We start from the raw sequence: 57671 nt of genomic DNA on the forward strand, positions 1-57671 counted from the left end.
AAATGAGCAGCAAGCACATGATGACTCGAAATGCCTTATCGGGTTTTTCAAAAAGCTTTTTAAAAACAGAGCCGAACCCTGACCATAGCAGCAGGGCGAACCAGCCCAGAAAAATGGCCAATGAGAGATAAAAAATAATTGATGTCATTGAATGCTGAAACGGCAGTATAAAAGCACTCATCAATGTTAAGAAGAACAAAACGCTTTTGATATTGATGATCTGGAAGATGAAACCGGACAAAAAAGAAGAGTGCGTGTCTCCTGAATCCTTCTTTGAGCCTTTGGCGAAACCGATCTGCCAGGCCAAATAGAGCAAATAGACTGCACCAGCTATTTTGAAGTAGGGCTCAACTAGAGGAATCCAATTGTATACACCTATTGTAAATATACCGCTGAGAATCCCCAGTGCTGCAAAGCCCGATAAGATGCCGCTATTGAAACGCCACGAACCGATAAAGCCAAACCTTCGCGCTTCGTTCATCATTAGGATGTTACTTGGGCCAGGCGTAATGGATGTCAAAATCACATACGAAAGAAAAGCTATGATACTCATTGAATCACCTTCATTTGCTAAGTCATGTTGGGCAGTTTTTATTGTATGATAGTGATATCTATAAATAAAATTGAAATATAAAAAAGCATTATCATTTTTTTCGATAGAAGGGGAAAACGTATGGAGATCAGACATCTTGTCACGTTCCAAGCCATTGTAGAAATGGGAAGTTACACGGGAGCTGCTGCTAAGCTGGGTTATACGCAATCCACGATCACCACTCATATCCAAGCACTTGAGCAGGAGATCGGCGGCGCTTTATTTTCGTATGAAAAAAGAAATCTAAAGCTGACTCATTTAGGCAGAGAGTTAATCCCTTTGGCAGAAGATTTACTTTCTGCCCACGAACAGATCAAGAATATGAAGAGTGTTCATGAAATCAACGGAGTATTAAAGGTAGCCGCACCTGAGTCTTTAACGATTTCTAGACTAGGGCCAATCATAAGGGGATTTTCACTGAAATATCCTCATGTGAAGATTATATTAAGCAATGGGACATGCGGGGAAAACCAGGTAGATTTATTGAGCGGACGGGTGGATATTGCTTTTATGGTCTATCCAGCAATTAGCCCGGACAAATGCATTCATTATACTTTAACTGAGGAGAGGATTGTCCTTGTGGGCAGTCATGACGGACCGGATCATTTTGATGATTATAAACAAGATATCAGCGGCCATTTTTTTATCACAAATGAAGAAGGCTGCAGCTATCGATCAATGTTTGAAAGGTATCTTGTTAAGCATGACATCTGCAACGTTCAAACAATGGAGCTGTGGAGTATCGAAGCGATCAAACAAACGGTCATGAGCGGGCTTGGCTTTTCTGTTTTACCTTATGTGACAGTGAAAGAAGAGGTGGAAAGTGGTAAGCTGAAAATCCTTGGTCATTCTGAAGCTTTCGAACCGCTGTATTCCCATATGCTGATCAAAAAGAAAAAATGGCAATTGCCGGCGGCAGAGGCTTTTGCTGAACTTGTTTTACATTCGTTTCGTGAATCTGAACAGGAGTCTCTCGTTGGTATGTCCGGTGAATAGACAGGATGTTGGAAAAGGAGGAGTTGGTACGCTCACTCCTTTTCATATTAGTCATCCATTAAAATGCAGCTGAAACCTTGGGTTTTACAAACTTTACGAAAATACCCCGGACTAAAGGGCCCATTATTAATAATTGCAATGGGTAGGCTAAAATAAAGTTTTTCAGAACGATCATAAGGTAAGCGCTGAATAGGCTGTTCTCGTTAAGTCCATTCGACAAAGCTGCCGTGATTAATCCGAAAACAGACATGCAAAGTACCATACCAACCACCATACAAGTCGACATGGCAAGGACCATATATAATTTCTTAGACTTGTCGAACGGCATTTTGAATGTCATTTTTCTTGCGAGCGGACCGACTAAAAGTAAATCTAACAGTAACGCTACAATAAATCCAATGATCATCTCAAAAGCTGTAACCCATGAAAAATCACGAATGGCTCCGTTGATCACTGCATTGTAAATCGACATGACGCAGACCATTCCAAAGCACATCATCACGCCAAAGATAAGGCCTTCTTTTTTATTTGCTGGCATACAATCAATCCTTCTCTCAATAATCGGTGATTAGTATACCAATGAATCACACATGCTCATAAGTGACAAATTTGTGAACAATTTATTGGCCGGAATCGTCTTCTTTTGTCATCAGCACATGCGGAATACCATCCAATATAAATTCCTCTGATGCTGTCTGATAGCCGAGCTTTTCATAAAAGCCTGCTGCCTGTGTCTGACCGTGCAGTTTACATGTATAAATGCTTTTTTCTTTCACAATACGTTCTAACTCAGCGACAATCACTTTCCCCAACCCGAATTTGCGATAGGGCTTCAGAATGCAGATTCTTTCCAGTTTGCCCGCGTGATCAACGATACGCACACGCGCTGTGCCGACCGGCTGTTGTTCATGGTAAACCAGAATGTGCTGGCAATCCCCATGGAGTGTATCGAACTCATCGAACTCGTCGGAAACTGGACAGCCTTGTTCCTCAACAAATACTGTCTTTCTGATGTCAAACGCTGTATGTAAATCATGTTCTGTCGTTATTCTCTTCACATTCATGATTGATCCTCCTCTTTATCAGAAAAATGGCTGATGACATACTGTTTAAAGGTCTCTGCCACCGGGGATAAAAATCTGCCTTCTATCCAGGCGATTCCTATGACGCGCTGACATTCCGGCCAGCTGACACGAATTTTTGTGATTTTGCTTTGGTCTAACCCTTTAAGATCGGGCAGAATGGATATGCCAAGACCGGCTGCCACAAAACCTGCCGCAGTGGCTGCTTCTTCACCCTCAAACATAATGTTCGGTTGAATGTCCGCTTTCTCAAACAATTCATCAACCGTCATGCGAAGCGCATATCCTTTTTTCAATAAAATGAAACGCTCATCGGCGACTTCGGTCAGTGCAATGCTTTCTCGATGAGATAACGGATGGTTGTTTGGCACAAATACAAACAGTTCTTCGCTCCATAATTGTATCCAGCGGATCAGTTTTTCAGGCTTGATGGAGGCAAGGAGACAGAGATCCAGATCTCCGGATTTTAATCGTTCAAGCAGCCAATATGAATGGTTTTGCTTCAGCTGGAAGGTAATGTCGGGATATTTCTGCTGAAAGCTGCCGATTAAATCGGGAACCAGCGTTGTTCCTAATGTATGTAAAAAACCGAGAGACACTTCGCCTTGGTCAGGCTGTAACAAAGCTTGGATTTCTTCTTTCCCTTCGGTATATTCCTTCATCATGGCATGAACGCGTCTTAAAAATATTTCTCCGTATTTGTTTAGTTTAATCGAACGTCCTTGCCTGTCGAATAGCGGGACGCCTAAATGGTGTTCGAGTCTGGCGATTGAGCGTGAAAGCGCAGGCTGTGTGATCGACAGACTTTGTGCCGCCTTCGTGACGTGCTCCATGCGGGCCAGTGTTTGAAAATATTCAAATTGTTCCCATTCCAAATCGTCAACACCTCCTACATTACATTTAAGCATGAAATGGATATTTATTATGCATTATACAACATATATCAACGGTGCTAAGATAAATGTATAAACAGACTCGAGGATGTTTGAAATCGCAAGAAATAAAGGATGGGTGTTTATGGAGTGCAGTCTTCAACAAAATGGTGAGGGGCAGATAAAGTCCCGATGACATACATTCAAAAAGGCACACCGGTTTTTCGTAAAATTACGTTTGCTTTCTTTGCTGCAGGTTTTAATACATTTGCCATTCTGTATTGTGTACAGCCGCTTATGGAGGAATTTACGCGGGAGTTTCATGTGACCCCTACAACAGCGAGTCTTTCTTTATCTGCTACAACAATGCTCTTAGCTGTCAGCATGCTTGTTTTCGGTTCGTTGTCAGAGGTATGGGGACGTAAGCCGATTATGGCTGTATCCATGCTGGCCGCATCCGTTCTCTGTCTGGCGTCGGCCTTCAGCCCGAATTTTCATACGCTGCTCGTATTGAGAACCATTCAAGGGATTGCGCTCGCTGGTCTCCCTTCGATTGCGATGGCTTATCTTGGAGAAGAAATTGAACCCGGAAGCCTTGGGTCGGCGATGGGGCTGTATATCAGCGGAAACGCGATCGGCGCCGTTTTTGGAAGGATTGTTTCAGGGCTCTTGAGTGAGTACTTTACTTGGCATATAGCGATGGGGTCAATTGGTGTGATCAGTTTGATAGCGAGTATGATATTTTTTATGAATTTGCCTCAATCGACCCATTTCACGCCGAGAAAACTTGAGATCGGTCAGTTGGGAATGTCTTTAATCAGCCACTTGAAGGACCGGAAACTGTTAAGCTTGTTCTTCATTGGTTTTTTGCTTCTCGGAAGCAATGTTGCATTGTTCAACTACATTGCGTATGTGCTGTTAGCACCGCCGTATTCCTTTAACAAAGCGATTGTCAGCTGGATATTTATTGTGATGATTGTCGGGATTTTCAGCTCGTCTTTTATTGGAAGAATGGTCGATCAATACGGTTATCATAAAATACTGATGATGAATATTTTTATCGTGCTCGCAGGTGCATTATTAACGTTAAACGGCGTATTAGCAGTAAAAATTCTGGGGATTGCTCTTTTTACCTTTGGTTTCTTTGGAGGGCATTCAGTCGCCAGCAGCTGGGTTGGACGGAGAGCCCTGCATAACAAGGCGCAGGCCTCATCGCTGTATTTGTTCTTTTATTACTCAGGTTCAAGTATCTGCGGAACAGTCGGCGGCGTGTTTTGGTCTGCTTTTCATTGGCTGGGTGTCGTCGGTATGATCACGTTCATGCTGCTGTTTGCTTTCGTGCTGTCGGTATTTCTGGCAAGGAGTGAAAACGTGTCGGGCAGCGCGCTATGACTGATTTAACATGTCCTGAGGTGCAGGGCAGTAAATTGAAATGATGGTGACAAAAAAAGGACCTCTGGCGGGTCCTTTTCTTATTGGCTGTTGTTCCAATGGGCCGGGATCTTTAAAGTAGGCGGAAGCTTTGTGCGAGAATTGCCTTTTGCAGCGTTCACTTGTGCCTGCGTTAGAAAAATGCTTCCTGTCAGGTCAGCTCCGCTTAAATCAGCATCTCTGAGATCAGCGCCGATGAAATCTGTCATTCTCAGATCAGAATGTCTCAGGTCGGCTGCTATGAGCAGTGCTCCTCTGAAGTTTGCTCCTCTTAGATCAAGCCCTTTCAGTTTCGCGCCGATCAGGGCGCTTCCCCGGCTGATTTTTTTCGGGAGTTTTTGATTGCGGGCTTGGGCACGCACCAGCTCACTCGTTTTTAACAGCCATTCATTAATCTCAGCTCTATGCTCGGACACATGTAGGTTCAGCAGGTTTTCCGCGCTGAGCCTGGTGAGTTTGTCCGTCTTTTCGAAACAAGCCCGCAACTCACGGTGAATGGGCTTGGCTGCCTCTATAGAAAGAGCTTCATGTAAATACCAAAGCATCTCATGCAGCTGCTGCATAATTGGAAAAATGTCAAACATCTCTTTCGCGGATTCCGGGTTTTTTCGCCAATCCTTTCCCTCATAAGTAATTTGGGATACCTTTTGACCGGCGCCAAAGCATTCATAAGCTGAGCAGCCTCGAAATCCTCTTTCTCTAAGAGCTTCATGTATGGCACATTGATAGTTTGATTGTAAGTTGCGGCAAGGCGTTCCGCCATCTTTATCAAAAGCAAAATCGGCCGATTTCGCATAAGGCAAGGCAACACAGCACAGGCCAAAACAATGTTGGCAATCTGCGCTTATCTCATGCTGTCTATTGTCATGTAATGTGAATTCCACAGACAATATCGTTCACCCCTTCACTCGGGAACTTTGTAAAATATAGGTTTTGTTCGTGCTATTTGCATTATATAGGAAATAGGTATACTTTTCATTTTATTTTTTCATGATCAACCCCTCAAACAATGTATAATATATCCAACCGTGATGATGGGGAGGGAACCTTTTGGAACAGCAAATTAAAGAGATCATTTCTGCTTGTGATGTGGCTATCCGGAACGAAAATTTTGATACACTGATGAATTACTATACAGAGGATGCCATTTTAGTTGTGAAGCCTGGCATGATCGCACGCGGTAAAGAAGAAATCAAAAAAGCGTTTATTGCGATCGCAAATTATTTCAATCATCAGCTTGTCCCGACGCAAGGGGAAATGGTCATTTTGGAAGCAGGCGACACTGCTCTGGTCCTTTCTCAAACGCTGCTTGAATCGGATAAAAAGGATTCCGAGTATGCGATGGAAAGAAGGGCGACCTATGTGTTTAAGAAGAATATGCAAGGTGAGTGGCTTTGTGCAATTGATAATTCATATGGTACGGATTTAATTTAGTTTATAGTGCTTAGACATTCTGAAACAAGACGGGCTGCATGTGATCTGCTGTGTACTTTTCCTGCATATAATGATTCATGAAGGTGAATAGGAAAGGGTGAATTCAATTGAATCCATACAACAGCAGAATGGCACCTTATTGGGTTTATCATGGCGGAGAATCAACGCTTTACCAGTATCCATATGTCTATAGGCAGCCCGGTTTCTCGCGCGCCATTATTACTGCAGCGCGGGGTGATGTGACCGGTGATGGAGTCGCTGATGAAGTCTTCCTTACTGGCAATCAAACGTCAGGCAGTCCGCTATGGAGAAATATCACTTTGGTGATACGTAACGGCAAAACACATCAGGAACGGCAAATCCAGCTTCATAACAATATCGGATACAATCCGTCACTTTTTCTGGCTGATGTGACAGGCAATAAAACGGAAGATGTGGCTGTTGTAATCGATACCGGGGGAAGCGGAGGCTCTATCTATGCATATGTATTTGCCTATATGAACCGGCAGTTCAGGCAGATTTTCAATTCGGATTCTTTTAATGATGAATTCAAGTACAGTGTGAGCTATCTAAATCAATATAAAGCGAGCGTGGTCAGTCAACGCCAGCATGAACAATATATACTGGATCTTACTTACAAAGGCAGTGACTATTTGAATGAAATTTATACGAATCAGGGTGTTTTAAAAGCGCCGATAGAAGGCTGGGTCAATCCTTTATCCGGCTTGTATCCGGTTGATTTCAACAGAGACGGCGTATACGAATTGCTGGCGTATCAGCGGATCGCCGGAAGGTATAACGCCGACTCATTGGGATATGTTCAAACCGTATTGAAATGGAACGGGCTGAATTTTGGCGTTGACCGGCAGAATGTATCGATTGTTGGCGGTGCCGCAACTTGAGCAGAGGGAATGCGTTAGTGGCAAAGACTCACGCTACAGGTGTTCTGCAACGACGGTCAGATAATAAGATAAACCGGTTTGCTGCTCTTCTAACATTCCTCGATGAAAATCATCCTGCATAAAAAATCGCGTTTGTTTTACGTAATCTTCTTTGCTTGTCGGATGTCCGTTTTGATTCAGGAACGTAATATGATTCATGACATGCTCTTGCACGGCAGGGTCATGATACGTCACGCCGCTTCTTAAAAAATCAGCCATTCCATCAAGAAAATGTTTTGCCTCTATCGCCATTTTGTTCATTTCATCTACATTGATAGCGTGGGTATCTACTTCAAAATCGTAATGCTCTTTTAAATGGGTCATTTTGTTCCGCTAAAGATTGTTTCCATTCGTCAGCGGTTTCAAATCCTTTAAACATTACCTTATGATCCATGTTCTCACCTTTTCTTGTGTATTCTAAAGACGTATTGACCGTTTGAACGAAGCGCTGGTACTTTTTAATTTTCTTTTCAAACAGCTTTTTTTGCTTTTCTAATGTGCCAGTTCTGTCAGCATCCTCATCTAATAACCTTTTTATTTCTGACAAAGGAATATCTAATTCTTTGTAAAAAAGGATTTCCTGCAGTCTTTTTAGCTCGTCGGCACCATAGTACCGATATCCGGCTTCGCTGATTTCTTTTGGGACCAGCACGCCGATTTTGTGGTAGTGATAAAGCGTTTTGATTGTCACGTTCGCAATGTGCGACAGTTCTTTTACTGTTACCTTCACAACTCAATTCCTCCTTCCTCTATCACTATGAGGCCTTACCTTTGGTTGGAGTCAAGAATAAAAATGATGTTATTTTTACCCGGAGAGAATGGGATATAGCCCCCGAGAAAGCTGTTATATGATCAAAGAAAAGAGTGCTTGCACACAAGCACTCTTTACTCTAACTTAATTCTTTTCACATCTCCTAGCACAAACACGTAAAAAATCAGCCCGAGCAGCAATACAAAACCGGCAACAAGGAAGCTGAGCGTAAAGGAACCTGTCACATCAAACAAATATCCCGTGAGTGAAGCGGCGATTATGCCTCCGAATAGGTTGTTTGCCAGATTTACCATGGAACTCAGCATGGAAACGGAGCCAATCGGGGCCAGTTCTGCGGAGATGGACCAGCCGACCGGAGCCGTTGCAGAAACGCCGGCGAGGCCGATTGAAATGCAGATAATCGCGACGGTGATATTATTCGTCAAAATGGAGCCTAAAAAGAAAAAGCCGAAGCTCATCCCTACAATGATCACGGTTCGGTACACCTTGGTGTTGGAATAGCCTTTTTTGATAAGGTAATCGACGAGCCAGCCGCCGACCACAATGCCGGAAATGGTTGAGATCAGCCACGGCACGGCGGTGAATAAACCGGATGACATGAGATCCATTCCGTATGTATGCTTAAAGAAAGTCGGAAGCCATGTAAGCAGCAGGTTGAATGTATAGCCGTACCCCGTAAATCCGATCATTAAGCCCCATACTTTACGGTTGGAAAACAGTGCTTTTAAAAGCGGGACCGTTTTATAGGGGATTTGTTCTGTTGTGATTGTATTGTGTTTCTGAATATAGTTTAATTCGCTTTTGGAAATGCGTTTGTGCCGTTCAGGCTGCTCATAGTACTGCCAGAAAAAGATGGTAAACAGCACATTGATGCATCCGATTGTTAAAAAGGCGACCCGCCAGTCAAATGTTGTGACGAGAAAGGCGACCAGCGGCGCTCCGATTACATTTGAAAATTTGGCGGCTGAATCAAACAGTGAGTTCGCCAGACCCCGTTCGCTTGGCGGAAACCATAGAGCGGTTGCTTTGGAAGCGGCGGGGAACGCCGATGCGCTTGTCAGCCCAATGAGAAATCGGAACACATATAAGAGCAGTTTTCCTTGTAAAAAAGCGAGAATGATCGTTAAAATGCTCCAAACCGTCATTCCGATTCTTGTGACCCAGGCCACGCCAAACCTGTCCAATAAACTTCCGACGGGCAGCTGCATCAGTGTGTACGAATATGTGTAAATCGAAAACACAATGCCGAGTTCAGTTGCTGTGAGGTGAAACGAATCTTGTATCGCCGGGGCAGCTACAGAAATGGCCACTCGATCAAAATAATTAAGAATGATAATGCCGCTCAGTAACGAAGATATATACCACCTGGTATGCCCGGGCCGTTTCACGCGCTCTTGACTCATGATGAAAACCTCCTCTGTCATAGCATGATCTCCGGATGTAAATACCATTCAAATTTTAAATACCACAGCTCTCTTTTATGTAAACGGACAGCAGGAATTTGACTGGAAAAGCCCATTGCTTTAGAATGAAAGTAATAAAAATGAACACTCCAAAGGGGAGTAGCTTTCACAGTAAAGTCGTCATTACGGGACATGGTGTCCTCGGCTTTGCTGGCAATTTGATTGTTAGCGAGACCTTTGCCAAATCTGATTTGGTGAAGGTCTTTTTGTTTCTGAACTTCACCAAATCGGTGGAGTTTTTTTCATTTTTATCAAAAAAGGGAGAGGAGATTTACGATGTCTAAGCTGAAGAAATGGCTGAAACGTGAATTGGTGAAGAAGGGGCTGCCATTAGCGAAAGAGAAATTGATTCCGATCTTAAAAGAAAAAATGAAGAAGAAACGATAAGGGGGCAAACAATGAAGAAAATGGTTCTGACGGTTTTGGCCGGCGCGGGTCTTTTGGGGGCAGGCGGATGCGGAATACTGGATCAGGTGAATGACGGGCTGGATTATACAAATGAAGCGTCAGCTTATGTGGAAAAGGTGAAGAGGTTTGCAGAGGAAGCGCCTGCATTGGCTGAGGAAGCTGTAAATGACACTGAGGCGAAAGAAAAACTAGAGACACAGCTTGAGTCTATTCAAAAGGAAGCGGCTGATTTTAATGAATTAACACCGCCTGATGCCGCAGCGGAGCTTCACAACACCCTGCAGGAGCATAACGACACATTGCAAAAAAGTGCGGAAGACGTCTTGCAGCAAGTGGAAGAAGGAAAGGTATCGCTTGAGGAATTGGAGCAATCCGAATTGGTCCAAAACGCTAAGCAAATGACTGATGTGATGGGGCAAATTGAAAAGCTTGGCGAATAAGAAAAAGCATCCCGGGAGGGGACTGACCCCATAAGATGAGACAAATAAAAAACACCTTCAAGTTTGAAAACGGATAGTTGTTATCCGAAATAAGACTTGGAGGTGTTTTTTGTATGGGAACAAGAATGAGTTATCCGATTGAAGTCAAACAGAAGGCTGTAGAAATGAGATTGGCAGGCGTGCCTATGAAAGCGATCATGCAGGAATTGAATATCAAGAATAAGACGCAGGTTCAGACATGGGTTAGATGGCATAAAGCTGGGGATACACATCGATTTGAACAGCCTGTTGGTAAGCAATACACTTACGGAAAAGGTCCGGAGTATTCTTCCGAATTAGAGAAACTGCAGGCAGAGAACCGTTATCTGAGACAACGAAATGAAGTTTTAAAAAAGTACAACGAATTGGAAAGGAAGTTGATAGCCAAACGTCAGTCGAACTTGTAGAAGTATTGCACGGCACAATGACCGTACAGAATATCTGTGTTCATTTAGGTATCTCACGAGCGTCTTATTATCGTTGGAAGAAGAACCTGATGAAAGATCATCCCAAGCGCCATTTGGAAAAACAAATCGGCACGTTGTGCCGAGAGCACAAGTATCGATATGGATATCGAAAAATTACAGCTATATTAAAAAAGGAAATGCGTATTAACCATAAAACGGTTCAGCGTATCATGCAGAAAAATCAGTGGCAGTGCCGGGTTAAGGTGAAAAAGCGCAAGAAGAATGGGCAGCCATATGCCGTGGTTGATAATATATTAGATCGGAACTTTCAGTCCGATCATCCTCTTGAAAAACTAGTAACGGATATCACGTATTTGCCTTATGGACAGAAACAATTGTATCTTTCCAGTATATTGGATGTATACAATGGAGAAGTAATTGCTTTCACGATTGGAGATAAGCAGGACACAGACTTTGTCTTAAACACACTTGATCAGCTGCCAACACTGCCTCAGAACTGCGTGTTACATAGTGACCAAGGATCTGTGTATACATCTTATGAGTATCAGAAAGCTGTTAAAACAAAAGGCATTACCATGAGCATGTCCCGCAAAGGGACGCCCGCTGATAATGCCTCCATCGAATCGTTTCATTCCTCACTAAAGTCTGAAACGTTCTATCTTAACAGCATTGATCGAACCACGACCGCCATCGTAGAACGCACTGTCAAAGAATACATTTATTATTATAACAACATTCGTATTCAAACGAAACTAAACAGCCAATCACCGATAAGCTATCGGCAATTGGCTGTATAAAAGGTGTTTTGATCCCTGTCTCAAAAACGGGGGTCAGTCCCGGAGCGGGATGCTTTTTTATTATTCTGCAATCGCGTCTGTTAACACAGGAACGACTTGTTTTTTACGAGAAACAACGCCTTTAAGAAGGGCTGTGTTGTTTTCTAATGTGACGTTGAATGCTTTTTCCACTTTGTCCGCTTCGTTACCGATTGCAAGTGCAAGTGAATCGTTTTCTAAGATGTCTGTGATCACAAGAAGGAACAGATCAAGGTTCTTCTCAGCCACAACTTTAGAAATCACTGCTTCTAACTCAGCTTGGCGCTTTCTCACATCTTCAATATCCACTGTGTTGACTTGTGCGATTTCGACTTTTTTGCTGCCGAGTGTGAATTCTTTTGCATCAAGAGAAATCAGCTCTTTAACTGTTTTTTTGCTTAAGTCAGCGCCGGCTTTCAGCATGTTTAAGCCGTATTCTTCAGCATCTACGCCAGCGATTTCAGCAAGTTCTTTTGCTGCCGCTACGTCTTGATCAGTGCAAGTTGGAGATTTGAATAACAGAGAGTCAGAAATGATAGCAGACAGCATAAGGCCGGCAATTTCTTTCTCGATTGTTACGTTATTTTCTTTGTACATTTTGTTTAAGATTGTAGCAGTACAGCCGACAGGCTCAGCACGATAGTAAAGCGGCTCAGCTGTTTCGAAGTTTGCGATTCTGTGGTGGTCGATGACTTCAAGAACCTGAACGTCTTCAATATCCTTGATGCTTTGCTGGCGTTCATTGTGGTCAACAAGGATAACGCCGTTCACTTCGTTTGCAGCTGTTTCTACAAGACGAGGGCTTTCTTGTTTGAAGTAATCTAGCGCGTATTGTGTTTCGCCGTTGACTTGTCCAAGTCTGACAGGCTCAGCGTTGAAACCGAGTTTGTTTTTTAAATCAGCGTAAGCAATAGCAGAGCAAATCGTATCTGTGTCTGGATTTTGGTGTCCGAAAATAAGTATTTTTTCCATGATAACTCCTTATCCTTTTTTAAGTAGTGTAAACATTCTTTTTATAGTTTAACACGTCTTGCTGCGGGTGTAATCATGCAAACCCTTAAAAATTGATGTGAATAAAAAGCATTTTTTTTGAGTGGAAGAGGAAAGGTGTGTAAAATACTGGGTAGGTCAGTTGCAAAATGATCTGTAGTATCAAAAAAGGTACTATTGGAGGGTCGAACATGAGCCGAAAAAATAATATTTATCCGAACAAAGAAGGCTGTCCAGTTGAATTTACACTAGATGTCATTGGCGGAAAGTGGAAAGGAATCCTTTTTTATCACATGATAGATGGCAAGAAACGGTTCAATGAGTTTCGCAAAATCTGCCCGAGTATTACCCAACGAATGCTGACCCTGCAGCTTCGGGAGCTTGAAGCGGATGGCATTGTTCATCGCGAAGTTTATCACCAGGTGCCGCCCAAGGTCGAGTATTCTTTGACAGAATTCGGGCGAACGCTTGAGCCGATTGTATTGCAAATGAAAGAATGGGGTGACGCCAACCGAGAAGTACTGGAGGCGCGTCGTTCGAACAGTTTATTAAAAGAACAGCAGAAGTAGCAGCAAAGGGAGAGCCTTTGCTGCTTCTTTTATTTCATCGAAATGGCTTTATTGGCGTTTCTGACGTCATTTTTTAACAGATCAGAAAGGTTGTAAGATGGGTAGTATCCATGCTGATACATGTATTGATAAACCTGCGCATGCAACTTAATGGCAGCGTTTAGCTGTTTGACAAGTACGGTTCTTAATTGAGGTGTTGCTGTTTCTGTAATTGCAATGGCATAGCTGCGGACAGATGTTTTGGCAAAGCCGAGCAGGTCACCGCTGTAAAATGGATTATCCGCGCGCTCTTCTTCTTCATCATTGCGAGGCATCGGCGCCTGAGGGAAGAACGGGAGAAGCTCTTTTAAGTTTTGCTCAACGGCCTGAATGGACACGCTATAAAGCTGCCTGAGCTGAGGATCTCTAACTTCTCTAATCATTTTCTTCAGTTTAATGAGCCCGTTTGCCTGAAAAGCAACCAGCTCATGCATCTCTAATGTTTCATGCCAAGCCAACGTTCTGCGTTCATCCATGTAACAAATCTCCTTTATCAATCAGAATCTGTATCAGCATATGCCCAACGTTCAATGTTGTTCATGATGTTTTGAAGTTTTTAAAAAGGGAAATTCACCTTATATAGGCTACGGGTTGAGAACATCCAAAAAGAGGTGAAACACGATGTGGGACATGATAAAGAACTTTTTCTTGTTTAGCAGCGGCGTTCTGCAAGCAACAACCCTTTTACTTGTGATTTTAATATTTGTGTATGTCAGAAAAACGAAGAAGAAAAACAAAGAATCTTCTGGTTTTATGGATGATAAAGAATAAGAAGTGATGGGCATTCTTTTAAAGAATGTCTTTTCGTTTGCAATGTTTCACATGAAACATTGGCGTCATTTTACTTGCGATTTGGACTTATGTTAAAATATAAAAGTAATTTTAGAGATGATATGAAAACATTGGTGCAAAACATGTTGCGGCGATGAAAAAAAGAGCAGTCGTTTATGCTGCTCTTTTCTATTCGTATGTTCAGTATGATACGAGGTGACTAAGTGAAACAAACAAGAGCATTAATGGAAGGTGCTATTTTAATCAGTTTGTTTGCGATCATCACACTGTTGGTCGTTTATGTTCCATTGATTGGAACAATTCTGTTATTTGCACTGCCGCTGCCTATGATCCTTTATACGATCAGACACGGATTGAAATTAGGATTATGGATGGGCGCTGTCAGTCTTCCTGTTGTCTTTATTGTCGGGTCCTTTAACGGACTTATTGTAGCTTTTATGTCAGCTTGTGCGGGCATTGTCATGGGGCATTTTTTCAAAAAAAGAGAACCTGGTCATGCTATTATTTCGGGTGCCCTTATTTATATGCTTTGTATCGTGTTCTATTTTGTGATAAGCATTCAGTTTTTGGGTATCAATATCATTGATGAAGCAATGACACAATACCGGCAATCACTCGATATCGTTGAATCCGTTTTGAAACAATCGGGTAATGCTGAAGAGCTTGAGAAACAAATGAAACTGATGGAAGAACAATTGAGTACGGTTCAATATCTTTTTCCAACAGCTATCGTGATGGTAGGAGCCATTTTTTCTTTCCTCAGTTACCTTATCGCTAAGCCGCTCTTAAGGCGATTCTCCCCCGATATTCCTAGTCTAAAGCCTTTTAGAGAGTTGAAGTTTCCGCAAAGTGTTGTAGTGCTGTATTTGTTGATTGTCATTCTTTCATTTCTGCCTTTAGAAAAAGGCCAAATGCTGTACTCTATCGCTTTAAATGGGGAGTTTATACTCGGGTTTCTTATTTTTATCCAGGGTTTATCATTTATCTTTTTCTATTGCCATAAGAAAAAATATCCGAAGGCAGTCGCCGTCATTGCAGTCATTCTTGGTTTTCTGCATCCGATTTTTATGGCAGCCATTCGCATTTTAGGCGTTATGGACATGGGCTTTAACATAAGGAATAAGGTGAAGTGAATATGAGTTGTACTCACATGGTGGGGAGTGATAGAAATGCCAAGCTTTTATGAAAAACCGTTGTTTCGGTATCCCATCTATGCATTGATTGCTTTGTCAATCATTACAATCCTCATCAGCTTTTATTTTAACTGGATCATAGGAACCGTCGAAGTGTTGCTGCTTGCAGTTATACTGTTTTTTATAAAACGTGCGGATTCTCTTATTCGAAAAGAGATTGACGCTTATATTTCTACGTTATCCTACAGGTTGAAAAAAGTCGGTGAAGAGGCATTGATGGAAATGCCGATCGGCATCATGCTTTTTAATGATCAATACTATATAGAATGGGCAAATCCGTTTCTCTCTTCTTGCTTTAATGAAAGTACTTTAGTGGGGAGATCACTTTATGATACGTGTGAATCAGTTGTGCCGCTCATCAAACAAGAGGTAGAATCGGAAACGGTTACATTGAATGACCGAAAATTTAAAGTGGTCATCAAACGGGATGAGCGTCTGCTTTATTTCTTCGATGTGACGGAACAGATACAGATTGAAAAGCAATATGAAAATGAAAGAACTGTGCTGGCCTATATTTTCCTTGATAACTATGATGATGTGACGCAAGGATTAGACGACCAGACGAGAAGCACGATGAACAGCCAAGTGACATCTTTGCTCAACGCTTGGGCGCAGGAGTATGGAATATTCCTGAAAAGGACTTCATCAGAACGTTTCATCGCTGTGCTTAATGAACACATTTTAACCGAACTTGAAAATTCGAAGTTTTCGATTCTGGATGAGGTACGGGAAAAAACTTCATTTGACGGCGTTGCGCTGACCTTAAGCGTTGGTGTCGGAGCTTCGGTCTCATCGCTGAAAGAGCTTGGCGATTTGGCGCAATCCAGTCTGGACTTAGCACTGGGCCGCGGCGGAGACCAGGTAGCCATTAAGCTGCCAAACGGAAAAGTGAAGTTTTACGGCGGTAAAACGAACCCGATGGAGAAGCGAACAAGGGTGCGCGCCCGCGTGATTTCTCATGCTTTAAAGGAAATCGTTTCTGAAAGCAGCAATGTGATTATCATGGGTCACAAATTCCCCGACATGGATTCTATCGGCGCGGCGATCGGGATATTAAAGGTGTCACAGGCAAATAACAAAGATGGATTTATTGTGATTGATCCGAATCAAATCGGTTCAAGTGTGCAGCGCTTGATTGAGGAAATTAAAAAATATGAAGATCTGTGGTCAAGGTTCATTACGCCTGAAGAAGCGATGGAAATTGCCAATGACGATACGCTGCTTGTCATCGTGGATACACATAAGCCGTCGCTTGTTATGGAAGAACGGCTGGTAAACAAAATTGAACATATTGTGGTCATCGACCATCACCGCAGAGGCGAAGAATTTATCAGAGACCCGCTGCTCGTCTATATGGAGCCGTACGCTTCATCAACAGCGGAATTGGTGACAGAGCTGCTTGAGTATCAGCCGAAGCGCTTAAAAATCAATATGATTGAAGCAACCGCCCTATTAGCTGGTATAATAGTGGATACAAAGAGCTTTTCACTCCGCACTGGCTCGCGGACCTTTGATGCAGCTTCATATTTAAGAGCGAAAGGCGCCGATACGGTGCTTGTGCAGAAGTTCCTCAAAGAAACCGTTGATTCCTATATTAAACGGGCGAAGCTGATCCAGCATACGGCCCTCTATAAAGAGAACATCGCGATTGCGTCTCTGCCTGAGAATGAGGATGAATATTTCGATCAAGTGCTGATTGCGCAGGCTGCGGATTCACTGCTGTCGATGAGCGAGGTTGAGGCTTCATTTGCGGTAGCGAGACGTGATGAACAAACTGTTTGTATCAGTGCGCGGTCTCTTGGCGATGTGAATGTTCAGATCATCATGGAGGCGCTGGAAGGCGGAGGACATTTAACAAATGCGGCGACTCAGTTATCCGGCATTTCAGTAACAGAAGCGCTGGAGCGGCTGAAGGGCGCCATAAATGAGTATTTTGAGGGAGGCGTACAAAGATGAAGGTTATTTTCTTACAGGATGTAAAAGGAAAAGGAAAAAAAGGCGAAGTGAAAAACGTAGCAGACGGTTATGCGCATAACTTTCTGATTAAAAAAGGCCTCGCGGTAGAAGCGAACGCGTCAAACATCAGTGTACTAAACGGTCAAAAGCAGAAAGAGAAAAAAGAAGCCATCGCAGAGCTTGAGCAGGCAAAGAGCTTAAAAGAAACATTAGAAAAACTGACTGTTGAGCTCAGCGCGAAATCAGGTGAAGGCGGCCGTTTGTTCGGCTCTGTCACAAGCAAGCAAATTACTGAACAGCTTCAAAAAGACCATAACATCAAAGTGGATAAGCGGAAGCTGGAACTGCCGGACGGCATCCGTGCGTTAGGATATACAAACGTTCCTGTGAAATTGCATCCTGAGGTGCAGGCTGTGTTAAAGGTACATGTGAAAGAAGAAGCTTAATAGAAAAGAGGCTTGGATTGATCCAAGCCTCTTTTTTTATTCTGCGAGATAAAGGGTTTGCTGGCTTTCTCCGCCACCTTTCATGCCTTGCTGGCTGCTTGTGCTGCTCGAGGAACTGCTGTACTCGTCAGAAGATATTTCTTGACCGTGTTTCTTGATCCAAGAAACGAGCTCAGTATTGCCTGAGTTAGTTTCTGACAGCAGGAAGTATTTCACTTTGCCCTCATTGACCAGTTTTTTCAGCTCGGAGACAGTCAGAATCGGATCTGTTCCGTTGAAGCCGCCGAGTGCCATGACAGATTCATCTGTATTGATGATATAAGGCGCAGCCGTTACGGTTGTCAACGTAGCAAATAAATACTTTTCGCCGGTATTATGCTCCCTCAGATAAGACAGGAGACCGGTGTCCATTTCTGAGGAGAACATGTTTCCTCCGTTTGCCGAGCTTTTAAGCTGCGGGCCGGATTCAGGAAGAACGCTGTTGCCCCCGTATAAAAGCGGCGTTGCTGACCAGTAGATTGGTGCGAGGAGCAGCACACATAAGCTGACTATGGTTAGCTGTTTGCCAAAAGGATGACTGCGTTTGAGCATGAGCAGAGCAATGGTGATACCGAGTCCTGCGAGTCCAAGTACATACATCCACACACTGCCGATTTGGCTTGTATAAGCACTGAAAATATACACTTGGAATGCGGCTGTAATGAAGACGGCCGCTGGCAGCAGGCAGCTTGTCCAATCTTTATTGTTTTTGTATAGGCGATACATTGTATACCATCCGATACCGGAAAGGGCGGCAATCGGCGGTGCCAGCATAATTAAGTAATACTGATGAAAGAATCCCGCGATGCTGAAGAAACCTGCCACAGGTATGAGCCATGCTGTCCAGAATAGCGTTTCTTTCATTTCATTAGTCTGACCGCGACGATTACGGTACCAGCTGACAATTACACCAAGTAATCCGATCAATGCGAATGGAAGCATCCAGCTGATCTGGCCGGAAAGAGCAGATTGGAAGAGACGAAGCGGTCCTGCATCACCTGTGCCGAACATGTTCATGCTTTTTCCGCCGTTTGGTCCTCCGTTCCCTAGTCCGCCTGTTGGAGGTGTGCCGCTCCCTCCATTGGAAGTGTCGTTTTGTCCAGAAGGCGGCTGAGGAGCCTGTGCATTGCCCCCGAAGGAACCGTTGCTGTTTTGATTTCCGGCTGCCTTACTGTTTCTGTTCTGAGATGAAGAGGTTCCGCCAGAAGATTCATTGTGATTTGGCGCTTGCATCGTGCCATTATTCTGCATGTTACCGCCGCCTGCGCCATTCATATCACCGCGTGCAAGGCCGGTGGTTTGCCCAAGCAGCCGCTCTGTGCCGTTATATCCGAAGGCGAGTTCTAACACAGAGTTTGTCTGGCTGCTTCCGATATACGGCCGGCTGGAGGAGGATGTTGAATCCACAATAACCGCCCATGAGAGCGATATACCGGTTAGGAGGATAAGAGACAGAATCAGCGATCCTGTTTTTTTCTTTAGCGAAATCCGAGAAGCAATCAGGTAGAATAACACAAATGCAGGCAATACCATAAAGGCTTGCATCATTTTCATATTAAATGCAAGGCCGATCAGGCCAAAAGCTGTCAGGAGCCAAACGAGCTTGCCTTGTTTGGCCGCCCGAAGCAGGCATGATGAACCAAGCAATAAGGTAAAGACAAGCATGCTGTCAATGTTGTTTGTACGGCTGACGGCGACTGCGATCGGTGTCAGCGCCATGACAAGCGCGGCGGCGCGGGCCGCTCCAATGCCAAATGTCGGTTTGATCATTCTGTACAGAAGGAATACCGATCCAACCCCGGCGAGAGCCTGAGGAATGATGACACTCCACGTATGAACACCAAAGATCAGCGCGAAGATCGTTTGAATCCATAAAACAACAGGCGGCTTATCAACTGTTACAAATCCGGAAGGATCAAATGACGCATAGAAGAAATTGTGGAAGCTTTGCGTCATGCTTTTCACCGCTGCCAGATAGTATTGGTTCGCAGCGTCATCCTGCCAAATGTGATAGGTGTTGAGAAAAGCCGCTGCAAGCAAAATAACAATAAGGACTGTGTCGAAACGTTTGGTTTTCATCGTTTTTCGCCTCTTTATGATGTCTTATTGTAAAAAACAAATATGAAAAACTTATGAATAAACCATAAAGATTCAAAGAATGTCTGACAGTTTTTCCATAAAAAAAGAGGCGGAGACATCTTCCCCGCCCTTTTTCTACGCTGAATTTCTCTTTCTCTCTGTCTGAAGGACGTATCGATCGCGTCCAGCCCCAAGTCCTGCTGTTCCCATGACGATTAAAGCAGCAATAAGAAGCACAATCGGCATTGTCCATGAATGTGTCTGGTCAAAGAGATACCCGACAAAGATCGGCCCGACGGCTGCAAGAAGGTAGCCGAATGACTGTGACATGCCTGACAGCGCTGCAGCCTGATACGCATTTTCACTGCGGAGCCCAATGAGAGTGAGTGCCAGACTAATGCTGGAGCCTTGTCCGATACCGATAATCACCATCCAGATGGCAAGCATGGCATGGCTGCCGCCCGTTAATAATCCGCATAGACCGATCAGATAGACTGCGGTCAGCGCTGCAACGATCCCGCGCTGATGTTTCACGCGGTCAGCTAAAACCGGTGTCAGAAAAGTGGAAGGCAGACTCGCAAATTGCATGAGTGATACAAGCCATCCGGCGGTTGACGTATCAATCCCGTGTGAACGGAGAATCTCAGGAAACCAGGCGATACTGCTGTAAAATAAAAATGATTGCAGGCCCATGAAGATGGTGACGAACCATGCCACTTTGGAAGCCCAAATCGGACTGGTTTTAAGCTGCGGCGTCTGGTTGGACGCATCCCGATGGCGGAGCTGAGGTATCCAAATCAGCAAGGCTAGAAATGCTAAGCCTCCCCATAAAAGAAATCCCTGTTTCCATCCGCCATCCAACTGGGACGCTAAAGGTACGCTGATACCTGATGCTAAAGCAGCGAATATATTCATTGATGTCGTATACAGGCTGATCATGAGCCCTGGCTTTTCAGGGTATTTATGTTTGATTAAGCTTGGCAAAAGTACGTTTCCGATCGCAATTCCGATTCCGATAAGTGCCGTTCCGAAAAACAAAGCGGCAGTATAGCCGGCAGAGCGAATCAAAACACCGACAAACAGTACCAGGAGACCAAGCCATAAGGTTCGCTCATTTCCAAGACGACGTCCTAGCTTAGGCGCGAGCGGAGAAAGAACGGCAAACGAAAGCAGCGGCAGTGCGGTCAAAAAACCGGCTGCCCCATTGGACATGTGCAGCTCGGTCCTGATGGAGCTGATGACCGGCCCGACTGAAGTGATTGCGGGTCTTAAGTTAAACGCGATAAAGATAATACCGGCAATCAGCCAAAACGATTGGATTTTTTTATTTTGTGGATGTGGCAAAGCAGTTACTCCTCTTTTCTAACATATACTTAATATCATTCCGATACATGTAAGCAAGTGCAGGTTATGATTTGTCCTCTTTCTGCAATTCAGCCATTTTGGCAAGCAGAATATGTTGAGGCATATGCATGATCTGTTCAAGCGGCAGATTCAAAGACTCTGCAAGCTTTTGTGCAGTTTCAGCAGAAATTTGCAAAGGTCTCACAAAGATCCCTCCTCTCTTTTGTCCATTGTACAAGAATCAGATGTGAAACGTAAGAAGATATCACAAAGGGATGGTGCATTCGGAAAATGCCCCTTATAAAAGAGATAAGGAGGGTTCATCATGAACAAACCGTTATCATTATTAAAACAAATGCTGTATGAGCATCAGATAGACACAGAGAAAGCTGTCACATTGGAAGAATATATTGCATTGCGGCATAAGCTTCAGGAGCTGATGGGGAAATTTGCTTCCTTTGAAGAATGGGAGCTGTATCAAAAGGCGGCGGATCTCATGATGCGTATTGGATTCAAATGGATGGAATAGCGTGGTACGCGCTAAAAAAAGCCCCGCGGCAGCGAAGGCTTTCAGTTTGTTAGAAAGAGAGTTCGTCTTCCACATTTTTATGCTGGTCATAAATCACAAGCTTTGCCGGGCTGTTCTCTTTGGCTACCTGCTTCGCTTTTTCAATAGCGGCGTCTTTTGAGGTGTATAAAGCTGTAGGCGCCACATTCTCCACTTTGATAAACCAGCCGTCCGCATCGACGTTGGGTGTTACGGCGTATTTTTTCAGCATCATTCATTCCTCCCTCAAGTTTTATCAGTTTTTTTCCCAGCCTGGCACTGTCCGAAACTATCCAATCTGCTGACTGAAAAAAATGGGAAACAAAGAATTTTTCTATTTTTTTTCTGGATAAATGGTAAAATGGAGTTTGGAGATTTTTTAATGAGAGGACGGTGCTTAGCATGACAGACCTTCTGAATGATCGGCTGCCGCCGCAAAATATAGAAGCCGAACAAGCCGTGTTAGGCGCTATTTTTTTACAGCCGTCTGCTTTAACACTGGCTTCAGAGGTATTGATTCCAGATGATTTCTATAGAATGTCCCACCAAAAAATTTATAATGCGATGCTGGTGCTCGGAGACCGCGGTGAACCGGTTGATTTAGTTACGGTGACGTCAGAGCTTGCCAACACGGATCTGCTGGAAGAAGTGGGAGGCATATCGTATCTGACTGATATCGCAAACTCGGTGCCGACAGCGGCTAACATAGAATATTACGCAAAGATCGTTGAGGAAAAATCAATTCTTCGCCGGTTAATCAGAACAGCGACAACAATCGCTCAGGACGGATATACCCGCGAGGACGAGGTCGAAGATTTACTCAGTGAAGCGGAAAAAACGATTATGGAAGTGGCGCAGCGCAAAAATACAAGCGCCTTCCAAAATATCAAGGATGTCCTTGTTCAGACGTATGATAACATCGAGCAGCTTCACAATCGAAAAGGCGATATTACCGGGATTCCGACAGGGTTTTCTGAGCTTGATCGGATGACTGCCGGATTCCAGCGAAATGACTTGATTATTGTGGCTGCCCGTCCGTCAGTAGGGAAAACGGCCTTTGCCTTGAATATCGCGCAAAACGTAGCGACGAAGACCGACGAGAGTGTAGCCATTTTCAGTCTTGAGATGGGTGCCGAGCAGCTCGTTATGCGTATGCTTTGTGCCGAGGGAAATATCAATGCCCAAAACCTTCGTACAGGAAATCTGACAGAAGAGGATTGGGGAAAGCTGACGATGGCGATGGGAAGCCTGTCCAACAGCGGAATTTATATCGATGACACACCGGGTATCCGTGTCAGTGAAATCCGTGCCAAATGCCGCCGTTTGAAGCAGGAAAGCGGTCTTGGCATGATTTTGATCGATTACCTGCAATTGATCCAGGGAAGCGGCCGTTCAAAAGATAACCGTCAGCAGGAAGTATCAGAAATTTCCCGTGAACTGAAATCGATCGCCAGGGAGCTTCAAGTCCCTGTTATCGCGCTTTCTCAGCTTTCGCGTGGCGTTGAGCAGCGTCAGGATAAACGTCCGATGATGTCTGATATCCGTGAATCAGGAAGTATTGAGCAGGATGCGGATATTGTCGCGTTCCTTTATCGTGATGACTACTATGACAAAGAAACTGAGAACAAAAACATTATCGAAATCATTATTGCCAAACAGCGTAACGGCCCGGTAGGAACCGTGTCTCTTGCGTTCGTAAAAGAATACAATAAATTCGTCAACCTGGAACGGCGTTTTGACGACGCAGGTGTTCCGCCCGGTGCGTAAACCCCAAGAGCTTCTTCTTGGGGTTTTTTTCATCCAAAAGACGGAGGAGAAACCAGCCACTTAGCTGATGTAAAAATGAAAACGTTTTAATAAAATGAGACAAAAAGGAGAGGGTAACAATGAGAAAGCGTTTTTCACAATTTCATGCCGCACAAATTAGGATAGCAAGACCTACGGGCCGGCTTGATCAGATCATTCGCTTTTATGAAGAAGGGCTGGGCTTAAAACGAATTGGTGAATTTCATCAGCATAATGGGTTTGACGGAGTCATGTTTGGCCTCCCGCATACCGATTACCACTTGGAATTCACCCAGCATGACGAGGAAAGAACAGCCCCCGTTCCCCACCCAGACAGCCTGCTCGTCTTTTATGTGCCGAGCGAAGAAGAAATCAAAGCCATCACTGCAAAATTAAAAAGCATGGGCTATCAGGAGGCTGAACCTGAGAACCCGTACTGGAGTCATGGAGGGGTGACGATAGAGGATCCAGACGGCTGGCGGATCGTGTTCATGAACACAAAAGGGATTTCAGGCAAGTAATCCTTTCTCCTGCTAAAGGATAAAAGTTTCATGAGCTTTTCAAGGCAAATCTTTAAGAAAACGCTTCTAAAGTCAATTAAAGCGAACGAATTTGGATTCACAAGAATTTAATGTTCGGATTTACAATTGACTTTCTGTTTCTTCACTGATAAACTTGATTTGTTTGAATAGAATCGTTTTTGAAAGGTTAACGGAGGTGCACGGACATGTCTTCAGTAGTTGTAGTAGGTACGCAATGGGGCGATGAAGGGAAAGGTAAAATCACAGATTTCCTGTCAGAAAATGCAGAAGTGATCGCCCGTTATCAAGGCGGAAATAACGCAGGGCACACCATCAAGTTTGACGGAGTCACATACAAGCTTCACTTAATCCCGTCTGGAATTTTCTATAAAGATAAGACGTGTGTGATCGGAAACGGAATGGTTGTAGATCCAAAAGCATTAGTCACAGAGCTTGCGTATCTTCATGAGCGCAACGTCAGTACAGATAACCTGAGAATCAGCAACAGAGCTCACGTGATTCTGCCGTATCATTTGAAGTTGGATGAAGTGGAAGAAGAGCGAAAAGGAGCAAACAAGATCGGCACAACGAAAAAAGGAATCGGCCCTGCTTATATGGATAAAGCAGCCCGAATCGGCATTCGTATCGCAGACTTGTTGGATCGTGACGCGTTTGCGGAGAAACTCGAACGCAATCTTGAAGAAAAAAACCGTCTGCTTGAGAAAATGTACGAGACAGAAGGATTTAAAATAGAAGATATCTTAGATGAGTATTATGAATACGGACAGCAGATTAAGAAATATGTCTGCGATACATCCGTTGTTTTAAATGATGCGCTTGATGAAGGACGCCGCGTGTTATTTGAAGGCGCACAAGGGGTTATGCTTGATATCGATCAAGGAACATACCCATTTGTTACGTCATCTAACCCGGTTGCCGGCGGTGTCACCATCGGTTCAGGTGTCGGCCCGACAAAAATAAAGCACGTAGTCGGTGTCTCAAAAGCCTATACGACTCGTGTCGGCGATGGTCCTTTCCCGACTGAGCTGAAAGACGAAATCGGCGATCAAATCCGTGAAGTCGGACGTGAATACGGAACAACAACAGGCCGCCCGCGCCGTGTCGGCTGGTTTGACAGTGTCGTTGTCCGCCACGCCCGCCGTGTCAGCGGAATCACAGATCTTTCATTGAACTCAATTGACGTGTTAACAGGTATTGAAACACTGAAAATTTGTGTGGCTTACCGTTACAAAGGAGAAGTCATCGAAGAGTTCCCTGCAAGCCTTAAAGCACTTGCAGAATGTGAACCGGTTTATGAAGAAATGCCAGGCTGGACTGAGGATATCACAGGTGCGAAGAGCCTCAGCGAGCTTCCGGAAAACGCGCGCCACTATCTTGAACGTGTGTCTCAGCTGACAGGCATTCCGCTTTCTATTTTCTCTGTCGGTCCAGACCGTTCACAGACAAATGTCCTTCGCAGCGTGTACCGTGCGAACTAAGCAGAATACCCGCAAGCCCCTGTTTTCAGGGGCTTGTTTTTTGTTTGAAAACTGCAGATAAGTTGGTCTGAGAAAAAAATATGAAAAAAAACCAAAAAAGTTATTGCCACTTCTATTTGTTCGTGATATTATAAATCTCGTTGTTACGGAAACTGCTTCAATAGAGTACAAGATGAGAACTTGATCCAAGTCGTTTGCTCTATGAAAAATCCGGCATCTTAAGAGCCATTAGCTCAGTTGGTAGAGCATCTGACTTTTAATCAGAGGGTCGAAGGTTCGAGTCCTTCATGGCTCACCATTTTTGTGAAGGCCCGTTGGTCAAGCGGTTAAGACACCGCCCTTTCACGGCGGTAACACGGGTTCGAATCCCGTACGGGTCATTGATTTACTTTAGCGTTATTGCTAAATTCCTTATTTGTCTGCGAGAGTTGACACGACAGCTCTCCAGACAAATTACTGTATGGTCCGGTAGTTCAGTTGGTTAGAATGCCTGCCTGTCACGCAGGAGGTCGCGGGTTCGAGTCCCGTCCGGACCGCCATTTTACTTTACTTAGTAGAGAAAAATAAATCATTTGGCTCGGTAGCTCAGTTGGTAGAGCAACGGACTGAAAATCCGTGTGTCGGCGGTTCGATTCCGTCCCGAGCCACTTACCAAACGCATCTGCAATCGTAGGTGCGTTTTTTCTTTATAAAAAAGATAAACATGCGGAGTGTTATAATAGAAGAAAAAGGGAGAACCGGCCCTGCGGCCGGTTCAAAGAAGAAGACGTCAATGAAATGACGCACGCAGGTGAGGGGAGGTTTCATTTAAATTATCTTTTTTAAGAAAAGTTGAAAAACATGACAAAAGATAAACAACTGGTGGATGAAGGTGAAAAATGTGTTTTTTTCTAAACCTTTATTTTTTTTATCTTTTGACCTTAAACCGTTATAATAGACAAGGACCCATTGTTCTATTTGGGCCATAAGTGATGTAACGAATGTGATATAGATGAAATGAAGACCATTCGGCAGGAGGAAATCAAAAATGATGGATAAAAAGATCCTTGTAGTAGATGATGAAAAACCGATTGCAGATATATTAGAATTTAACTTAAGAAAAGAGGGCTATGAAGTGCATTGCGCCTATGACGGAAATGAAGCCGTTGAAATGGTGGAAGAGCTTCAGCCTGATTTAATTCTTTTAGATATTATGCTTCCGAATAAAGACGGCGTTGAAGTATGCCGTGAAGTCAGAAAGAAATACGATATGCCTATCATTATGCTGACGGCTAAGGATTCAGAAATTGATAAGGTCATCGGGCTTGAAATCGGCGCGGATGACTATGTTACGAAACCATTCAGCACACGAGAGCTTTTAGCCCGTGTGAAAGCGAACTTGCGCCGCCAGCTGACAACAGCGCCAGCGGAGGAAGAATCATCTTCCAACGACATTCATATCGGCTCCCTCGTGATCTTCCCTGACGCATATGTAGTGTCAAAACGGGATGAAACGATCGAATTAACCCATCGTGAGTTCGAGTTGCTGCATTACCTGGCAAAACACATCGGACAAGTCATGACACGTGAGCACTTGCTGCAAACAGTATGGGGCTACGATTACTTTGGGGATGTCAGAACGGTTGACGTAACAGTGCGCCGCCTTCGTGAAAAAATTGAGGACAACCCGAGCCATCCAAATTGGATTGTCACACGCCGCGGCGTCGGTTATTACTTGAGAAACCCAGAACAGGACTAATGCCCAATGAATAAGGTTGGTTTTTTTCGGTCGATCCAATTTAAGATTACCTTGATTTATGTGCTTTTGATTATCATCGCGATGCAAGTCATTGGTGTGTATTTTGTCAATCAGGTAGAGAAGTCGCTGATTACCTCTTATGAACAATCGCTTAATCAGCGAATCGACAACCTTTCTTATTATATTGAGCAGGAATATAAGAGTGATAATGACAGCACCGTCATTAAGGATGATGTCAGCCGTATTTTGAATGACTTTACGAAGAGTGATGAGATTCGGGAAATTAGTTTTGTTGATAAAAGCTATGAAGTGGTAGGCTCTTCAAGGCCATATGGAGAAGAAGTTGCAGGGAAACAAACGACGGATCTCATTTTCAAAAGAATTTTTTCTACGAAACAGTCTTATTCGAGAAAATATTATGACCCGAAAAGCAAAATAAGAGTCCTCATTTCCGCAAAGCCCGTTACGACTGAAAACCAAGAGGTTGTCGGAGCGATTTATGTAGTAGCGAGCATGGAAGATGTCTTTGGCCAAATGAAGACCATCAACACGATACTGGCCTCCGGCACTGGCTTGGCCCTCGTTTTGACAGCCCTTCTCGGTATTTTTCTGGCCAGAACCATTACCCACCCGCTTTCAGATATGAGGAAGCAGGCAATGGAGCTTGCGAAAGGAAATTTCTCCAGGAAGGTTAGAAAGTACGGACATGATGAAATTGGACAGCTCGCCACAACGTTTAATCACTTAACGAGAGAGCTTGAAGATGCTCAGGCAATGACAGAGGGTGAACGCAGAAAGCTTTCCTCTGTTATTGCCTATATGACGGATGGCGTTATTGCCACAAACCGAAACGGAGCGATTATTCTCTTGAACAGCCCGGCGCTGGAGCTGCTGAACGTTTCACGTGAAACAGCCTTAGAAATGCCGATTACAAGCCTGCTGGGGATTCAAGAGAATTATACTTTTGAAGATTTAGTCGAACAGCAGGACTCTATGCTGCTCGAAATTGAGCGCGACGATGAATTGACAGTGCTTCGTGTCAATTTCTCCGTGATTCAAAGGGAGCATGGCAAAATCGACGGTTTAATTGCTGTCATTTACGATGTAACCGAGCAGGAGAAAATTGACCAGGAACGCAGAGAGTTTGTAGCGAATGTATCACACGAGCTGCGGACGCCGCTTACGACCATGCGCAGTTATTTAGAGGCATTAGCGGAAGGCGCGTGGGAAAATAAAGACATTGCACCGCGTTTCCTAATGGTGACGCAGAATGAAACAGAGCGGATGATTCGGCTTGTAAACGATTTGCTTCAGCTTTCTAAGTTTGACAGCAAGGATTATCAATTTAATCGTGAGTGGATTCAAATCGTCCGATTTATGTCGCTCATTATTGATCGTTTTGAAATGACGAAGGAGCAGCATGTGGAATTTATCCGCAATCTGCCGGACAGAAACCTGTATGTGGAGATTGACCAGGATAAAATTACGCAGGTGCTCGATAATATTATATCCAACGCTTTAAAATACTCGCCTGAAGGCGGACATGTCACCTTCTCGATTGACGTAAATGAAGAGGAAGAACTTCTCTATATCAGCGTTAAGGATGAAGGGATCGGGATTCCGAAAAAGGATGTCGAAAAAGTCTTTGACCGCTTCTACAGGGTTGATAAAGCGAGAACGAGAAAGCTCGGCGGGACCGGTCTGGGACTTGCTATTGCCAGGGAAATGGTTCAGGCGCACGGCGGAGATATTTGGGCAGACAGTGTAGAAGGAAAAGGCACAACGATAACTTTTACTCTTCCATATAAAGAGGAACAAGAGGATGATTGGGATGAAGCGTGAAAATATAAAAACAATATTACTTACGGTACTCGTCGTCATCAGTCTTGTTTTCACATGGAGCATATGGACATTTCAGCCTAATTTTTCTGAAGACTCGTCATCAGCAGAGTCTATGGTGCGTGAGAAGCATAAAATTGAAAAAAATACTCAAAAGCTGTCTGAAACGGTAAAACCGCGGGAAATGTTTATTCATGATGACGGGGCTCATTATAAGGTCGATGATGAAACGCTTTATGATGAAGTCTGGTCAGATTTGCCGCATTGGGATGTAAAAGGCATTAAAGATATATCGGATCAATATGATAAGGCCGGATTTAAGAGCTGGTTTTATGGAAAAGGCGGTTCTGCTGCCAAGCTTGATCTGCAATTCAGTGACACGATACCTATTGATATTATTCAAACGCTGTTTAAATGGTCCAATCAATCGTTTGAATACAGCTCGTTTGATCATATTATGATCCCATTCGATGAAACAAAAACGAATAAGAAGATTTATTTGGTATCTTACAGCAAGCAGCTTATTCTGGAAGTGACGGTTGAATCAGCAAACTACCGGAATATCATGAACGATTTAAAAAACAAAGAATCAAATATGCCTGCGTACAGCTTGTTCTCGATCGGCACAAAGAAAGAGTTTTTGCTGCCGAACAAATCGCTTACGATGGATAAAAAGGAATTTGTCACGGAATCAATTAAAACAAACACTTTTAAACAAGCGCTGTTCAGCGATCCGAGCATTGTAAGAGAAGATTCGAATTATAATAACAGAAATGTACTGACGGACGGCATCAGCCGTTTAGATGTCAGCCTGACCCAGCGGCAGGTTCAATTCCAGCAGCGTAATTTAGTGCAGAGCACTTCGTATCAAACAGGTGAATTAATCAAAAAGAGCCAGAAGTACCTAGAGGATACAGGAAGCTGGACGGATCACTATCAATTTTTTAATATCAACGACAGCCAGCAGCTGAGCTTCTATATCTTTATGGATCAGCTCCCGGTCATTAACAGCATGTCTAAACCGTTTGGCGGAACTTCGGCAATCACCGTCCAATGGGCCAATGACGATATTCTCAGCTATAAACGGCCGAACTACAGTCTTGGGACCAATCCGATTAAAACAAGTGAGACACAGCTGATGAGCGGCAGGGAAGTGAGGGCCCTTCTGTCCAAACAAACGGCGTATGATACGGACAAAATTGATCAGATTTTCCCTGCGTATCAGATGATCTCAACATCAACCAACGATGATCCTCTTGTTGAGCTTGAACCGGTTTGGGCTATGAAAATAAACGGAAAAATGGTGCCGATTACGAAGGAATTATTGACGAAGGAGGGGGCAGACAATGGAGTGGAATAAGACAAAAACAATCTTCATCGTTGCCTTCCTCATTTTAGATATTTTCTTAGGCTATCAGTTTTTTGAGAAGCGATCTAATAGTAAAGAATATGAAGTCATTAAAAATGATGTAGAGCATGACATGAAGGCAGACCATATCACGTATGAAGGTCTGGATAAAGAAGCGATAGAAGGCTATCGGATCACAGCGAATCAAAAAGTCTTCACGAAGGATGATATTGAATCACTCAAGGATCAAAAGCCTATGATGGATATGCCTAGTGATGATCATAAAGTAACGAACCTAAAGATGAAGTTTACGAGCCCGATTGCCCTTTCAAAGAAAAACATAGAGGACGATGCACAGGCGCTTGTGTCTTCTAAAATTCAAGATGGTGAAAAATATAAGCTTTGGAAGGTGGATAAATCTAAAAAAGAAATCATTTACTTCCAAACGTATGAAGGTCATTACATTTATCAGAAGACTGACAACTCCTCTAATATGATCGGACAAGTGATTTTGCACTTAAACGATAAAAACGAGGTTGTGTCATACGAGCAGTCGACGCTTGAAACCTTTAAGCAGATTCAGAAAGAAAACTTAATTACTGAGCTTGATGCGGTTGAATTATTGTACTATCAAAATCAATTAAAAGAATACTGCACCATAAAGAGTGTGAAATTCGGCTATGTGGCGCAATATCCGCTGACAAGCACGCAGGTGCTGGCTCCGGTATGGAGAGTTACGGTGGAGTATGATAAAAAAGTGAACGGCGAGAAAAAGAAAGTGCAAGAGTATTTTACTGTGAATGCTTTGGAGAGTACGATTTTAGATACAGACCAATCAAAATAATGGAGTGAACTGAAATGAGCTTGCAATTTAGCGTTCTTGCGAGCGGGAGTACGGGAAATGCGTTTTACCTGGAAACAGAGGATCACGCGTTTTTAGTGGACGCCGGTTTGAGCGGGAAAGCCATGGACGGATTAATGGCGCAAATCGGACGTAAGCTGGATGATGTGGACGGCATTTTTGTGACGCATGAGCATAGTGACCATATTAAAGGCCTCGGCGTCATCGCCAGAAAGTACAAGCTTCCGATCTATGCGAACGAGAAGACGTGGAAGGCGATGGAGAACCAGATCGGCAAAATTGATACCGATCAAAAGTTTGAGTTTCCGATGGAGACGGTGAAGTCGTTTGGCGGACTTGATGTAGAATCGTTTGGCGTCTCTCACGATGCGGCAGAGCCCATGTTTTATGTGTTTCATTGTAATGGGCGCAAGCTCGCGTTAATGACAGATACAGGGTATGTCAGCGACCGGATGAAGGGCATTATCCGCTCGGCGAATGTGTTCGTTTTTGAAAGCAATCATGATGTCGGCATGCTGCAAATGGGAAGATACCCTTGGAGCATTAAGCGGCGGATTTTAAGTGACGTCGGGCACGTTTCAAATGAAGACGCTGCGTTGGCGATGACTGATGTCATCGGCGACGAGACGTCTCGTATCTACCTCGCTCATTTGAGTCAGGACAACAATATGAAAGAGCTGGCCAGAATGTCTGTCCAGCAGACATTGGCTTCCAAAGGATTTGTGACAGGCGAAACATTTGATTTGTTTGATACCGATCCGAAAAAGGCTACTCCGCTTTGCGCTGTATAATTTTTTCTTGTGTAACATGACTATTATAGGAGTTTCTAATCCACAATATAACCATATCAACGTTCTCTGAAAGGATGGAATATGGTGGATTACGAGCGTGAGGAAGAACATAATACTCCTGAACAGCCGAAGAGAAGCAAAAAAGGTTATTTTCTTTCAAGCCTGATCGGGGTGATTGTCGGCGCTGTATTGATGGCGTTTATTATGCCGTACCTTTCAAATGAGGGGTTTGATACGGGCGAGGCGGATCAGCAGCAGACCAACGGCCGGGAATCAATTCGAACAGTGAATGTCAGTGTGAACAACGCTGTCACTCAGATTGTCAGCAAAGTGTCGCCGGCTGTTGTCGGTGTCGTAAACATTCAAAAAACAGATATTTGGGGAGAAAGCGGTGAGGCTGGGAGCGGCTCAGGCGTCATCTATAAGAAAAATGACAACTCTGCTTATGTCGTGACCAATCATCATGTGATCGAGGGCGCTTCCCAAATTGAAATCAGTTTAAAAGACGGTTCGCGCGTGTCTGCTGAGCTTGTCGGCAGCGACCAGCTGATGGATCTTGCCGTTTTGCGGGTGAAAAGCGATAAAATCAAAGCTGTCGCTGATTTTGGCAATTCAGATAAAGTGAAATCTGGTGAACCGGTGATTGCGATCGGCAATCCGTTAGGCCTTGAATTTGCAGGTTCTGTCACACAGGGCGTCATATCGGGAACAGAGAGGGCGATTCCGGTAGATTCCAATGATGACGGTCAGCCTGACTGGAATGCAGAGGTGCTGCAAACCGATGCGGCCATTAACCCGGGGAACAGCGGCGGAGCTTTGTTGAATATGGACGGAAAAGTCATTGGCATCAATTCAATGAAAATCGCGGAGTCAGCGGTTGAAGGGATTGGCCTGTCCATTCCATCTAAGCTTGTGATCCCGGTGATAGAGGATTTAGAGAAATACGGCAAAGTGAAGCGTCCGTTCCTTGGAATTGAAATGAAATCGTTAAGCGATATTGCAAGCTATCATTGGGATGAAACACTGAAGCTTCCTAAACATGTGACCAATGGAGCGGTGATAATGGGTGTAGATGCCTTTTCACCTGCCGGAAAAGCGGGACTCAAGGAGCTGGATGTCATCACTGAATTTGACGGGCAAAAAATAAATGATATTGTGGATCTTCGGAAGCGGCTTTATCAGAAAAGAGTCGGTGATCGGGTGAAGGTGACGTTTTACCGCGGCGGAAAAGAAAAATCCGTTGAAGTGAAGCTGTCCTCCGCAGATCAGTTAGGAAGTTAAAAAGCAGTCTGGCACTGATGCCAGGCTGTTTTTTATGCAAAAAAACGGAACGGGGGTTACGTCCGTTCCATAGAAAATACATGGATGTTACACGTGAAACAGTGTGTAAGGGCTTGTGAGCTGCAAATACTTCCGTTTTCTTTTGACAACGTAGAAGATTTCCCGGTACCTTTGTATTTGTGACCGCAATGCTATGTGCTTTTGCTTTTGTGATGGCGACTTGTTTTTTCTGAAACTGATACTTCATTACTTTCATGCTGCTGCTGTGGACATTGAAGGTATGAAGTTTGCCATCTTCTCCACTTTCTTCATTTGAGCTGATTGAACAGTCCCTTGGTATTTCCTCCTTATCATCAGATGTAAACGACAATTGAAGTGAAAAGTGAAATCGGAAGAGGAACGGTTTTTCTGATCCGGCTCCCCTCGGGTAAAGAAGATTGTTATTTTGCGTGCAGAGAAAACTTCTTCAGCCGGTATTGCAGGCTTTGTCTGCTGATGCCGAGCTCCTGAGCGGTTTTTGAAATGTTATGGCCGTGTTTTCTAAGGATGTTTTCGATCACATATTTTTCGAAGCTCTCCATTTTTTCTTTCAAATCAGCGGCGGGCTGATGCCCTGCGGGTTCCGGCTTCGAGATGTCTGCCGGCTTGATTTTCATGCGGTATTGATATGGCAGATGGTTGGCCGTAATCGTTTGTTCATCTGTCATGAAATTCATCGCACCCTCGATCATATGCTCAAGTTCGCGAATATTTCCCGGCCAATCATAGGATAAGAAAAATTGCTTCACATCTTCACTGATATGTTCGACATTCATTTGAAACAGGTGGTTGTTTTTCTGGATGAACTCTGACGCGAGAAGCAAAATGTCCTCTTTGCGTTCCCGAAGCGGCGGGATGATCAGTGTCACGACGCTCAGCCTGTAATACAAGTCCTTGCGCATTCGTTCACCCGCAATGGCATCAATCGGGTCTTCGTTCATCGTGGCGATAATGCGCACGTCAATCGGTGTATCCTTGGTCGAACCAATGCGTCTGATTTTCCGTTCTTGCAGGGCGCGCAGCAATTTTGCCTGCAAGCTCAAATTCAGTGAGTTGATTTCATCTAACAGAAGTGTGCCGCCATGGGCTTGCTCAAACAAGCCAGGCTGGTCAACGGCACCTGTAAACGCGCCTTTTTTCGTACCGAACAGGATGCTTTCCACCAGGCTGTCAGGCAGAGCCGCACAGTTTTGAGAAATGAACGGGCCGCTTGATCGGTCGCTGCCGTTATGGATACTTTGTGCGAACAGCTCTTTTCCCGTGCCGGTTTCACCTGCGAGAAGAACCGAGGAAGACGTTCGGGTCGCCCGCTTGGCATTTTCGATGACATCCTGAATCGCCGGACTGGTGCCGAGAATGCTGTCAAATGTGTAAGTCGCGTTTCCTTTTTTATGCATATTCTCTCTGATCAGGCGTTCCAGCTTTGTCACGTCCTTGGCAATTTCGACAGCGCCTTTGATGTTGCCGTCTTGGACGATCGGATATGTATGATTGATTGTCGTGATTTCCTGGCCTTTATTATTGAAATAGCTTTGCTTTACATTTTTGATCGTTTTGCCTTCCTGGAGGGCTTGCACAAGTGTGCTGTCCTGCTGCTTCGAAAACATAAATACATCCATCAGGTTTTTATTTAAAACGTCCTGCTTCTCCATATCTTCAATTTGCATCATTTTGTTGTTATAAACAATCGTGTTTCCATGCTCGTCCACCACGTGCAGGCCGACATCAATTTCATCCAAAATGCTCTGAAACACTAATGTGAGGAATTCGCTGTCTTTGACCAAAGTATAAACCTCCCTCATTTATTTTCTTAATATTGCTTCTATTTTATAAAAGAATGGAGAGGATATGCAAAAGAATTTTGCACTATATGAAAATCCCTCTCAAAATATCTGAATATTTTTGCACCCTTGCCTCGAATATTGTAGAAAATACACGAATGTGCGAGTTGGCACGAAACTTGCATTTATAAAAAGGGAAAGCAGGATATAGTGTTGAAACAGAAAACAAGGGGGAATTCAAATATGCCAGCTTTATCAAAATCCAAAGAAATTATTGATCAGACGTCTCATTACGGTGCCAACAATTATCATCCGCTGCCGATTGTTATTTCTGAAGCGCTGGGTGCTTGGGTAAAGGACCCGGAAGGCAATGAATATATGGATATGCTGAGTGCTTATTCTGCGGTGAATCAGGGGCACAGACATCCGAAGATCATTCAGGCGTTAAAGGATCAGGCTGATAAAATCACGCTGACGTCTCGCGCGTTTCACAACGATCAGCTCGGACCGTTTTACGAAAAGGCGGCTAAGCTGACGGGAAAAGAAATGATTCTGCCGATGAATACGGGGGCTGAAGCGGTTGAGTCTGCGGTGAAAGCAGCGAGACGCTGGGCTTATGAAGTGAAGGGCGTGGCGGACAATCAGGCGGAGATCATTGCGTGCGTCGGAAATTTCCATGGCCGGACGATGCTGGCGGTTTCTCTTTCTTCTGAAGAAGAGTATAAAAGAGGGTTCGGCCCGATGCTTCCGGGAATCAAATTAATCCCTTACGGAGATGCGGAAGCGCTGCGCCAGGCGATTACGCCAAACACAGCGGCATTCTTATTTGAACCGATTCAAGGCGAAGCGGGCATTGTGATTCCGCCTGAAGGATTTTTGCAGGAAGCGGCGGCAATTTGTAAGGAAGAAAATGTGCTGTTGATTGCCGATGAAATTCAGACGGGTCTCGGACGTACAGGTAAGACATTCGCTTGTGACTGGGATGGCATTAATCCTGATATGTACATTTTGGGGAAAGCGCTTGGCGGCGGTGTGTTCCCGATCTCATGCATTGCGGCGGACCGCGACGTTTTAGGCGTGTTTAACCCGGGCTCACACGGCTCCACATTTGGCGGAAATCCGCTGGCATGTGCGGTGTCCATCGCCTCACTGGAAGTGCTGGAAGATGAAAAGCTGGCGGAGCGTTCTCTTGAGCTTGGCGAGTATTTTAAACAAGAGCTGGAGAGCATTGATAACCCAATCATTAAAGAAGTCCGCGGCAGAGGGCTGTTTATCGGTGTGGAACTGACGGAAGCGGCGCGTCCATATTGTGAGCGTTTAAAAGATGAAGGACTTTTATGCAAGGAAACGCATGATACCGTCATTCGTTTTGCACCGCCATTAATCATTTCCAAAAAGGATTTGGATTGGGCGATTGAAAAAATTAAGCATGTGCTGCAAAAGGCATAAATCCGCATCATGGCGGGATATTCACTTCGTTTGTATAAATTTACAACAGAAAAATTAGCACTCCCTATTTGCTCAGCTACAGTATTTTAGTATAATGTATCTTTATGAGAAGAAGTGAATTTCATATTAAATAGATAGAGACTCTTTGGACAGCAAACTGGGATACGCACCATGTAGATGTTCCAGCTTAGATCCAATACAAGTTGCTGAAGGGGTGCAGAATGTGAATACGAACCAAGATAACGGAAATCAGCTCCAGCGGACAATGAAATCTCGCCACTTGTTTATGATTTCATTGGGCGGAGTGATCGGAACCGGTTTCTTCCTGGGAACCGGGTTTACCATTAACCAAGCGGGACCGCTCGGCGCGGTTCTGTCTTATTTAGTGGGCGGCTTTATCATGTTTTTGACCATGCTCTGCTTAGGGGAGCTTGCGGTCGCCTTTCCTGTATCAGGGTCCTTCCAGACCTATGCGACAAAATTTATCAGCCCGGCCTTCGGGTTTGCATTCGGCTGGCTGTACTGGCTCGGCTGGGCAGTTACATGCGCAATAGAATTTTTGTCAGCGGGGCAGCTGATGCTCCGCTGGCTTCCGCACGTTGATGTCTGGATTTGGTGTCTGGTCTTTGCGGCCCTAATGTTTACCTTAAATGCAATAACCGCGAAAGCCTTTGCAGAATCTGAATTTTGGTTTTCCGGCATTAAAATATTGATTATCCTTTTATTTATTATTCTCGGCGGAGCCGCTATGTTCGGCTTCATTGACCTAAAAGGCGGAGAGCAAGCGCCGTTTCTGACGCATTTTTATGAAGATGGGTTATTCCCGAACGGCATAAAGGCAATATTGATAACGATGATTACCGTGAACTTCGCATTCCAGGGAACTGAGCTGATCGGGGTTGCAGCCGGAGAAAGTGAAAACCCTGAAAAAACGATTCCGCGGTCCATCAAACAGACAGTATGGAGAACACTTGTCTTCTTTGTTCTTTCAATCATTGTCATTGCCGGCATGATTCCGTGGAAACAGGCGGGTGTTGTGGAAAGTCCGTTTGTTGCCGTATTTGAGCAAATCGGAATTCCATATGCCGCTGATATCATGAACTTTGTTATTTTAATTGCGCTGCTATCCGTTGCAAACTCAGGTTTATACGCATCGACTCGTATCCTGTACGCGATGGCGAATGAAGGACAGGCCTTCAAAGCGCTCGGCAAAACAAATAAAAGAGGCGTGCCGCTGAACGCGTTAATTGTAACGATGGCTGTGGCCTGCCTGTCGCTTCTGTCAAAAGTAGCGGCGGCCGAAACCGTGTATATGGTGCTTCTATCCTTGGCGGGCATGAGCGCGCAAGTCGGCTGGATCGCGATCTCGCTTTCCCAAATCAGGTTCAGACGCAAATATATCCGTGAAGGCGGCAAGATAGAAGATCTAAAATTTAAAACACCGCTATATCCGGTGCTTCCGCTGATCGGCCTGACGTTAAATACAGTCGTTCTCATCAGTCTCGCGTTTGATCCGGAGCAGCGTATCGCGCTGTATTGCGGAGTACCGTTTATGGTCATTTGCTACATCATTTATCATGTCGTCATTAAAAAACGCAAGCAGGCAAATCGTCAGCTAGAGCTTTAAAAACGTTGTCCGCAAGTCATCTTTGTTAGAACCCGCATAGGACATTATCTTATATGTTGAGGTGGAATCACAGATGGATAAAACGATTTCGGTTATTGGAATGCCAATGGATTTAGGACAAGCACGACGCGGAGTGGACATGGGACCAAGCGCCATCCGGTATGCCCATTTGATTGAGAGGCTGTCAGAAATGGGTTATACGGTTGAAGATCTCGGTGACATTCCGATCAGCCGTGAAAAGATCAAAAACGATGAAGAACTGAAAAACCTAAATTCCGTACTGGCAGGAAACGAAAAGCTCGCTCAAAAGGTGAACACCGTAATTGAAGAGAAAAAATTCCCGCTTGTCTTGGGCGGCGATCACAGTATCGCGATCGGCACGCTCGCAGGTACAGCGAAGCATTACGATAAGCTCGGCGTCATCTGGTATGACGCACACGGTGACCTGAATACGCTTGAAACATCACCTTCAGGCAATATTCACGGCATGCCGCTGGCCGTCAGCCTTGGCATCGGACACGAGTCACTGGTGAACCTTGAAGGATATGCGCCTAAAATCAAACCGGAAAATGTTGTCATTATCGGCGCCCGGTCACTTGATGAAGGAGAGCGCCAGTATATTAAGGAAAGCGGCATGAAGGTGTACACCATGCACGAAATCGACCGCCTCGGCATGACAAAGGTGATCGAAGAAACCCTTGATTATTTATCAGACTGCGACGGCGTCCATCTCAGCCTCGATCTGGACGGACTTGATCCAAACGACGCACCGGGTGTCGGAACCCCTGTCGTCGGCGGCATCAGCTACCGCGAAAGCCACCTGGCTATGGAAATGCTGTATGATGCAGGCATCATTACCTCAGCTGAATTTGTTGAGGTCAACCCGATCCTTGATCATGAAAACAAAACCGGAAGAACAGCGGTAGAGCTAGTAGAATCCCTGCTAGGGAAGAAATTGCTGTAGACATGTGAAAACCCCCGCATCCCAGCGGGGGTTTTCTTTATTATCCAATCATTTTCTCAGCGACTTTCATCTCTTGTGAGTGTGATTGATGATCTGCAATAAACCAGCCGGATAAAATCACTGCTGCAACGCCTGCGCCAATTAGAAACTTTTTCATTTACATAACCTCCGTTTGTTTAATGAGTTCCTCAATCTGTATCGCTTCATAAAAAAAGTGGGCAGCTTCTTTATAAAGCTCATTTTCCCTATACCGTTCGCCAGCCAAAATGGAAAGTTCTCTTACACTGTCGTATTCTCTTTCCGACATCAACACATCCATATGTTCTTTGCATAAGTGAAACGTTTCCGCATGACCTCCTTCTGCGTAAATGGCATATAAAATATCAATTTTTGCCTCACATATCTTATTCGGCTCAGTATTTAATTTTTCCTTCAAATTTTGGTAATAAGCTAGGGCCTGTTCTTTCTTTTCGGTCTTAAACAGCTCTCGTATCAGCAAGTAAACAGAATGATAGTAATAGGCAGATCGGGCGTACTCTTCATTCTGTAACGCCTCTTCTAATTTTGAGATCGCCTCGTCTGATTTGCCGCTTTGGGCATGGAGAAGTCCAAAGTTATGTAAAAGCTGGGCTTCAAAAAAATGGTCCTCTAATTCTCTCGTCATGCGAATGGCTTCATCCAAATAGCTTTCCGCCTCTTCAAACTGGTTCATCTCGGTAAAATTGCCTGACATCGTAATTAACGCGGAGGCGAGTTTCTTTTTGTAATCCGTTTCTTCTCTGAACGTTTTGACCGCTTGCCGTGTATGGTTGAGAGACACCATATTTTGTCCCAGCTTATAATAGAGCTTGCCGACCTTCAGATGAAATTCGGCCTTTTCGATCGGATCGGGAATGTTGCTGAGATACTGCTCCGCTTCTTTATAGAGCCCGATGGCAATTTCGTAATTATTTTTATAGGCTTCATACATGCCTTCAAACAGAAAAAAGTAATATTTCAGCATGTCTGACGTAGCATTCATATGAGGAGACTCCTCATGCTCAAAGCCCAGCCCTCTCGCTTCATGAAGCAATACTTTATGGCGCAATTCTAATAAGGAGAAGTAGGCAAGCACCTCCTGATCCTCTTCCATATCATCCAATAAAGGCTTCACTTCTTCAAAGATACGGGCGGACTCTTCAACTTCATGTTTCTTGATCGCAAGGTACCAATCGTTGAGCATGTTAGCGATTTCTGCGGGTGCAATCTTATTCATTTGAAACTCCCTTCTCTATTCATTTATCAATCTATTTGCTTATCTTGATAGTAACACCTCTTTCTATTTTATGTAAAATCCTCTAGTCAATAAATAAAGGAGAAGCTATATGACCATCACGCTAACCCCCATGCAGATCGAAGATTTTCGAACCTATCTGACATACACGACTAAGCATTATGCAAAAGAAAAGATAAAGGCAGGATCGTGGCTCCCTGAAGAGGCCATGCTTTTGTCCAAACAGACTTTTTCTGATTTGCTTCCGAATGGGCTGCACACGCATCATCACCATTTGTGGAGTATTATCCTGAACGGTAAGGAAACAGCTGGCTGGCTCTGGATTCACGCAGAACCGGAACACCCGCAGCAGGAAGCGTTTATTTACGATTTCGATTGTATGAATCATATCGGGGAAAAGGTTTTGCGAAGCAAGCCTTGAACGCACTGGATGAGTGAGATATCGGGAAACATGGGCATTCGAAAGCTGTCTCTTCACGTATTTGCCCATAATGAGATGGCAAGGCGGCTGTATGAGCGGACTGGATTTCATTAGACTGATGTGATCAGGAGTAAGAAGCTCTAGGCCTGGGGAAGGCCTTTTTTTGTGAGACAACCTTCCTGTAAATGATTTCTAAAAATTCTGTAAATCACCTAGTTACCTTCCACATTTCCCTAATATAATGATGATAAAGGAAATCATCTTTCCTAACACACATGAAAAGAGGAGATGTTATGAGTATTAAGGGAAAAATGTTTATTATTTTGGTAGCGCTTACAGTTAGCGGCGGCCTGTTTATTTCTCCCGTCAAAGCTGTAAAGGCCACGAACTATGCTGAAGAAATTGCAGCGCTTCAGCCAGGCACGACCCCAGAAGAAATCACAAAATCCGCCAGCCAGATTGCCAAACAGCAGCGCGTAAAGACCGATGTCATTCTCAAACAGTTTTACAATGAAATCACCGCCGATAAAGCAGAAGGAGACCGGCTCGCCAAGGAAAGCGGCATGTCCGTGATGGGCGGCTCATCCGGTACGAAAAAACTTCCCACAAGCTCGAAAGGAAACATCTACTACACCAACTCCTACACAGCCTACTACAACCATGGCCACGTCGGCATGTACTCCGCCGCTGACAAAATTGTTGAATCTGTTCCAAGCGACGGCGTCAGACAAATTGCTTATAATGCCAGAGACGTGGAAGACAACTCCATCGTACAGACAGTCAACGTCACCTCATCTAACAAAACATCCGCTGCCGACTGGGCGGTATCAAGAGTCGGCGACCCATACTCATTTAACTTCGTCAATAACAGAAATACCGGCCATGACGGCGCCAAAAACTGTTCAAAGCTCCTATGGTCCGCATTTTTGCTCAAAGCCGGCATTGATATCGACAGCAATAAAGGGTTAGGCGTTTACCCGCGCGACATCACAAGTTCTTCCTATACGACAACCGTCATGACGATTCATTAAGGAGCGGATATGAAAAAGTGGATGATCACCATCGCCTTGCTGATGCTCGCAGGAATCGCATTAGTTGTCTTCGTTTCCCCTCTCAAAAGCCATATAGCCGTGAGTCAGCAGGATCTCCGAGACCCTGATTTTCTGAACGACAAAGAAGTCCTGCTGTATTTCTCAACCTCAGCGGATCAAGATGCATTCGGCGGCGGGAAAAGCTATGCCCTGTTTATCAGCCAAGACGGTTCGCTGTCGTCATTTAAGATGAAGGGCCTTGAGCTGGGCTCAGCCAAGGTTCACGGCGACAGTGTGATGCTGGAGGACAAAAACACGATTTTCACGATCAAAGACGGCCTGAGCTCCCATAAAAGAGCCTATCAGCACACTGGAGACAGCGCAGGCTTTCTGCAAAATACGGATGGTTTTTATACCCTATACAATTCCGGCTACGACAAAAAGGGAGACGGGTACCGCTCAGAGCTGTACCGCCAGATGAACGGAGAGTGGAAAAAAGATGTCATTCCTTACTACATCCGAGCCTCCGGTTTTCACGGTGGCGCCATTTACGCACTTGTCCCGACAGACGACGAGAAAGGCTATCAGCTCCTTCAGATTCAGGCCGATCAAAAGAAGCTTACCTATCACGCCATCACGGAATGGCAGTATCGGGAAGGAGCCTCAATCGAGTCTCAGCTTGCTGCGGACGATCAAGCTGTATATGTGATGGTTCGGGGGCAAAAAGCCAGCAATCTCTATCAAATGGTGAAAATCAATAAGAAAAACGGCAAGGTGAAGCTTTACAATATCGCCGAATACAAAAACGACGAACAAACAATATACAGCTCCATGCCCTTCAGCTTCAAAAACAGCTTTTTCTCTTATGATAGGCACCTGTACTTCATTGACGGCTTCGGAAAGGTATACAAGATCGATGCAAAGACAGGAAAAAGCCGGATTGCCTTCGCCCTTTCCCCAGAAAAAATGAAGGCCGATTTTAAAGAAATCACACAAAAAGGCAGCAGCCTCTATTTCTTCACATATACCTACAACCAGCCTGCATACATTGAACAATACAGCCTGAAAACTGGAAAGAAACTGAAGGAAAAAGAGATCGGGAAGGTAAAGGAGATTGTGGCGCCGAAGAGTCATTTGAAGCTGTATGATTTTGAGGTGATGAAGGATCTTTAAGGTGAAGGGGGTTCCGACTTGGGAGCCGTTATACTGCTTATCGTTTTTGTTTTTCCGATGATGTCAGGCGTAATTGGTGCAGCGGGTTATTTCATATGGAAGAAAGTTTGGATTGGTCCGCTCATCGTCTTTATTGCGAGTTTGATATTGTTGTTTACGTTAGCCTCTGGCAACAGTTCATTCATGTTTTGGGTTGTGCTTTATACTGCAATTGCATTAGCAGCCAGTGTTGTCACATTATTTCTCAGGAAATTATTATTCAACTGACCGCTGTTTATGAAGAGACTTGTGAAGTCTCTTTTTTTTGTTGTGCAATTTGATACATATCAAATAGAACGTTGTCCAGCCTCCATCTAAACGAGGTTCAAAACTATAAATCTCGAATGGCCTTTTCAAGCAAACAGGTGTTAATTACTGTAAAATGAATATATAAAATGGATGCAGATAAAGGAGGAAGCATATGCGCACCAAACGGGTCATTCTTCTGGCAGTTATCATCGGCATCATCTCGGCGGTTGTTGTGTTCCTGTTGAATGGAGGAAAATTGGACTGGTTTGACCTCATCGGAACCATTATCGGCTGCTTTCTTGGCATATTTGTTGTTGTAAGAATACAGAAAAAGCAGGCGTGAAAAAGGGAAAGGGTCATGCCGAACCGAAGTCATGTTCAAGGACGCAAAGTCCAAAGACATGAATGGGAGGAATGGCGTTGACAGGAAACAAAGCGGTTGTGTACAAAGGCAAAGGAAACGTGGCGGTGGAGGATATCGGCTATCCGGAGTTAATCTTGAGGGACGGACCCGGCGTTCCGAAGGCGAATGTAAACCGGAAATGTGAGCACGGGGTGATTTTGAAGGTGATTACCACAAACATTTGCGGAAGCGATCAGCACATGGTCAGAGGTCGCACAACGGCCCCTGACGGCTTGGTGCTCGGGCATGAAATTACGGGAGAAGTCATTGAAACGGGGCGGGATGTTGAATTTATCAAAAAAGGCGATATTGTTTCCGTTCCTTTCAACATTGCCTGCGGACGCTGTGTGATGTGCAGAACGCAGAAAACGCATGTGTGCCTGAATGTCAATCCGGACCGGCCGGGATCGGCTTACGGTTACGTCGATATGGGCGGCTGGGTCGGCGGCCAGTCTGAATACGTCATGGTGCCGTACGCTGATTTTCAGCTGTTGGTATTCCCGGATAAAGAAAAGGCGTTGGAGAAAATTCTTGATTTAACCATGCTGTCCGACATTTTTCCGACCGGTTTCCACGGGGCGTACACAGCGGGTGTGCAAACGGGATCGACTGTCTATATCGCAGGAGCGGGACCTGTCGGCTTAGCCGCCGCGCACTCCGCCCAGCTCCTTGGCGCTTCCACAGTGATTGTAGGCGATTTGAATGAAGACAGACTGGCACAGGCCAGAAGCTTTGGCTGTGAAACGGTCAACGTGCAAAAACACGACCGCCTCGGCGAACAAATTGAACAAATACTAGGTGAACCAACCGTTGATGCCGCAGTGGACTGTGTCGGCTTTGAAGCATCCGGACACGGCAGCCAAGGAGAAGCGCCGGCCGCCGTACTGAACTCGATCATGGATGTCACCCAGGTCGGAGGAAGTCTCGGTATTCCAGGCTTATACGTGACCGAAGATCCCGGTGCAAAGGATGCGGACGCCAAAACAGGCTCTTTAAAAATCCGCTTTGGACTCGGCTGGGCCAAAGCCCACACCTTCGTCACCGGGCAAACACCCGCTATGACATACAACCGCAACTTGATGAAAGCGATCCTCAGCGGCAGGGCGCAAATCGCAAAAGCCGTCAACGCCACTGTCATTTCTTTGGACGACGCGCCAAAAGGATACAGCGACTTTGACAAAGGAGCGGCGAAGAAATTTGTGATTGATCCGCATGGAGCATTGAAATAAAAAAAAGCCGGCGGTTCAATCGAACGCCGGCTTTATTGCTGATAATCGGTTTCTTCAAATCGATCTCCTGATTCGTCTTGGACGATTAAATCCCCTTCGATTTTGTCCAGTCCAATCAGAATATAAGGGTTCTTCTCAATTGCTTTTAGAGCAGGTTTTCGCTTCACAGTTACAATCGTTTCTTTAGGCGAGAATTTGACGTCTGACACCTCAAGCTTCTTATCCTTCTCGCTGCTTCCGAGAGAGACCACGACCATTTTTTTGCCTTCTGATATGGTGAAGACTTGGTATCCTTTCACATCATCATGTGTTTGAAGGTAATTTGCGTATAATTCTAGCTCGGAACTCCCTTCACCGATCCGATCCTTCTCTAACACCCAATAAGACGGCTGACACCCAGCAAGCAGCAACATGATCACAAAAAGCCAAACCCATCTGAAGCGCACATGCAGACCTCCCCAAACATCGGTTACATCCAAACTAACATACGAGCGAAATAGAGTCATCAACAGCTTGTTTGTCGATTTGTGGATAAAACTCAGCCCGAAGCACTACTAACATGTGAATAAATAGGTTATATTGGGAAGAGAATATTTGCAAAAATGCAAGAAACCATCGGAGGATTTGAACATGAAACAAACGTATTATTCCTGTGAAGAACACATCGAAACCGTGCTGGATATGTACATAGACGACCACGAGCTGCCGCCCGAAATCAGAAAAATCGAACATACTAACAGTTTATCCACAGCCTGTGAATTATGTGGAGACCCCGCAGTATATATAGTGGGGAACGAATGATCTTACACAAAATACAGAAAAGATATCCACAATTGTGGACAACATATATGAATAACTTGTTTCTAAAGTGGGGATGACCTGTGAATATCAATATTGTGACAATCGGAAAACTAAAAGAAAAATACCTCAAGCAAGGCATTGATGAATACACCAAACGACTTTCGGCCTACGCAAAAATCGACATCATCGAACTCCCGGACGAAAAAGCGCCGGAAAACCTAAGCGACCAGGACATGAAAATCATAAAAGACAAAGAAGGCGACCGCATCCTATCCAAAATCAGCCCCGACGCCCACGTCATCGCCCTCGCCATCGAAGGAAAAATGAAAACATCCGAAGAACTAGCCGATACAATAGACAAGCTGGCTACTTATGGAAAAAGCAAAGTCACCTTCGTCATCGGCGGATCACTCGGATTGAGCGACGCAGTGATGAAGCGAGCGGATGACAAGCTTTCGTTCTCGAAAATGACGTTTCCTCATCAGTTGATGCGTCTCATACTAGTTGAGCAGATTTATCGGGCTTTTCGGATTAATCGTGGGGAACCGTACCATAAGTAAATGAGGTTTTTTTATAAGAATATTCGAAAGCGGGGTATTTATATGTCAAATTATGAACTAGTAAAACTTTTGAAAGATAAAAAAATATTGGATAGTCTTCGGTTCTTAACGTCGTGTCAATACAAGTTAGCATCAGCTGAAATAAGTTTTAAAGCTTTAGGAAATATATGCTTGGAGCAATTTAATAATTTTGATGAGGAAAGAGATAGAATCTTTAAAAGTGTTGTAGAAAGAGGGTCTGTGACATTGCATGCTCCTTCTGAAGATAATTTGGATTATTTCGGTGAACCTGTAGCAAGAAATGTCGTCATAGATAAACTGACCATTGAAATTTTCAGCACGTTACATAGTTTTTTTGATACATTTGGTCAATGGCTTAATTCGGCACTATTTGCTAACCAAGCATTACCAATAAAACAAGTAACTATCAATAAGGTAATCGATAAGTTAGCCAAATTTCCAGAGTATACTGGAAGTTTTATCACTAGCTTAAATCATGTGACGGGGAGTTCGGAGTATAAATTTATTTCAGATTTAAATAATGTTGTTAAGCATAGGTTTCAAATATACACCCAAGCAAGATAATGGCGAAAAAAATTTGACCACTCCAAAATTCAGAAAAGAAAGTAATATTTACTCGGAAAAAGAATTGTTAGATATAACCAAAGGTTGTTTGGATTATTGTTATGTACTATACCAAGAATCAATTAATTTTATTGAGAGTTATTATAAATCAAATGACAATAATTATGTATCTAATAGAATCTATAATCCTAACACTCATTTAGTGTTTGACAACTATGAAGACGTAAAACAATTGAAAAATATAATAAACTCCATCCATTTTGTTGAACTCGAGAAAAGTAATTTAGAAAATGAGTATAAGATAATATTGGTTAGTGATGATAAAGAATCTAAAACTATAGAATTCTTTAATTCAGTATATAATTTTATTGCAGTAAAAGATATCAATACAAAGGAGTATATAGGACTTCTTAAACCTGCTAACAGTGAAGAGTACCTAATGGATGACGGGAGAAATATAGAATATAGAAGATATGTATTAGAGAGTACAGGTTATGAACAAGAATTACATATGAATATGGTAGATAATAACATTAAAGTGTTTCCACGTTTAAGCAATCTGAATATCATGGTTATTAATCCCTAAAATTATACGTAAGTTGCAGATTTATTCTTTTAAGAAAAGTTCATTATATCCAATTACCTATCTGCTAATTTTTATAGCCTACTTAATATGATAGAATATTAGGACAAGTTTACTATTAAGGGACGAAACTCATCACCTAAGTATCTTTTATTGTTAAAATACCTAATTTGCCCACCGTTCCTTTGGCGTGTCATAAGGTCTTTTTCTTGTAAATTAAGCTTCTAAGCGTTTGATAGAAATTAAGGAAGAATTAGAAGAGCATATACCAACGGATTAAAAGTAGAACTTAAATTGGAAGTGATAACATGTCAGAAGAAAAGGAAATTGCAAAAAAAATAATATCATCGGGATATTTTGCTAGTCAAATACCAGGTGAATTTAAATCTACTACTTTAAGTGAGAATATAGATAAACTTGAATTAACAAAATCCAGACTATCAAAAGATGGTTTAAACAAATGGTGTAAACTAATAGATTATTCAATACCAAAAACGGAAAACTTCAGGAGAATTTTATCGGTTCCACACCCCCTGCATTACATATTGTTAGCGAGATTAATTGAAGATAAATGGGTAAATTTAGAGTCACACTTTTCAAAGTCACAATTTTCTTTAACCACTCCACAAATTTCTGAGGATAGAATAGAACCAAAATATGAAATGTCTGAGAAGATTAATAGAAGGATACATAACCTTGTATTAAAAAGGTATATTTTACAAGCTGATATTACAAGATATTATCCAAGTATTTACACTCACTCTATTCCGTGGGCACTACACACTAAAGAGATTGCAAAAGCAAATCCTAGAGATGATGGGTACTTTGGTAATGTGATTGATAGATTGGTAAGGAATCTACAGGATGGACAAACTGTAGGAATTCCTATTGGTCCAGTCGTATCGCTAATAATACAAGAAATAGTCGGTACAACAATTGATGATGAATTTAAAAGAGAATATGGCGATGGTTTAGTAGGTTATAGATATACAGATGACATGGAATATTATTTTAGCTCATCAGAAGAAGCTGAAAGAGCCCTAAATATTTTAAATAAAATCCTAAAAAATTATGGACTAGATTTAAATAATTCAAAGACTAAAGTAATTAAAATACCGCAAGTTTTGGAATCTGAGTGGTTATATTACTTTAAAAAGTATGAATTTAGAAGAAATAAAAAGGATAAGAGAAAATCAATAAATCTGCAGCGTACGGATATAAAAGAATTCTTTAGTACAGCTTTTAGATATAAGATTCAATCAGATGAAAAGGGAATTTTAAACTATGCAGTAAAAGTTTTGAGGGGTGTTGTGATATATAGAGAGAATTGGTATATATTTGAATCGTTACTATTACAATCCATCCTTGTAGATTCATCAATTATACCTACAGTATTTGAAACTATTGAAGGGTATAAATATAGGGGATATCCATTAAACAATGAAAGGATAAAAAGCTTTATTAATGTTCTTATTAAAGATAATGTGGAGTTAAGAAATGACTTTGAGGTATCATGGGCTCTTAGTTTTGCCGCAAAGTTGGATATTTCTATAGACGAAGATGTAAGTAAGCTATTGTTAAGGAATGATAATGCAATAATAAATATATTGGTAATGATATTAAATTCAAAGAACCTTTTAAATGGGGATTCAGATTTTTCATATTATGAAACACTTCTTACAGAAGAGAGTCTTTATGATAGTAATTGGCTCTTCTATTATGAGTGCTGTTTTCATGGTTGGCTAGGTAAAGACAAAAATAATCAACATTTTAAAGATGACAAGTTTTTTGAACAGCTTTTGAATAACAATGTATCATTTGTTGACCCGACTTACTCTAGAGTGTTAGAGGAAGTAAAAAAGTCAATCATTTCTTTATGCCTTAAACACTATAAAACTAATATGAAGACCTTAGAATCAGAGGAAATTATGTCAAAAGTAATTGAAGAATACTCTTTTTCAATAAAAGGTGATTTAATAGAGGAATTGAATATTGAGTTGGAGAATGAAATTAATAAAATAAACACTGCTAAAGGAACGGAAGAAGACACAGAGGAAGCTGAAGGAACGGAAGAAGACACAGAGGAAGCTGAAGGAACGGAAGAAGACACAGAGGAAGCTGAAGGAACGGAAGAAGACACAGAGGAAGCTGAAGGAACGGAAGAAGACACAGAGGAAGCTGAAGGAACGGAAGAAGACACAGAGGAAGCTGAAGGAACGGAAGAAGACACAGAGGAAGCTGAAGGAACGGAAGAAGACACAGAGGAAGCTGAAGGAACGGAAGAAGACACAGAGGAAGCTGAAGGAACGGAAGAAGACACAGAGGAAGCTGAAGGAACGGAAGAAGACACAGAGGAAGCTGAAGGAACGGAAGAAGAAATAGAGGAAGTTCCTGAAGCAACTACGGTACAAGGGAATGATACCAACTGGCTCTTTTATTTCTTAACAACAAATGTAAACAAAGCGTCTAACATTAGAAGATATATAATTGAAGAAGAGTATTGAGTTTTTTCTCATTTAGATACATCACGGTGAACCTTATCATAAGTGAATAGAGGCTTATGTATGGGGTAAATATTTTGTTAAGTCGCATACTAGGCTCTATGTAATATTACCAAGGACCCTTTAAGTATTAAGGCTTTTACAATAATCTGTGGTGATATCCTCAATTTTCTTGATAGTTTATAAGCTTTACATAATATTTATCTTGCCCATTAGTCATAATTAGCACCAGTTTTTCTGGTGCTGTTTATGACTTGGTTGTCGGCTGAACATAATTTCTTTTATGCATTCTAGAGCATAAAAGAAAAAAACTGACTATTCGCAAGGTTCTAGAGTAGCACTATTATTTAAAGTATGGTGGAGAAAGCAAAAGCAAAAGCAAACGGTTTAAATCCGTATACTATCTTAGCATATGAGTAGCTTCCCAATTTGGAACTCCTTGGTCCATCACTATCTTGGTCAATAAGACTTCTTGTAATTAGCGTAAACAATACTCCAAGTCCCGACCTTCTGAAAGGTACTTGGCGATTTGCTCTCTAAGGTCATATAATAAGCGCAATTTAAGTCTAAGAAAAAGCAAGAAGAAGGAAATCACAATAAAAATGTCAAATTACTACAAGAGTCCTAGATTGGTAGGTGATAAAAATGGCTACAGACCATTCTGCTTCAGGTCAGGCATTAGGATATATGTATCAATTTGACCGAGCAACCTATAGACTATTTCAATCAGAAGTCGATGTTATTGAAATAGGGGTTGAGGATATAGATGATGTCAGTGTTCACAAGGTTAGTGGAAAGAAAATATATGAACAAGACAAATCTACCGTAAATACAGGATCACCATTGTCAGACCGGAGTGTGGCTTTATGGAAAACATTACATATATGGGCTGAATTAGTCGTGAATGATCCCGCAATTCTAAATAATGCGGAGTTCCATTTAGTGACAAATGGAACTTTGTCAAAAAAATGCCTTGCTCGGAGCATACAAGAAGCCGTAGATGAAAAGTCTTCAAAAGTTGTCTGCGATAAATTACGCAATATGATCACAACACTAAGAGAAGATTTGGTTCCATATGGTAGTACATTAAAAAAATTAAATGACCAATTATTAAAGAAAATGTTAATAAAAATTTTAGTATTTGATAATATGTGCCCTAAATTTGGAGGTAATCTTGAAGAGATTCAAGCCATTAGAGTATTTGAGCCTGAGATAAAAATAAGTCTTTTTGACCAGATGGGCGGATGGGTAAAAAGAAAGATAAGGGAATTAGTTCAAACTGGACACCAGCCTAGAATAAGACGGGAAGATTTTGATAAAGAGCTCAGAGGGTTAGTGAGAAGGGTGTCAGTAGCACGCTTATCGGCGCTTGTAGTACCTTTTGATTCAAATGTTGATATTAGCAGATATGAGTCACATGGTTTTGTTAAACAACTAGATTGGATAAGTATTGATGAGGAGTCAATAAGGGAAGCTATTTTAGATTATATTCATGCTCAAGATACAAGAATTATCTGGACCGATAAAAATGCGGTTTCAGAAACAGCACTTACGCTATACGAAAGAGATCTCAAAAAATCATGGGCAACCGCACGAAGAAGAGCACTTAGACAGTCACTTGAGACAGATGAACTCAAAGGTCAGGAATGTTTGGACTTAACGCTAGAGCAGGATAGTTATATTCATAATGAAATTATGCCAAAGACCATTACTAGCGGTAACTTTCATGCACTGGCTCATTTCACCGAAAAGCAGGAACCTGTTATTGGTTGGCATCCACAATTTAAATCATTATCGAAAGGAATATGAATGATGATGGGAACATTACTTCGTGAATACGAGATAATGCAAAACCCTGCACTTGGAGCAAGTGCACTTTGGGCATTCTCACAAGGTTTTTTATCTAGGCAGTCAGAAAAAGTGAGATTACTAACACTGTGGCATTTAGTTAGTGTTCTTCCTCTTGTTTATCAAGAAACTAGCAGGAAAATGATTCTTAAGAGGAGAGAAGCTTCAGGTTTGCGATCTATCTTAGATCGCGACATAAAAAATTCTATAGCACAAAACGAAGCAGTATTTGATATTAATTCACGATTGCAGGCTATGGAGGAAAGGACATTTCGCTCTTTAAATATAGCAATTGCGTCTAAGCTAATAGCTCTTGAAGAAGGTTATTTCTCTTCTTCACTACCATTCAAGCTTCCCAAGAATGTTTCAGTTGAAACTAAAGAAATATTGAAGGCAGCAAATAAGCTAGGGATATGGGCTGGCGGAATGTCTGATTTTGAATATTTGACCGTGTTAGGGGTTGAGCCTTTAAAATGAACTTTTCAATATTGAAGTTAATAATTTGGTCGAAAAAAGTGGATAAAGCCCCAAGAGTTTTAGAATTTAAACCTGGGGCGATTAATTATATAACAGGTTCTAGTCGTAGTGGGAAATCTGCGATTATCGAAATCATAGATTATTGCTTAGGGTCAAAAGGTTGTTCAATTCCTAAAATCGGTCCAATAAGGAAATACTCATCTTGGTATGGACTGTTATTTAGTACCGTTGAAGGAGAAAAATTGTTCGCAAGGCGAGATCCGCTAGAGCAGGATTCAACAGATAATTATTTTATCTTAGAAGGAGCTCCTATTACTATTCCGGATTTTCCTGAGAAAAATGCTAATCGTGATCAGGCAAAGGGAATATTAGAAAGACATGCTCAGATTCCTCAGTCGAACTCTGACTTTAACGGGTCAGGTAGTGGTTACAAAGGAAGGGCATCTATTTCGGATATGACTGCGTTTATGTTTCAGCCACAAAGGATTGTTGCAAATAATGAGACTATGTTTTTCGAAGCAGATATTGAAGAACATGCCAGAAAGCTTAGAGAAATATTTCCTCTTGTATTAGGGGTTGTAGATGCTGAGACATTGATCAAACAACATCGACTTCAAGAAGTAAGAAGATTGATCGAACGTAAACAACGTCAATTGGAAGCACTGAAAATTAATATTGAAAATTTTTCAGGGGAAGTAAGAGGGAGATATATCGCAGCAAGTCAGTATGGATTTATTCCCGCATTGAGTATCAAAGACACAAATACAAAGGTTTTGTTCGAAAGACTAAAAAATTTAATCTCAAAGTGGAAATCTGACACCAACTACTGGGATGCAGATGGACATGACTTAAATACTGAGGAACTTTCATCTTTGCGTGAAGAGGAAAGTACCCTTAAGGCAGAAATAACTACTTTACGTGTTAGGCTCACTCAATTGAAAGAGCTATCTTTAGCTAGAGCAACCTCAGAAAGGAATATTTTAAGACAAAAAGATCGGCTTTCCTCAACTTCTTGGCTTGTCGAAAAATTGGTATCTCAACATGAATGTCCATTATGTGGAAATGAGACCAATACCCATGCTAAAGAACTTAAAAAACTTGTTGAAACAACTAAAAAAGTTGAGGCTCAATGGAAAGCAATTGAGCTTGTTCCCCCCATGTTAGACGCTGAAGAATTAGAACTTCGAAAACAAATAGCTGCTAAGGAATCAAAGCTACAACAAGTAAAAGCTGAACGAGAGTACTTACAGGAAGAAACTGAAGAAATGCAAGCAACAAGGGAACAACGTGCGATGTACATTGGACGACTCACAGAATTTATTAATTTACATAAATCTTTGAGTGATGAGGGTACATTTGCAAATGAAATAGCTACATTAAAAGAGGAAGAGGCTGAGTTGTTAAAGTCTGTAGATCTTCAAGCTTTCGCCCAAAGGAAAGAAACTGCTTTGTTTAAGTTTTCAAGATTTGCAGGACATTATGGGAACATTTTGGATTTGGAAACGGGGGGTGACTTAATTCAACTCGATACCAACAAATTGTCGATACGAGTGATAGATGATAAAGGTAGAGCGGCTTGGATGCGTGAGATTGGTAGTGGTGCTAACTGGCTAGGTTATCATATTGCGACATTACTAGCGTTACATGAATTGTTTATTAGTCAGGATATACCATATGTTCCGAGTCTTTTAGCAATTGATCAACCTAGTCAAACTCATTTTCCTGATAGAACTGATTCAGATTCTGAGTATGAGGAACTTCAAGCTGTAAGTAAGGTATTCAAAGCCCTTTCCTCTGGAATTAAAAGAACAAATGGAAAACTACAAGTAATTGTTAGTGAGCATGCGGGTAAAGATGTAATCGGTGATCTTGAGAATGTGAACATCGTTGAGAGGTGGCGTTATGGAAGGAAGTTAATACCTTGGCACTGGAATGACGAGATGCCAATTGAATTGCTAGGTCAGAATTCAAATGCGCAATTTGCAGCAGAAGACTTGCTTGAAACAATAATTAAACCCTCATTTGAAAGAGAGATCGGGTATCAAGAAGGAAGCATTGAAATAATTGATGCTATCTTTGAAGAAAAGGGCCTTTCGTTTAATGCTCAATTATTAGGTGATAATAAAAAATTACTTTTTTCTGGACTTATTGATTTTGATTTGAATATTAAACTAGAATTAACAATGTAGAATCAAAACAGTGGCTATTACCTTTTGATATTGTATAACATCAATTTTGTAGAAACAGCTGTCTTGAGAAGGGTAAAGAATGCAGTTTTTTCAATAATTAAGATATTTCTGTTCATAACTTTCAAGCACTGTCCAAAAATCGTTTCCGTACAGCATCTGGTCCTGCAGAGTGATATAGCTTAGATGAATATATGCATTATTGTCTGCAAGTTTAGCAGTAGCAATTGCTATAAACTAGAAAGAGTTTTTTAATTCAATAAGATTTCTTAGTGTAAATGCCCTGAGAGTGATTTATAGGGTAGTGTACATCGAAATACTTTATAAATATTGACGGTGGGGGTCATAAATGGAGTGTAAAACATGTCGAAAATCTATAATTAACTCTTATACTTTTTGCCCTTTTTGTGGTCATGCTATTGCCCAGAACAATAATATTGTTAATACGATAACAACAGGAGACAATAGTATAAATGTCGGGGTGGGAAATAACGGAAAACAAGATGTCTATATTGATAATATTAATGTTATTAATGAAAACGATGAGTTAGTTGTTAGATATAGAGAACAAATTGATGGCAAAGTTATTGGTGGATTAAATGGTTTTAAGCGTAAATTTGAAATTGCAGGTTTCTTATCAATTGTATCTGCATTAGTAACTATAATAGATTATTTGATCACGAAATCTAATTTTACATTTTTATTTATTTTATGTGCTGTTTCCTTGCTTATATATGCTGTTGATAATAAACACAAGTATTTAGATTTAAAAACCAGTGGCGTATTTTACAAATTAAAGACCCCTAAATTAATTGATAAAGATGGTGACATATATAAAATAAAAAAATATGGCACTTGTCCTATCTGTAATGGGAAAGTTTATATTTATTATGACAATAATATTAAGCGCACCCTAGGAAAATGTGAAAATAGTAATGATCATCTATATACATATGATCATACAATTGATGCTGGAGTTCCTTATGTAGTTTTCGACATTTATCAGGCAAAGTAGTAATACTAAAATTATAGACTTTTATATCATATAAAGGATAGTAATTAATCGGGGAATATGTTAAATATTACAGAAATCCAAAAGTGACAAAAGGGGATAACGGACTAATTGGTTAACATTATTCTTTCATCAGGGCTCTTCCTCCTAGTCATAGATATAGTTAACATCATACCTTGTTCTCCAGCTGAAAAGTTGGAACCTAAAAGGAAGTGTCATTGTCCACTGGTCATGGTGGATGCACCAGTATGTTATATTTAATTACCTTGATGACGCCGATATGGTACAGCGGCGTCATCTTATTGGTAATCGCTCAATGGCATTGTGCTAGACATTGGTTATAGATGTGCAAGGACTTATTTTACCATCCCTTAAATTCGATGTGTTGTTTGACACTGGATTTTTCCTAATATTTCTTTCAAAAAGATAATTTCTATTTAACCTTTACAACAAAAAACTATTAGCCTGCACAACAAACTGCGACTGCATAATTATAAGAAATCTTCGAGTAATCAAACGGCTGCCCCATTGTTCAGATGAAAAATACTCTCTATATATACAGCTTTGATAGTCCAGCTCTCAGTCCCAAATACTCCGCTTCTTCCTCATTAAGCTGTCTCACATGGAGAAACAAATATAAAAACCAATTTTAATCCTAAAGGCACGATTCTAAAAAAATCTGGTTTCCCACAGCTGTTGGAAGTAAACTATTGTTTATTTTTCTTTCACCATATTTAGTGAAATCTGTAATAGTATCCAAAGAAAGATGATAGCTAGTATTGCATGAATGATGATTTTGTACATTTCGACCACTTTCCATAGTTAGTAACAATGGAAAGTGGTCCTCTTTATCTTTATGAGAAGCAAGGTTTTTCTAATAACGTTCTTCTGTTTGGTCATAAAACGATTCCTCCCTCTCCTGTTATCTTTTAACGCTTTATAAGCATTATAAAGCTCTGATATCTCTCTGAGAGTAGCGTCCGGATAAGAAGTCCATAATGGCAGCGCGTTTTCAGTTCCGAGAGTAGAACTTATGTTGTTTAGAACATTCCGGACTCTCAACGCCGACTCCGGCTATGTTGTGCAATGTCTTCCATTCACGAATTGTTTCGGTGCGATGCCGTATTTATTCGTAACCTCTTTCCCCGAAGAATTTCCCTCATACATTCTGAAAGTCTGTTTATTTATGAATTCTTTTGAGTACCATTTTCCAGTCATGAAAAAACTCCCCAAGGCAAAAATATTTTTTGTCTACCTTTAGGGGAGTATATAATCATCTTCTAACCCTTATATTCACTCACTTCATATACCGATACTCCCGCAAACTCTCTAAAATAGCCACCTCCTGCAACAGTTCCTCACCGACATTCGTTTCCTTCACTTTCTTCCGCTCAAGCTCTTTGTCCACTAATCGCTTCACCGTTAAGACATCGGTTCCGGTGCTTAGGACCTCTGCCTTGGAGTTGAAGTGTTTATGGGCGACGAGCTGCATGCCGTAGGAGTTGTATAACAGCGTGTAGCCGGCGATGCCTGTTGTGGATTGGTAGGCTTTGGAGAAGCCGCCGTCGATGACGATCATTTTTCCGTTTGCTTTGATTGGATCTTCTCCTTCGATTTCTTTTACGGGTGTATGGCCGTTGATGATATGGCCATGATCTGGATTGAGGCCGAATTCTGCCAGGATGTTTCGGCAGGTTGCCTCGTCTTCGCGTAAATAATAATACGGGTTTTTCTTTTCTTTATGCGTTTCCTTCTCTTTAATGAAATACCGCTCAAATGTTGTCATGGCGCGTTTTCCGAAGAGGGAGGAATACTCGCCTGTCCATAAATACCAAGCCATATCTGTCGCCAGATCATCGGTTTCTTCCGGGTGGGCAAACGCTTCCCGCAAGAATCGTTCAAATACATCGAGCAGCTCACGGCCCGCATACGATTTATCCTCAATCATCATCGTTTCCATATTGCCGTTTTTATCGACAGGAATACAGCCATGGATTAACAGGTTGCCGTTATATTTTAAATAGAGGCTGCCTTTTTTCATCATAAAATTCATATGGCGGCCCAGCTTT

55 protein-coding genes, 4 tRNA genes and 4 pseudogenes (2 of these 63 cut by a window edge) are annotated in these 57671 nt (G+C 42.7%); 43 read left to right on the forward strand and 20 right to left on the reverse strand.

The features are described 5' to 3' along the window. On the reverse strand, positions 1-553 hold the 5' portion of the coding sequence (locus ACQVGS_RS00365) for a LysE family translocator (RefSeq protein ID WP_151174677.1). The gene continues 26 nt to the left of window position 1, outside the view; the window shows 553 of its 579 coding nt (coding positions 1-553); its start codon is at positions 551-553; its stop codon lies beyond the left edge, outside the window. Positions 554-673: 120 nt separating this feature from the next. Between ACQVGS_RS00365 and ACQVGS_RS00370 the strand changes: the two genes are divergently transcribed. Continuing rightward, a complete protein-coding gene (locus ACQVGS_RS00370; RefSeq protein ID WP_151174676.1) occupies positions 674-1588 on the forward strand; it encodes a LysR family transcriptional regulator in 915 nt (304 codons plus the stop codon). 58 nt (positions 1589-1646) lie between these two features. Here ACQVGS_RS00370 and ACQVGS_RS00375 read toward each other — a convergent pair whose 3' ends face one another. From ACQVGS_RS00375 to ACQVGS_RS00385, 3 genes are all read right to left on the reverse strand, one after another. Continuing rightward, on the reverse strand, positions 1647-2126 hold the full coding sequence (locus ACQVGS_RS00375; RefSeq protein ID WP_106019892.1) for a DUF2798 domain-containing protein: 480 nt from the start codon (positions 2124-2126) through the stop codon (positions 1647-1649). A gap of 82 nt (positions 2127-2208) precedes the next feature. Next, positions 2209-2652 carry a GNAT family N-acetyltransferase gene (locus ACQVGS_RS00380; RefSeq protein ID WP_095712568.1) on the reverse strand — a complete coding sequence of 148 codons (444 nt, stop codon included), beginning with the start codon at positions 2650-2652 and terminating at the stop codon, positions 2209-2211. Further along, positions 2649-3545, reverse strand: a complete 897-nt coding sequence (locus ACQVGS_RS00385; RefSeq protein WP_101859645.1) for a LysR family transcriptional regulator — start codon at positions 3543-3545, stop codon at positions 2649-2651. The genes ACQVGS_RS00380 and ACQVGS_RS00385 overlap by 4 nt, the downstream gene beginning before the upstream one ends. A 189-nt stretch (positions 3546-3734) precedes the next feature. Here ACQVGS_RS00385 and ACQVGS_RS00390 point away from each other — a divergent pair, with 189 nt between their 5' ends. Then, positions 3735-4934 (forward strand): MFS transporter, encoded by a 1200-nt coding sequence (locus tag ACQVGS_RS00390; protein ID WP_106021831.1) that lies wholly within the window; start codon positions 3735-3737, stop codon positions 4932-4934. 80 nt (positions 4935-5014) lie between these two features. Here ACQVGS_RS00390 and ACQVGS_RS00395 read toward each other — a convergent pair whose 3' ends face one another. Further along, positions 5015-5863: a pentapeptide repeat-containing protein gene (locus ACQVGS_RS00395; RefSeq protein ID WP_254517975.1), complete on the reverse strand. Its 849-nt coding sequence runs from the start codon at positions 5861-5863 to the stop codon at positions 5015-5017. Between the two features lie 160 nt (positions 5864-6023). On the opposite strand from ACQVGS_RS00395, the gene ACQVGS_RS00400 reads away from it, so the two are divergent. Next, positions 6024-6407, forward strand: a complete 384-nt coding sequence (locus ACQVGS_RS00400; RefSeq protein ID WP_263463744.1) for a YybH family protein — start codon at positions 6024-6026, stop codon at positions 6405-6407. Positions 6408-6514: 107 nt separating this feature from the next. Next, positions 6515-7309 (forward strand): YybI family spore inner coat protein, encoded by a 795-nt coding sequence (locus ACQVGS_RS00405; protein WP_263463745.1) that lies wholly within the window; start codon positions 6515-6517, stop codon positions 7307-7309. A 33-nt stretch (positions 7310-7342) separates the two neighbouring features. On the opposite strand, the pseudogene ACQVGS_RS00410 reads toward ACQVGS_RS00405, so the two are convergent. Continuing rightward, positions 7343-8078 (reverse strand): annotated as a pseudogene (locus ACQVGS_RS00410) (MerR family transcriptional regulator). 155 nt (positions 8079-8233) lie between these two features. Continuing rightward, positions 8234-9544: an MFS transporter gene (locus tag ACQVGS_RS00415; RefSeq protein ID WP_038954331.1), complete on the reverse strand. Its 1311-nt coding sequence runs from the start codon at positions 9542-9544 to the stop codon at positions 8234-8236. A 437-nt stretch (positions 9545-9981) separates the two neighbouring features. Here ACQVGS_RS00415 and ACQVGS_RS00420 point away from each other — a divergent pair, with 437 nt between their 5' ends. Together ACQVGS_RS00420 and ACQVGS_RS00425 are read left to right on the forward strand one after the other, a co-directional pair. After that, complete coding sequence (locus ACQVGS_RS00420) at positions 9982-10431, forward strand: DUF6376 family protein (protein WP_263463746.1); 450 nt, start codon at positions 9982-9984, stop codon at positions 10429-10431. 113 nt (positions 10432-10544) lie between these two features. Continuing rightward, positions 10545-11695, forward strand: a protein-coding gene (locus tag ACQVGS_RS00425) for an IS3 family transposase (RefSeq protein WP_188323054.1) whose coding sequence is annotated in 2 segments (ribosomal slippage) — positions 10545-10818 and positions 10818-11695 — 1152 coding nt in all. Because the reading frame shifts where the segments join, the coding sequence is not laid out codon by codon here. Between the two features lie 60 nt (positions 11696-11755). Here the strand turns inward: ACQVGS_RS00425 and ACQVGS_RS00430 are convergent. Next, positions 11756-12685 carry a manganese-dependent inorganic pyrophosphatase gene (locus ACQVGS_RS00430; protein ID WP_491830670.1) on the reverse strand — a complete coding sequence of 310 codons (930 nt, stop codon included), beginning with the start codon at positions 12683-12685 and terminating at the stop codon, positions 11756-11758. 209 nt (positions 12686-12894) lie between these two features. On the opposite strand from ACQVGS_RS00430, the gene ACQVGS_RS00435 reads away from it, so the two are divergent. Next, positions 12895-13272 (forward strand): winged helix-turn-helix transcriptional regulator, encoded by a 378-nt coding sequence (locus tag ACQVGS_RS00435; RefSeq protein WP_024123528.1) that lies wholly within the window; start codon positions 12895-12897, stop codon positions 13270-13272. Positions 13273-13301: 29 nt separating this feature from the next. On the opposite strand, the gene ACQVGS_RS00440 is transcribed toward ACQVGS_RS00435, so the two are convergent. Continuing rightward, positions 13302-13787, reverse strand: coding sequence for a spore coat protein (locus ACQVGS_RS00440; protein ID WP_127696224.1), 486 nt, complete (start codon positions 13785-13787; stop codon positions 13302-13304). Between the two features lie 145 nt (positions 13788-13932). Here ACQVGS_RS00440 and ACQVGS_RS00445 point away from each other — a divergent pair, with 145 nt between their 5' ends. The 4 genes from ACQVGS_RS00445 (at position 13933) to rplI (ending at position 17698) form a co-directional block, all read left to right on the forward strand. Beyond that, positions 13933-14082 carry a hypothetical protein gene (locus tag ACQVGS_RS00445; RefSeq protein ID WP_010332611.1) on the forward strand — a complete coding sequence of 50 codons (150 nt, stop codon included), beginning with the start codon at positions 13933-13935 and terminating at the stop codon, positions 14080-14082. Positions 14083-14306: 224 nt separating this feature from the next. Further along, positions 14307-15236, forward strand: coding sequence for a YybS family protein (locus ACQVGS_RS00450; protein ID WP_024123526.1), 930 nt, complete (start codon positions 14307-14309; stop codon positions 15234-15236). 36 nt (positions 15237-15272) lie between these two features. Next, complete coding sequence (gdpP, locus tag ACQVGS_RS00455; protein ID WP_491830674.1) at positions 15273-17252, forward strand: cyclic-di-AMP phosphodiesterase GdpP; 1980 nt, start codon at positions 15273-15275, stop codon at positions 17250-17252. Next, positions 17249-17698 (forward strand): 50S ribosomal protein L9, encoded by a 450-nt coding sequence (gene rplI / locus ACQVGS_RS00460; RefSeq protein ID WP_010332608.1) that lies wholly within the window; start codon positions 17249-17251, stop codon positions 17696-17698. Before gdpP ends, rplI begins: the two co-directional genes overlap by 4 nt. Before the next feature lie 36 nt (positions 17699-17734). On the opposite strand, the gene ACQVGS_RS00465 is transcribed toward rplI, so the two are convergent. The 3 genes from ACQVGS_RS00465 to ACQVGS_RS00475 form a co-directional block, all read right to left on the reverse strand. After that, positions 17735-19816 carry an ArnT family glycosyltransferase gene (locus ACQVGS_RS00465; RefSeq protein WP_491830676.1) on the reverse strand — a complete coding sequence of 694 codons (2082 nt, stop codon included), beginning with the start codon at positions 19814-19816 and terminating at the stop codon, positions 17735-17737. Between the two features lie 135 nt (positions 19817-19951). Then, the gene (locus ACQVGS_RS00470) at positions 19952-21160 is read right to left on the reverse strand and encodes a CynX/NimT family MFS transporter (RefSeq protein WP_188323418.1); all 1209 of its coding nucleotides are present in this window, start codon (positions 21158-21160) and stop codon (positions 19952-19954) included. A 64-nt stretch (positions 21161-21224) separates the two neighbouring features. Next, positions 21225-21365 carry a YycC family protein gene (locus ACQVGS_RS00475; RefSeq protein WP_003242786.1) on the reverse strand — a complete coding sequence of 47 codons (141 nt, stop codon included), beginning with the start codon at positions 21363-21365 and terminating at the stop codon, positions 21225-21227. A 120-nt stretch (positions 21366-21485) separates the two neighbouring features. On the opposite strand from ACQVGS_RS00475, the gene ACQVGS_RS00480 reads away from it, so the two are divergent. Continuing rightward, positions 21486-21689, forward strand: a complete 204-nt coding sequence (locus ACQVGS_RS00480; protein WP_059335329.1) for a hypothetical protein — start codon at positions 21486-21488, stop codon at positions 21687-21689. A gap of 49 nt (positions 21690-21738) precedes the next feature. Here ACQVGS_RS00480 and ACQVGS_RS00485 read toward each other — a convergent pair whose 3' ends face one another. Next, entirely contained in the window at positions 21739-21939 is a 201-nt protein-coding gene (locus ACQVGS_RS00485; RefSeq protein WP_038954329.1) for a DUF2188 domain-containing protein, read from the reverse strand. Positions 21940-22109: 170 nt separating this feature from the next. Between ACQVGS_RS00485 and dnaB the strand changes: the two genes are divergently transcribed. From dnaB to htrC, 13 genes are all read left to right on the forward strand, one after another. Further along, positions 22110-23474, forward strand: coding sequence for a replicative DNA helicase (gene dnaB, locus ACQVGS_RS00490; protein ID WP_010332602.1), 1365 nt, complete (start codon positions 22110-22112; stop codon positions 23472-23474). Positions 23475-23593: 119 nt separating this feature from the next. Continuing rightward, positions 23594-24013 carry a VOC family protein gene (locus ACQVGS_RS00495; protein WP_101865082.1) on the forward strand — a complete coding sequence of 140 codons (420 nt, stop codon included), beginning with the start codon at positions 23594-23596 and terminating at the stop codon, positions 24011-24013. 206 nt (positions 24014-24219) lie between these two features. Further along, the gene (gene purA, locus ACQVGS_RS00500) at positions 24220-25512 is read left to right on the forward strand and encodes an adenylosuccinate synthase (RefSeq protein WP_101859653.1); all 1293 of its coding nucleotides are present in this window, start codon (positions 24220-24222) and stop codon (positions 25510-25512) included. A gap of 222 nt (positions 25513-25734) precedes the next feature. Continuing rightward, positions 25735-25810 (forward strand) — tRNA-Lys (locus ACQVGS_RS00505). A gap of 10 nt (positions 25811-25820) precedes the next feature. Next, positions 25821-25892 (forward strand) — tRNA-Glu (locus ACQVGS_RS00510). Between the two features lie 82 nt (positions 25893-25974). Further along, positions 25975-26051: transfer RNA gene (locus ACQVGS_RS00515), tRNA-Asp, on the forward strand. 35 nt (positions 26052-26086) lie between these two features. Continuing rightward, positions 26087-26159 (forward strand) — tRNA-Phe (locus ACQVGS_RS00520). Between the two features lie 383 nt (positions 26160-26542). Beyond that, entirely contained in the window at positions 26543-27250 is a 708-nt protein-coding gene (gene walR, locus ACQVGS_RS00525) for a cell wall metabolism DNA-binding response regulator WalR (RefSeq protein WP_010332599.1), read from the forward strand. Between the two features lie 6 nt (positions 27251-27256). Then, positions 27257-29092: a cell wall metabolism sensor histidine kinase WalK gene (walK, locus tag ACQVGS_RS00530; protein ID WP_044160205.1), complete on the forward strand. Its 1836-nt coding sequence runs from the start codon at positions 27257-27259 to the stop codon at positions 29090-29092. Beyond that, the gene (gene walH / locus ACQVGS_RS00535) at positions 29082-30449 is read left to right on the forward strand and encodes a WalRK two-component regulatory system regulator WalH (RefSeq protein WP_106019951.1); all 1368 of its coding nucleotides are present in this window, start codon (positions 29082-29084) and stop codon (positions 30447-30449) included. The genes walK and walH overlap by 11 nt, the downstream gene beginning before the upstream one ends. Continuing rightward, the gene (gene walI / locus ACQVGS_RS00540; RefSeq protein WP_024123516.1) at positions 30436-31281 is read left to right on the forward strand and encodes a WalRK two-component regulatory system regulator WalI; all 846 of its coding nucleotides are present in this window, start codon (positions 30436-30438) and stop codon (positions 31279-31281) included. Before walH ends, walI begins: the two co-directional genes overlap by 14 nt. Before the next feature lie 14 nt (positions 31282-31295). Further along, entirely contained in the window at positions 31296-32090 is a 795-nt protein-coding gene (locus ACQVGS_RS00545; protein ID WP_024123515.1) for an MBL fold metallo-hydrolase, read from the forward strand. Between the two features lie 81 nt (positions 32091-32171). Continuing rightward, positions 32172-33371, forward strand: coding sequence for a serine protease HtrC (gene htrC, locus ACQVGS_RS00550; RefSeq protein ID WP_095712582.1), 1200 nt, complete (start codon positions 32172-32174; stop codon positions 33369-33371). A gap of 440 nt (positions 33372-33811) precedes the next feature. Here htrC and rocR read toward each other — a convergent pair whose 3' ends face one another. Further along, positions 33812-35194, reverse strand: coding sequence for an arginine utilization regulatory protein RocR (gene rocR / locus ACQVGS_RS00555; RefSeq protein ID WP_024123512.1), 1383 nt, complete (start codon positions 35192-35194; stop codon positions 33812-33814). Positions 35195-35434: 240 nt separating this feature from the next. Between rocR and rocD the strand changes: the two genes are divergently transcribed. The 3 genes from rocD (at position 35435) to rocF (ending at position 39231) form a co-directional block, all read left to right on the forward strand. After that, positions 35435-36640, forward strand: coding sequence for an ornithine aminotransferase (gene rocD / locus ACQVGS_RS00560; protein WP_010332590.1), 1206 nt, complete (start codon positions 35435-35437; stop codon positions 36638-36640). A 223-nt stretch (positions 36641-36863) separates the two neighbouring features. Then, positions 36864-38267: an amino acid permease gene (locus tag ACQVGS_RS00565; RefSeq protein WP_491830683.1), complete on the forward strand. Its 1404-nt coding sequence runs from the start codon at positions 36864-36866 to the stop codon at positions 38265-38267. Positions 38268-38340: 73 nt separating this feature from the next. Further along, complete coding sequence (rocF, locus tag ACQVGS_RS00570) at positions 38341-39231, forward strand: arginase (protein WP_127696238.1); 891 nt, start codon at positions 38341-38343, stop codon at positions 39229-39231. Between the two features lie 40 nt (positions 39232-39271). Here rocF and ACQVGS_RS00575 read toward each other — a convergent pair whose 3' ends face one another. Next, positions 39272-39388: a Phr family secreted Rap phosphatase inhibitor gene (locus ACQVGS_RS00575; protein ID WP_010332587.1), complete on the reverse strand. Its 117-nt coding sequence runs from the start codon at positions 39386-39388 to the stop codon at positions 39272-39274. Beyond that, positions 39389-40486 carry a response regulator aspartate phosphatase RapG gene (gene rapG, locus ACQVGS_RS00580; RefSeq protein ID WP_491830686.1) on the reverse strand — a complete coding sequence of 366 codons (1098 nt, stop codon included), beginning with the start codon at positions 40484-40486 and terminating at the stop codon, positions 39389-39391. A gap of 109 nt (positions 40487-40595) precedes the next feature. On the opposite strand from rapG, the pseudogene ACQVGS_RS00585 reads away from it, so the two are divergent. The 6 genes and pseudogenes from ACQVGS_RS00585 (at position 40596) to fdhA (ending at position 45049) form a co-directional block, all read left to right on the forward strand. Then, positions 40596-41039, forward strand: a pseudogene (locus ACQVGS_RS00585) (GNAT family N-acetyltransferase). A 179-nt stretch (positions 41040-41218) separates the two neighbouring features. Next, positions 41219-41956, forward strand: a complete 738-nt coding sequence (locus ACQVGS_RS00590; RefSeq protein ID WP_491830688.1) for a YiiX/YebB-like N1pC/P60 family cysteine hydrolase — start codon at positions 41219-41221, stop codon at positions 41954-41956. A gap of 9 nt (positions 41957-41965) precedes the next feature. After that, positions 41966-43129 (forward strand): YycP family beta-propeller protein, encoded by a 1164-nt coding sequence (locus ACQVGS_RS00595; protein ID WP_106019876.1) that lies wholly within the window; start codon positions 41966-41968, stop codon positions 43127-43129. An 18-nt stretch (positions 43130-43147) separates the two neighbouring features. Then, complete coding sequence (locus tag ACQVGS_RS00600) at positions 43148-43396, forward strand: DUF2651 family protein (RefSeq protein ID WP_101859660.1); 249 nt, start codon at positions 43148-43150, stop codon at positions 43394-43396. Between the two features lie 193 nt (positions 43397-43589). After that, positions 43590-43760 carry a hypothetical protein gene (locus tag ACQVGS_RS00605; RefSeq protein WP_024123503.1) on the forward strand — a complete coding sequence of 57 codons (171 nt, stop codon included), beginning with the start codon at positions 43590-43592 and terminating at the stop codon, positions 43758-43760. 62 nt (positions 43761-43822) lie between these two features. Continuing rightward, entirely contained in the window at positions 43823-45049 is a 1227-nt protein-coding gene (fdhA, locus tag ACQVGS_RS00610) for a formaldehyde dehydrogenase, glutathione-independent (protein WP_106019875.1), read from the forward strand. A 32-nt stretch (positions 45050-45081) separates the two neighbouring features. On the opposite strand, the gene ACQVGS_RS00615 is transcribed toward fdhA, so the two are convergent. Further along, positions 45082-45495 (reverse strand): hypothetical protein, encoded by a 414-nt coding sequence (locus tag ACQVGS_RS00615; RefSeq protein WP_476965801.1) that lies wholly within the window; start codon positions 45493-45495, stop codon positions 45082-45084. 184 nt (positions 45496-45679) lie between these two features. Here ACQVGS_RS00615 and ACQVGS_RS00620 point away from each other — a divergent pair, with 184 nt between their 5' ends. From ACQVGS_RS00620 to ACQVGS_RS00660, 9 genes are all read left to right on the forward strand, one after another. Beyond that, the gene (locus ACQVGS_RS00620) at positions 45680-45850 is read left to right on the forward strand and encodes a CxxH/CxxC protein (protein ID WP_003236479.1); all 171 of its coding nucleotides are present in this window, start codon (positions 45680-45682) and stop codon (positions 45848-45850) included. A gap of 80 nt (positions 45851-45930) precedes the next feature. Continuing rightward, a complete protein-coding gene (gene rlmH, locus ACQVGS_RS00625) occupies positions 45931-46410 on the forward strand; it encodes a 23S rRNA (pseudouridine(1915)-N(3))-methyltransferase RlmH (protein WP_255002517.1) in 480 nt (159 codons plus the stop codon). A gap of 42 nt (positions 46411-46452) precedes the next feature. Next, positions 46453-46995 (forward strand): hypothetical protein, encoded by a 543-nt coding sequence (locus ACQVGS_RS00630; RefSeq protein WP_491830693.1) that lies wholly within the window; start codon positions 46453-46455, stop codon positions 46993-46995. A 13-nt stretch (positions 46996-47008) separates the two neighbouring features. Further along, entirely contained in the window at positions 47009-47581 is a 573-nt protein-coding gene (locus ACQVGS_RS00635; RefSeq protein ID WP_491830695.1) for a hypothetical protein, read from the forward strand. A gap of 305 nt (positions 47582-47886) precedes the next feature. After that, positions 47887-50082 carry an RNA-directed DNA polymerase gene (locus ACQVGS_RS00640; RefSeq protein ID WP_491830697.1) on the forward strand — a complete coding sequence of 732 codons (2196 nt, stop codon included), beginning with the start codon at positions 47887-47889 and terminating at the stop codon, positions 50080-50082. A 642-nt stretch (positions 50083-50724) separates the two neighbouring features. Then, a complete protein-coding gene (locus ACQVGS_RS00645) occupies positions 50725-51888 on the forward strand; it encodes an ABC-three component system protein (RefSeq protein WP_491830699.1) in 1164 nt (387 codons plus the stop codon). Beyond that, positions 51889-52404: a three component ABC system middle component gene (locus ACQVGS_RS00650; RefSeq protein ID WP_231104825.1), complete on the forward strand. Its 516-nt coding sequence runs from the start codon at positions 51889-51891 to the stop codon at positions 52402-52404. It begins immediately after the preceding gene. After that, positions 52401-54593 carry a DUF3732 domain-containing protein gene (locus ACQVGS_RS00655; RefSeq protein WP_491830702.1) on the forward strand — a complete coding sequence of 731 codons (2193 nt, stop codon included), beginning with the start codon at positions 52401-52403 and terminating at the stop codon, positions 54591-54593. Before ACQVGS_RS00650 ends, ACQVGS_RS00655 begins: the two co-directional genes overlap by 4 nt. Positions 54594-54939: 346 nt before the next feature. Further along, positions 54940-55605, forward strand: a complete 666-nt coding sequence (locus ACQVGS_RS00660) for a hypothetical protein (RefSeq protein WP_491830704.1) — start codon at positions 54940-54942, stop codon at positions 55603-55605. 441 nt (positions 55606-56046) lie between these two features. Here the strand turns inward: ACQVGS_RS00660 and ACQVGS_RS00665 are convergent. The 3 genes and pseudogenes from ACQVGS_RS00665 to fbp all read right to left on the reverse strand — a co-directional run. Further along, positions 56047-56245, reverse strand: a pseudogene (locus ACQVGS_RS00665) (UTRA domain-containing protein); the annotation flags it as partial. Between the two features lie 86 nt (positions 56246-56331). Beyond that, positions 56332-56406: pseudogene (locus tag ACQVGS_RS00670) on the reverse strand (hypothetical protein); the annotation flags it as partial. Positions 56407-56899: 493 nt separating this feature from the next. Beyond that, on the reverse strand, positions 56900-57671 hold the end of the coding sequence (fbp, locus tag ACQVGS_RS00675) for a fructose-1,6-bisphosphatase (RefSeq protein ID WP_491830706.1). 1154 nt of this gene lie beyond the right edge of the window; only the last 772 of its 1926 coding nucleotides appear in the window; its start codon lies off the right edge, out of view; its stop codon occupies positions 56900-56902.

This window comes from Bacillus sp. SD127 (assembly GCF_058566445.1).

What these genes read in the sequence shown, in the direction of transcription:
- ACQVGS_RS00370 (WP_151174676.1), top strand. Translation starts at nt 674, where the DNA reads ATGGAGATCAGACATCTTGTCACGTTCCAAGCCATTGTAGAAATGGGA.
- ACQVGS_RS00375 (WP_106019892.1), bottom strand. Translation starts at nt 2,126, where the DNA reads ATGCCAGCAAATAAAAAAGAAGGCCTTATCTTTGGCGTGATGATGTGC.
- ACQVGS_RS00380 (WP_095712568.1), bottom strand. Translation starts at nt 2,652, where the DNA reads ATGAATGTGAAGAGAATAACGACAGAACATGATTTACATACAGCGTTT.
- ACQVGS_RS00390 (WP_106021831.1), top strand. Translation starts at nt 3,735, where the DNA reads ATGACATACATTCAAAAAGGCACACCGGTTTTTCGTAAAATTACGTTT.
- ACQVGS_RS00415 (WP_038954331.1), bottom strand. Translation starts at nt 9,544, where the DNA reads ATGACAGAGGAGGTTTTCATCATGAGTCAAGAGCGCGTGAAACGGCCC.
- ACQVGS_RS00420 (WP_263463746.1), top strand. Translation starts at nt 9,982, where the DNA reads ATGAAGAAAATGGTTCTGACGGTTTTGGCCGGCGCGGGTCTTTTGGGG.
- ACQVGS_RS00430 (WP_491830670.1), bottom strand. Translation starts at nt 12,685, where the DNA reads ATGGAAAAAATACTTATTTTCGGACACCAAAATCCAGACACAGATACG.
- ACQVGS_RS00435 (WP_024123528.1), top strand. Translation starts at nt 12,895, where the DNA reads ATGAGCCGAAAAAATAATATTTATCCGAACAAAGAAGGCTGTCCAGTT.
- ACQVGS_RS00440 (WP_127696224.1), bottom strand. Translation starts at nt 13,787, where the DNA reads ATGGATGAACGCAGAACGTTGGCTTGGCATGAAACATTAGAGATGCAT.
- ACQVGS_RS00445 (WP_010332611.1), top strand. Translation starts at nt 13,933, where the DNA reads ATGTGGGACATGATAAAGAACTTTTTCTTGTTTAGCAGCGGCGTTCTG.
- gdpP (WP_491830674.1), top strand. Translation starts at nt 15,273, where the DNA reads ATGCCAAGCTTTTATGAAAAACCGTTGTTTCGGTATCCCATCTATGCA.
- rplI (WP_010332608.1), top strand. Translation starts at nt 17,249, where the DNA reads ATGAAGGTTATTTTCTTACAGGATGTAAAAGGAAAAGGAAAAAAAGGC.
- ACQVGS_RS00465 (WP_491830676.1), bottom strand. Translation starts at nt 19,816, where the DNA reads ATGAAAACCAAACGTTTCGACACAGTCCTTATTGTTATTTTGCTTGCA.
- ACQVGS_RS00480 (WP_059335329.1), top strand. Translation starts at nt 21,486, where the DNA reads ATGAACAAACCGTTATCATTATTAAAACAAATGCTGTATGAGCATCAG.
- ACQVGS_RS00485 (WP_038954329.1), bottom strand. Translation starts at nt 21,939, where the DNA reads ATGCTGAAAAAATACGCCGTAACACCCAACGTCGATGCGGACGGCTGG.
- dnaB (WP_010332602.1), top strand. Translation starts at nt 22,110, where the DNA reads ATGACAGACCTTCTGAATGATCGGCTGCCGCCGCAAAATATAGAAGCC.
- ACQVGS_RS00495 (WP_101865082.1), top strand. Translation starts at nt 23,594, where the DNA reads ATGAGAAAGCGTTTTTCACAATTTCATGCCGCACAAATTAGGATAGCA.
- purA (WP_101859653.1), top strand. Translation starts at nt 24,220, where the DNA reads ATGTCTTCAGTAGTTGTAGTAGGTACGCAATGGGGCGATGAAGGGAAA.
- walR (WP_010332599.1), top strand. Translation starts at nt 26,543, where the DNA reads ATGGATAAAAAGATCCTTGTAGTAGATGATGAAAAACCGATTGCAGAT.
- walK (WP_044160205.1), top strand. Translation starts at nt 27,257, where the DNA reads ATGAATAAGGTTGGTTTTTTTCGGTCGATCCAATTTAAGATTACCTTG.
- walH (WP_106019951.1), top strand. Translation starts at nt 29,082, where the DNA reads ATGAAGCGTGAAAATATAAAAACAATATTACTTACGGTACTCGTCGTC.
- walI (WP_024123516.1), top strand. Translation starts at nt 30,436, where the DNA reads ATGGAGTGGAATAAGACAAAAACAATCTTCATCGTTGCCTTCCTCATT.
- ACQVGS_RS00545 (WP_024123515.1), top strand. Translation starts at nt 31,296, where the DNA reads ATGAGCTTGCAATTTAGCGTTCTTGCGAGCGGGAGTACGGGAAATGCG.
- htrC (WP_095712582.1), top strand. Translation starts at nt 32,172, where the DNA reads ATGGTGGATTACGAGCGTGAGGAAGAACATAATACTCCTGAACAGCCG.
- rocD (WP_010332590.1), top strand. Translation starts at nt 35,435, where the DNA reads ATGCCAGCTTTATCAAAATCCAAAGAAATTATTGATCAGACGTCTCAT.
- rocF (WP_127696238.1), top strand. Translation starts at nt 38,341, where the DNA reads ATGGATAAAACGATTTCGGTTATTGGAATGCCAATGGATTTAGGACAA.
- ACQVGS_RS00575 (WP_010332587.1), bottom strand. Translation starts at nt 39,388, where the DNA reads ATGAAAAAGTTTCTAATTGGCGCAGGCGTTGCAGCAGTGATTTTATCC.
- rapG (WP_491830686.1), bottom strand. Translation starts at nt 40,486, where the DNA reads ATGAATAAGATTGCACCCGCAGAAATCGCTAACATGCTCAACGATTGG.
- ACQVGS_RS00590 (WP_491830688.1), top strand. Translation starts at nt 41,219, where the DNA reads ATGAGTATTAAGGGAAAAATGTTTATTATTTTGGTAGCGCTTACAGTT.
- ACQVGS_RS00595 (WP_106019876.1), top strand. Translation starts at nt 41,966, where the DNA reads ATGAAAAAGTGGATGATCACCATCGCCTTGCTGATGCTCGCAGGAATC.
- ACQVGS_RS00605 (WP_024123503.1), top strand. Translation starts at nt 43,590, where the DNA reads ATGCGCACCAAACGGGTCATTCTTCTGGCAGTTATCATCGGCATCATC.
- fdhA (WP_106019875.1), top strand. Translation starts at nt 43,823, where the DNA reads ATGGGAGGAATGGCGTTGACAGGAAACAAAGCGGTTGTGTACAAAGGC.
- ACQVGS_RS00620 (WP_003236479.1), top strand. Translation starts at nt 45,680, where the DNA reads ATGAAACAAACGTATTATTCCTGTGAAGAACACATCGAAACCGTGCTG.
- ACQVGS_RS00630 (WP_491830693.1), top strand. Translation starts at nt 46,453, where the DNA reads ATGTCAAATTATGAACTAGTAAAACTTTTGAAAGATAAAAAAATATTG.
- ACQVGS_RS00640 (WP_491830697.1), top strand. Translation starts at nt 47,887, where the DNA reads ATGTCAGAAGAAAAGGAAATTGCAAAAAAAATAATATCATCGGGATAT.
- ACQVGS_RS00645 (WP_491830699.1), top strand. Translation starts at nt 50,725, where the DNA reads ATGGCTACAGACCATTCTGCTTCAGGTCAGGCATTAGGATATATGTAT.
- ACQVGS_RS00650 (WP_231104825.1), top strand. Translation starts at nt 51,889, where the DNA reads ATGATGATGGGAACATTACTTCGTGAATACGAGATAATGCAAAACCCT.
- ACQVGS_RS00655 (WP_491830702.1), top strand. Translation starts at nt 52,401, where the DNA reads ATGAACTTTTCAATATTGAAGTTAATAATTTGGTCGAAAAAAGTGGAT.
- ACQVGS_RS00660 (WP_491830704.1), top strand. Translation starts at nt 54,940, where the DNA reads ATGGAGTGTAAAACATGTCGAAAATCTATAATTAACTCTTATACTTTT.